This window comes from Bowdeniella nasicola (genome assembly GCF_900107735.1).
GTDB classification, from domain to species: Bacteria; Actinomycetota; Actinomycetes; order Actinomycetales; family Actinomycetaceae; genus Bowdeniella; species Bowdeniella massiliensis.
Genome location: NZ_FNQV01000008.1, coordinates 1 through 57,154, shown reverse-complemented (window position 1 = coordinate 57,154; position 57,154 = coordinate 1). Strand labels below are relative to the sequence as shown.

General features: G+C 63.0%; 52 protein-coding genes, 2 pseudogenes and 1 riboswitch (1 of these 55 cut by a window edge). Of the genes and pseudogenes, 29 read left to right on the top strand and 25 right to left on the bottom strand.

The features are described 5' to 3' along the window. The 6 genes from rpe to BLU67_RS07195 all read left to right on the top strand — a co-directional run. Positions 1 to 660, top strand: the 3' portion of a protein-coding gene (rpe, locus tag BLU67_RS07220) for a ribulose-phosphate 3-epimerase (RefSeq protein ID WP_092564324.1). It extends 9 nt beyond the left edge of the window; only the last 660 of its 669 coding nucleotides appear in the window; its start codon lies off the left edge, out of view; its stop codon occupies positions 658 to 660. A 13-nt stretch (positions 661 to 673) separates the two neighbouring features. Further along, positions 674 to 797: riboswitch (FMN riboswitch) on the top strand. 9 nt (positions 798 to 806) lie between these two features. Beyond that, entirely contained in the window at positions 807 to 1,640 is an 834-nt protein-coding gene (locus BLU67_RS07215; RefSeq protein ID WP_222842421.1) for an ABC transporter permease, read from the top strand. Then, complete coding sequence (locus tag BLU67_RS07210) at positions 1,637 to 2,695, top strand: ABC transporter substrate-binding protein (RefSeq protein ID WP_143027368.1); 1,059 nt, start codon at positions 1,637 to 1,639, stop codon at positions 2,693 to 2,695. Before BLU67_RS07215 ends, BLU67_RS07210 begins: the two co-directional genes overlap by 4 nt. Positions 2,696 to 2,705: 10 nt before the next feature. Further along, positions 2,706 to 2,969: a phosphoribosyl-ATP diphosphatase gene (locus BLU67_RS07205; protein ID WP_092564318.1), complete on the top strand. Its 264-nt coding sequence runs from the start codon at positions 2,706 to 2,708 to the stop codon at positions 2,967 to 2,969. Beyond that, entirely contained in the window at positions 2,969 to 3,814 is an 846-nt protein-coding gene (gene hisG / locus BLU67_RS07200) for an ATP phosphoribosyltransferase (protein ID WP_092564315.1), read from the top strand. Before BLU67_RS07205 ends, hisG begins: the two co-directional genes overlap by 1 nt. Next, positions 3,811 to 4,260 carry a PH domain-containing protein gene (locus tag BLU67_RS07195; protein ID WP_092564312.1) on the top strand — a complete coding sequence of 150 codons (450 nt, stop codon included), beginning with the start codon at positions 3,811 to 3,813 and terminating at the stop codon, positions 4,258 to 4,260. The genes hisG and BLU67_RS07195 overlap by 4 nt, the downstream gene beginning before the upstream one ends. Here the strand turns inward: BLU67_RS07195 and BLU67_RS07190 are convergent. Further along, positions 4,244 to 5,305: a DUF3866 family protein gene (locus tag BLU67_RS07190; RefSeq protein WP_176780735.1), complete on the bottom strand. Its 1,062-nt coding sequence runs from the start codon at positions 5,303 to 5,305 to the stop codon at positions 4,244 to 4,246. The genes BLU67_RS07195 and BLU67_RS07190 overlap by 17 nt on opposite strands. Positions 5,306 to 5,368: 63 nt before the next feature. On the opposite strand from BLU67_RS07190, the gene BLU67_RS07185 reads away from it, so the two are divergent. From BLU67_RS07185 to BLU67_RS07150, 8 genes are all read left to right on the top strand, one after another. After that, complete coding sequence (locus tag BLU67_RS07185; RefSeq protein ID WP_176780734.1) at positions 5,369 to 6,322, top strand: helix-turn-helix transcriptional regulator; 954 nt, start codon at positions 5,369 to 5,371, stop codon at positions 6,320 to 6,322. After that, complete coding sequence (locus BLU67_RS07180; RefSeq protein ID WP_092564303.1) at positions 6,312 to 7,232, top strand: helix-turn-helix transcriptional regulator; 921 nt, start codon at positions 6,312 to 6,314, stop codon at positions 7,230 to 7,232. The genes BLU67_RS07185 and BLU67_RS07180 overlap by 11 nt, the downstream gene beginning before the upstream one ends. A 333-nt stretch (positions 7,233 to 7,565) precedes the next feature. Then, positions 7,566 to 7,964 carry a Sec-independent protein translocase subunit TatA gene (tatA, locus tag BLU67_RS07175; protein ID WP_092564300.1) on the top strand — a complete coding sequence of 133 codons (399 nt, stop codon included), beginning with the start codon at positions 7,566 to 7,568 and terminating at the stop codon, positions 7,962 to 7,964. A gap of 41 nt (positions 7,965 to 8,005) precedes the next feature. After that, positions 8,006 to 8,797, top strand: coding sequence for a twin-arginine translocase subunit TatC (tatC, locus tag BLU67_RS07170; RefSeq protein ID WP_092564298.1), 792 nt, complete (start codon positions 8,006 to 8,008; stop codon positions 8,795 to 8,797). Beyond that, positions 8,787 to 9,707 (top strand): diacylglycerol/lipid kinase family protein, encoded by a 921-nt coding sequence (locus BLU67_RS07165; RefSeq protein WP_176780733.1) that lies wholly within the window; start codon positions 8,787 to 8,789, stop codon positions 9,705 to 9,707. Before tatC ends, BLU67_RS07165 begins: the two co-directional genes overlap by 11 nt. Further along, complete coding sequence (locus BLU67_RS07160) at positions 9,700 to 12,393, top strand: DEAD/DEAH box helicase (protein ID WP_092564292.1); 2,694 nt, start codon at positions 9,700 to 9,702, stop codon at positions 12,391 to 12,393. The genes BLU67_RS07165 and BLU67_RS07160 overlap by 8 nt, the downstream gene beginning before the upstream one ends. A gap of 34 nt (positions 12,394 to 12,427) precedes the next feature. After that, the gene (gene lnt / locus BLU67_RS07155) at positions 12,428 to 13,999 is read left to right on the top strand and encodes an apolipoprotein N-acyltransferase (protein WP_092564289.1); all 1,572 of its coding nucleotides are present in this window, start codon (positions 12,428 to 12,430) and stop codon (positions 13,997 to 13,999) included. Then, entirely contained in the window at positions 13,968 to 14,714 is a 747-nt protein-coding gene (locus BLU67_RS07150; protein WP_092564286.1) for a polyprenol monophosphomannose synthase, read from the top strand. Before lnt ends, BLU67_RS07150 begins: the two co-directional genes overlap by 32 nt. Positions 14,715 to 14,765: 51 nt before the next feature. On the opposite strand, the gene BLU67_RS07145 is transcribed toward BLU67_RS07150, so the two are convergent. Continuing rightward, positions 14,766 to 15,119, bottom strand: coding sequence for an RNA polymerase-binding protein RbpA (locus BLU67_RS07145; protein WP_092564283.1), 354 nt, complete (start codon positions 15,117 to 15,119; stop codon positions 14,766 to 14,768). A 130-nt stretch (positions 15,120 to 15,249) separates the two neighbouring features. Between BLU67_RS07145 and BLU67_RS07140 the strand changes: the two genes are divergently transcribed. The 4 genes from BLU67_RS07140 to lgt all read left to right on the top strand — a co-directional run bounded on the left by BLU67_RS07140 (position 15,250) and on the right by lgt (position 19,931). Then, positions 15,250 to 16,284: an NAD(P)H-dependent flavin oxidoreductase gene (locus BLU67_RS07140; RefSeq protein WP_176780732.1), complete on the top strand. Its 1,035-nt coding sequence runs from the start codon at positions 15,250 to 15,252 to the stop codon at positions 16,282 to 16,284. 155 nt (positions 16,285 to 16,439) lie between these two features. Further along, the gene (locus BLU67_RS07135; RefSeq protein WP_092564279.1) at positions 16,440 to 17,687 is read left to right on the top strand and encodes a YkvI family membrane protein; all 1,248 of its coding nucleotides are present in this window, start codon (positions 16,440 to 16,442) and stop codon (positions 17,685 to 17,687) included. Between the two features lie 74 nt (positions 17,688 to 17,761). Then, entirely contained in the window at positions 17,762 to 19,075 is a 1,314-nt protein-coding gene (locus BLU67_RS07130; RefSeq protein WP_176780731.1) for a YkvI family membrane protein, read from the top strand. Positions 19,076 to 19,103: 28 nt separating this feature from the next. Next, positions 19,104 to 19,931 (top strand): prolipoprotein diacylglyceryl transferase, encoded by an 828-nt coding sequence (gene lgt / locus BLU67_RS07125; protein ID WP_092564276.1) that lies wholly within the window; start codon positions 19,104 to 19,106, stop codon positions 19,929 to 19,931. Here the strand turns inward: lgt and BLU67_RS07120 are convergent, their stop codons facing one another. The 3 genes from BLU67_RS07120 to BLU67_RS07110 are packed head-to-tail and all read right to left on the bottom strand — an operon-like array spanning position 19,932 to position 22,000. Further along, a complete protein-coding gene (locus BLU67_RS07120; protein WP_092564274.1) occupies positions 19,932 to 20,330 on the bottom strand; it encodes a hypothetical protein in 399 nt (132 codons plus the stop codon). A 55-nt stretch (positions 20,331 to 20,385) separates the two neighbouring features. Then, positions 20,386 to 21,258, bottom strand: coding sequence for an NAD(P)H-hydrate dehydratase (locus BLU67_RS07115; protein WP_092564271.1), 873 nt, complete (start codon positions 21,256 to 21,258; stop codon positions 20,386 to 20,388). After that, a complete protein-coding gene (locus BLU67_RS07110; protein ID WP_092564268.1) occupies positions 21,251 to 22,000 on the bottom strand; it encodes a histidine phosphatase family protein in 750 nt (249 codons plus the stop codon). Before BLU67_RS07110 ends, BLU67_RS07115 begins: the two co-directional genes overlap by 8 nt. A 69-nt stretch (positions 22,001 to 22,069) precedes the next feature. Between BLU67_RS07110 and BLU67_RS07105 the strand changes: the two genes are divergently transcribed. After that, the gene (locus BLU67_RS07105; RefSeq protein ID WP_092564599.1) at positions 22,070 to 23,212 is read left to right on the top strand and encodes a methyltransferase; all 1,143 of its coding nucleotides are present in this window, start codon (positions 22,070 to 22,072) and stop codon (positions 23,210 to 23,212) included. On the opposite strand, the gene BLU67_RS07100 is transcribed toward BLU67_RS07105, so the two are convergent. The 3 genes from BLU67_RS07100 to BLU67_RS07090 form a co-directional block, all read right to left on the bottom strand. Continuing rightward, on the bottom strand, positions 23,213 to 23,836 hold the full coding sequence (locus BLU67_RS07100) for an MBL fold metallo-hydrolase (RefSeq protein ID WP_092564265.1): 624 nt from the start codon (positions 23,834 to 23,836) through the stop codon (positions 23,213 to 23,215). Further along, positions 23,837 to 24,919, bottom strand: coding sequence for an S-(hydroxymethyl)mycothiol dehydrogenase (locus BLU67_RS07095; RefSeq protein ID WP_092564262.1), 1,083 nt, complete (start codon positions 24,917 to 24,919; stop codon positions 23,837 to 23,839). 66 nt (positions 24,920 to 24,985) lie between these two features. After that, entirely contained in the window at positions 24,986 to 25,636 is a 651-nt protein-coding gene (locus BLU67_RS07090) for a TetR/AcrR family transcriptional regulator (protein ID WP_092564259.1), read from the bottom strand. A 30-nt stretch (positions 25,637 to 25,666) separates the two neighbouring features. Here BLU67_RS07090 and BLU67_RS07085 point away from each other — a divergent pair, with 30 nt between their 5' ends. Both BLU67_RS07085 and BLU67_RS07080 read left to right on the top strand, forming a co-directional pair. Continuing rightward, positions 25,667 to 28,336 carry an MMPL family transporter gene (locus BLU67_RS07085; RefSeq protein WP_092564256.1) on the top strand — a complete coding sequence of 890 codons (2,670 nt, stop codon included), beginning with the start codon at positions 25,667 to 25,669 and terminating at the stop codon, positions 28,334 to 28,336. Next, positions 28,333 to 31,014 carry a YhgE/Pip domain-containing protein gene (locus BLU67_RS07080; protein ID WP_092564253.1) on the top strand — a complete coding sequence of 894 codons (2,682 nt, stop codon included), beginning with the start codon at positions 28,333 to 28,335 and terminating at the stop codon, positions 31,012 to 31,014. The genes BLU67_RS07085 and BLU67_RS07080 overlap by 4 nt, the downstream gene beginning before the upstream one ends. Here the strand turns inward: BLU67_RS07080 and BLU67_RS07075 are convergent. From BLU67_RS07075 to BLU67_RS07045, 7 genes are all read right to left on the bottom strand, one after another. After that, a complete protein-coding gene (locus BLU67_RS07075; protein ID WP_092564250.1) occupies positions 31,011 to 31,661 on the bottom strand; it encodes a hypothetical protein in 651 nt (216 codons plus the stop codon). The genes BLU67_RS07080 and BLU67_RS07075 overlap by 4 nt on opposite strands. Then, the gene (locus BLU67_RS07070; protein WP_092564247.1) at positions 31,662 to 32,186 is read right to left on the bottom strand and encodes a MerR family transcriptional regulator; all 525 of its coding nucleotides are present in this window, start codon (positions 32,184 to 32,186) and stop codon (positions 31,662 to 31,664) included. Between the two features lie 194 nt (positions 32,187 to 32,380). Beyond that, positions 32,381 to 33,055, bottom strand: a complete 675-nt coding sequence (locus BLU67_RS07065; protein WP_092564244.1) for a transcriptional regulator FtsR — start codon at positions 33,053 to 33,055, stop codon at positions 32,381 to 32,383. An 83-nt stretch (positions 33,056 to 33,138) separates the two neighbouring features. After that, entirely contained in the window at positions 33,139 to 33,594 is a 456-nt protein-coding gene (locus tag BLU67_RS07060) for an FHA domain-containing protein (RefSeq protein ID WP_092564241.1), read from the bottom strand. Positions 33,595 to 33,672: 78 nt separating this feature from the next. Then, on the bottom strand, positions 33,673 to 34,389 hold the full coding sequence (locus BLU67_RS07055) for a DUF881 domain-containing protein (RefSeq protein ID WP_092564238.1): 717 nt from the start codon (positions 34,387 to 34,389) through the stop codon (positions 33,673 to 33,675). Positions 34,390 to 34,392: 3 nt separating this feature from the next. Beyond that, on the bottom strand, positions 34,393 to 34,725 hold the full coding sequence (locus BLU67_RS07050; protein ID WP_092564235.1) for a small basic family protein: 333 nt from the start codon (positions 34,723 to 34,725) through the stop codon (positions 34,393 to 34,395). Positions 34,726 to 34,822: 97 nt separating this feature from the next. Then, the gene (locus BLU67_RS07045) at positions 34,823 to 35,650 is read right to left on the bottom strand and encodes a DUF881 domain-containing protein (RefSeq protein ID WP_176780730.1); all 828 of its coding nucleotides are present in this window, start codon (positions 35,648 to 35,650) and stop codon (positions 34,823 to 34,825) included. Between the two features lie 135 nt (positions 35,651 to 35,785). On the opposite strand from BLU67_RS07045, the gene BLU67_RS07040 reads away from it, so the two are divergent. Continuing rightward, positions 35,786 to 36,394, top strand: coding sequence for a TetR/AcrR family transcriptional regulator (locus BLU67_RS07040; protein ID WP_143027366.1), 609 nt, complete (start codon positions 35,786 to 35,788; stop codon positions 36,392 to 36,394). Here BLU67_RS07040 and pepN read toward each other — a convergent pair. Both pepN and BLU67_RS07030 read right to left on the bottom strand, forming a co-directional pair. Further along, a complete protein-coding gene (gene pepN, locus BLU67_RS07035) occupies positions 36,391 to 38,976 on the bottom strand; it encodes an aminopeptidase N (protein ID WP_092564224.1) in 2,586 nt (861 codons plus the stop codon). The genes BLU67_RS07040 and pepN overlap by 4 nt on opposite strands. 13 nt (positions 38,977 to 38,989) lie before the next feature. Further along, positions 38,990 to 40,261 (bottom strand): cation:proton antiporter, encoded by a 1,272-nt coding sequence (locus BLU67_RS07030; protein ID WP_092564221.1) that lies wholly within the window; start codon positions 40,259 to 40,261, stop codon positions 38,990 to 38,992. Between the two features lie 115 nt (positions 40,262 to 40,376). Between BLU67_RS07030 and BLU67_RS07025 the strand changes: the two genes are divergently transcribed. Then, on the top strand, positions 40,377 to 41,354 hold the full coding sequence (locus tag BLU67_RS07025) for a DUF2891 family protein (protein ID WP_092564218.1): 978 nt from the start codon (positions 40,377 to 40,379) through the stop codon (positions 41,352 to 41,354). A gap of 1 nt (position 41,355) precedes the next feature. Here BLU67_RS07025 and BLU67_RS07020 read toward each other — a convergent pair whose 3' ends face one another. The 6 genes from BLU67_RS07020 to hutH are packed head-to-tail and all read right to left on the bottom strand — an operon-like array spanning position 41,356 to position 49,437. Next, positions 41,356 to 42,588: a dicarboxylate/amino acid:cation symporter gene (locus BLU67_RS07020; protein ID WP_092564215.1), complete on the bottom strand. Its 1,233-nt coding sequence runs from the start codon at positions 42,586 to 42,588 to the stop codon at positions 41,356 to 41,358. After that, complete coding sequence (hutI, locus tag BLU67_RS07015; RefSeq protein WP_092564212.1) at positions 42,585 to 43,760, bottom strand: imidazolonepropionase; 1,176 nt, start codon at positions 43,758 to 43,760, stop codon at positions 42,585 to 42,587. Before hutI ends, BLU67_RS07020 begins: the two co-directional genes overlap by 4 nt. Next, positions 43,745 to 45,073, bottom strand: a complete 1,329-nt coding sequence (locus BLU67_RS07010; protein ID WP_092564208.1) for a formimidoylglutamate deiminase — start codon at positions 45,071 to 45,073, stop codon at positions 43,745 to 43,747. The genes hutI and BLU67_RS07010 overlap by 16 nt, the downstream gene beginning before the upstream one ends. Next, the gene (locus BLU67_RS07005; protein WP_092564205.1) at positions 45,070 to 46,260 is read right to left on the bottom strand and encodes an allantoate amidohydrolase; all 1,191 of its coding nucleotides are present in this window, start codon (positions 46,258 to 46,260) and stop codon (positions 45,070 to 45,072) included. Before BLU67_RS07005 ends, BLU67_RS07010 begins: the two co-directional genes overlap by 4 nt. Beyond that, a complete protein-coding gene (locus tag BLU67_RS07000; protein WP_092564202.1) occupies positions 46,247 to 47,914 on the bottom strand; it encodes a urocanate hydratase in 1,668 nt (555 codons plus the stop codon). Before BLU67_RS07000 ends, BLU67_RS07005 begins: the two co-directional genes overlap by 14 nt. Further along, positions 47,911 to 49,437, bottom strand: a complete 1,527-nt coding sequence (gene hutH / locus BLU67_RS06995) for a histidine ammonia-lyase (RefSeq protein WP_092564199.1) — start codon at positions 49,435 to 49,437, stop codon at positions 47,911 to 47,913. The genes BLU67_RS07000 and hutH overlap by 4 nt, the downstream gene beginning before the upstream one ends. A 253-nt stretch (positions 49,438 to 49,690) precedes the next feature. Here hutH and erm point away from each other — a divergent pair. The 4 genes and pseudogenes from erm to BLU67_RS06975 all read left to right on the top strand — a co-directional run bounded on the left by erm (position 49,691) and on the right by BLU67_RS06975 (position 54,265). After that, positions 49,691 to 50,445: pseudogene (gene erm / locus BLU67_RS12690) on the top strand (23S ribosomal RNA methyltransferase Erm). Between the two features lie 213 nt (positions 50,446 to 50,658). Next, positions 50,659 to 51,297: a TetR/AcrR family transcriptional regulator gene (locus BLU67_RS06985; protein WP_176780729.1), complete on the top strand. Its 639-nt coding sequence runs from the start codon at positions 50,659 to 50,661 to the stop codon at positions 51,295 to 51,297. Then, positions 51,294 to 52,088: an ATP-binding cassette domain-containing protein gene (locus BLU67_RS06980; RefSeq protein WP_092564193.1), complete on the top strand. Its 795-nt coding sequence runs from the start codon at positions 51,294 to 51,296 to the stop codon at positions 52,086 to 52,088. Before BLU67_RS06985 ends, BLU67_RS06980 begins: the two co-directional genes overlap by 4 nt. Further along, positions 52,085 to 54,265, top strand: coding sequence for a YhgE/Pip family protein (locus tag BLU67_RS06975; RefSeq protein WP_092564190.1), 2,181 nt, complete (start codon positions 52,085 to 52,087; stop codon positions 54,263 to 54,265). The genes BLU67_RS06980 and BLU67_RS06975 overlap by 4 nt, the downstream gene beginning before the upstream one ends. Here BLU67_RS06975 and BLU67_RS06970 read toward each other — a convergent pair. Together BLU67_RS06970 and BLU67_RS06965 are read right to left on the bottom strand one after the other, a co-directional pair. Continuing rightward, positions 54,262 to 55,224 carry an ornithine cyclodeaminase family protein gene (locus tag BLU67_RS06970; protein ID WP_092564187.1) on the bottom strand — a complete coding sequence of 321 codons (963 nt, stop codon included), beginning with the start codon at positions 55,222 to 55,224 and terminating at the stop codon, positions 54,262 to 54,264. The genes BLU67_RS06975 and BLU67_RS06970 overlap by 4 nt on opposite strands. Positions 55,225 to 55,373: 149 nt before the next feature. Continuing rightward, positions 55,374 to 55,886, bottom strand: a complete 513-nt coding sequence (locus BLU67_RS06965; protein ID WP_143027364.1) for a hypothetical protein — start codon at positions 55,884 to 55,886, stop codon at positions 55,374 to 55,376. A gap of 356 nt (positions 55,887 to 56,242) precedes the next feature. Between BLU67_RS06965 and BLU67_RS06960 the strand changes: the two genes are divergently transcribed. Together BLU67_RS06960 and BLU67_RS06955 are read left to right on the top strand one after the other, a co-directional pair. Next, on the top strand, positions 56,243 to 56,878 hold the full coding sequence (locus tag BLU67_RS06960) for a hypothetical protein (protein WP_092564181.1): 636 nt from the start codon (positions 56,243 to 56,245) through the stop codon (positions 56,876 to 56,878). Positions 56,879 to 56,889: 11 nt separating this feature from the next. Continuing rightward, positions 56,890 to 57,154: pseudogene (locus tag BLU67_RS06955) on the top strand (IS256 family transposase); the annotation flags it as partial.

Here is a 57,154-nt window from a genome sequence, read left to right as displayed (position 1 = left end):
ACGATTTCTCCTTCGATCCTTAACTGCGACATCCTCGACCTGCGGGGTGAGCTAGAGAAGATTTCGAATGCCGACTTCGCCCACGTCGACGTGATGGACAACCACTTTGTCCCGAACCTGACGTGGGGGCTACCCGTTGTGGAGCAGATTGTCGCCGCAAACATTCTGCCGGTCGATGCCCACCTCATGATTGCGGACGCGGATCGCTGGGCGCCTGCGTATGCGGAAGCCGGATGCGCATCGGTCACCTTCCACGTCGAGGCCGCCGCTGCCCCGATCCGATTGGCGCGGGAGATTCGCAATCAGGGGGCGCGGGTCGGAATGGCGCTCAAGCCAACGACGAGCATCGAACCCTTCGAAGAAATTCTGGACGAAGTCGACATGATCCTCATCATGACGGTCGAACCTGGCTTCGGGGGACAGCCCTTCCTTTCCTCGATGCTCCCCAAGATCCGGCGCACCCGCGAGGCCGCCAAACGCCGCGGGATCGACCTCGCCATCCAGGTCGACGGGGGAGTATCCCAGCAGACAATCGAACAGTGCGCGGATGCTGGTGCCGACGTTTTTGTCGCCGGTTCAGCCGTCTTCAAGGCCGAGGATGCCGCCGCCGAAGTTGAGACCCTACGGACACTTGCCGCCTCAGTCTGTGAGCACTGCTAGAGTAGGGGCGGAAAACGAGCTTCGGGGTCAGTGAAACTCTGAGCCGGCGGTGATAGTCCGCGACCCGCACACCTCGTGCGGTTGAACCGGTGAAAGTCCGGTACCGACGGTTAAAGTCCGGATGGGAGAAGCTGCGTGAACCGTGCGTGATACGCGAGCCTTACGCCTCGCAGCGCACGGATGCCGCGCGCACCCCCGAAGCCGGGGAAGGACGCATGGCTTATGTGCGGCGCCGCATCTTGCGGCCCATCACCTTCATCGCGCCCGCGCTGTTCTTCCTCCTCGTCGTGATCGCCTGGCAGATAGCTTCCGGGTTTATCAACCCTTTCCTCCTGCCAGCTCCGCTCGATGTTGCTCGACGCGTCGTTAGCGATCTTGCCTCCGGCCAGCTCACGCCCTACATTGTGCAGACCTTATCGGCCGCGCTCAGTGGCGCTGCCCTCGGTGCTGCGGCCGGTATTCCACTCGGCTACCTCATCGCAGTCTCGCGGGTTGTTCGCCGCTCGATCTCTCCGTGGGTCGCGGCCTCGCAGGCCATCCCGGCCATCGCGCTTGCTCCGCTGCTCGTCATGTGGGTCGGTTATGGCATGACTCCGATCATCTTGCTGTGTGCCCTCATGGTGTTCTTCCCGATCGTGCTCACCACGCACCTGGGGGTGCGAGACATCGACCGCGACATTATTGATGCAGCCCGACTCGATGGCGCATCCGGCTGGCGAATGGTGCGTTACTTGAAAGCCCCGCTCGCAGCCCCAGCCATCCTCACCGGACTCAAAGGCGGGCTCACCCTGTCAATCACCGGCGCAGTCGTCGGAGAGTTCGTGATGGGCGGTAAAGGCCTCGGCCTGCTCCTGACCGTCTACCGGGACTCCGCCGACACTGAGGGACTGTTTGCCGTCCTCATCGTGCTGTGTACCCTCGCCGCCATTCTTTACGCCCTAATTGCCGCTATCGAACACAAGATCCGAGGTCTGTGGTGAAACGACGCTTCCTAGCCTTGATGGTCATCCTGCTGGCGCTGCTGGCCGGGTGTACCACCCCGACGAGTACTGAGCCGCGAGCAGGCGACTCGGCGATTCCCGCTTCGCCACGTTCGACTGAAACGGATAGCTCTGCCTCAAGCGATGATCTGACTCCGCTGACAATCGGACTCACCTACATTCCCGATATTCAGTTCGCGCCGTTCTACCTCGCCGACAAGCGCGGGTACTTCACAGATGAAGGCTTGGCGGTCACCCTGCGGCATCATGGCGCTGGCGAGTCTCTGTTTGGAGCGCTTGCAGCCGGTGACGAGGACGTCGTGAATGCTGGCGCGGATGAGATGCTCCAAGCCCGCTCGCAGGGCATTCGAGTCACAACCTTCGCTCAGATGTACCAGACCTACCCAGCTGTCCTCATTACTCCGAAAGCCTCTGATATCTCCTCCCTGGCTGAATTGAAAGGTAAGCGCGTGGGAGTACCGGGCCCGTTCGGCGAAAGCTGGTTTGCTCTACTCGCGATGATCGAGGAAGCAGGACTGACGCAAGACGACCTCACCATTGAGTTCATCGGTTACACCATCCAAGCCGCGCTCATGACCGAAAAAGTCGATGCCGTGATCGGGTTCTCGAACTCCGATGTCATCAACTTCGAAGCGGCAGGGATGGAAGTTAAGACCTTTTCCATTGCCAATAACCCGCTGAAATCAATCGCCTTAGGCGCGCTGGAAACGACGGTCGATAAGCAGCCTGACGTGCTGAATAAACTCAATTCTGCGCTGTCCAAAGCCATGCGCGACATCATGGAGGATCCAGCCTCGGCGGTCTCCGACTCGGTTGACTACCTGCCCAAGGTCACCGGAGCGAACAAGATCATGCTGGCTGAGCAGGTGCTGACGGCCACGGCAAAACTCTACGGCGATGACCCCCTAGCCCTCGATCCGGCAGCATGGCCCGAGATGGCTGAGTTCCTGCGCAGCAATGGTCTTTTGCAGGGTGAGGTAGACGCCACTGCCGCCGTACGAGATGTCAGCGATTCAGCGAAAAAGAACGACTAGACTCGCAATCGTGAAAACCTTCGACACCCTCTTTAGTGAACTGACCGAAAAACTCGCGAGCGGCGACCCTGAGTCGCATACCGTACAGCGCGTGGGAGACGGAGTTCATTCGATCGGTAAGAAGATCGTCGAAGAAGCTGCGGAAGTCTGGATGGCTGCCGAACACGAGGGACGGGAAGCAGCCGCCGAGGAAATCTCCCAGCTGCTCTACCATCTCCAAACCCTCATGCTCGCACTCGATCTCGATCTGAAAGACGTCTACCGGTACCTGTAATGCTGCGCATCGCCCTACCCAATAAGGGATCTCTGTCCGAACCCGCCATCCGCCTCATGAGCGAGGCCGGATACCGTCAACGCCGCGATACGAAAGAACTCGTGTGCCGCGATCACGATAACGACGTCGAGTTCTTCTACCTGCGCCCCCGCGATATCGCGGTATACGTGGGGGAGGGGACCGTCGACGTCGGCATCACGGGACGCGACCTGCTGCTCGATTCGGCAGCGGCCGCGCGCGAACATCGTGCGCTCGGTTTTGCTCGCTCAACCTTCCGCTTTGCTGCCCCCGCAGGCTCTGCCTCACGCCTTGAAGATATTGACGGCAAACGCGTGGCCACGAGCTATGACGTCCTCGTCGGTAACTACCTTTCCGAGCGGGGGATTGACGCGAGCGTCGTCCACCTCGATGGCGCCGTTGAAACCTCGGTCGACCTCGGTGTTGCCGATGTTGTCGCCGACGTCGTGGAAACCGGATCGACACTGCGGGCCGCGGGCCTGGAAGTCTTCGGCGACCCAATCCTGACCTCCGAAGCGGTACTCATTACGCCTAAGGAACGCGACCACCACGCCGAGCTGGATGTCGTCGATCGCCGCGTCAAGGGTGTGCTGCTCGCACGCCAGTACGTCCTCATGGACTACGACGTGCCCGCCGACAAGATCGACCAGGCCGCGCAAATTACGCCCGGCCTAGAATCGCCGACAATCTCGCCCCTGCACGACGGGACGTGGGTCGCGGTTCGCTCGATGGTGCCACGCCGCGATACCAACCGCATCATGGATCAGCTCTATGCCGTCGGTGCGAAGGCGATTCTCGTGACCTCCATCGAAGCCTGTCGACTGTGAAACCACCACGCGATCCCTACCGGACGTTTCGGCCCACGCGAGGCCCGATCGTCGCGCTGGCGGTGGGCTTCGCGTGTCTCATCGGCTTCATCGCCCTCCTCGTGACCGTCGGGTCCTCTCCCAACTGGCTCCTCATCGACAAGCTGCTATCGGGCGCCTTCCTAGCAGTCGGGCTGTTCTTGCTCTGGCGCCAGGCAAGCGTACGAGCCCAGCCGGATGACGAAGGACTCACCGTACGTAATTTCATACGGACAACCCGACTGTCCTGGGCGCAAATCATCTCCGTGCGATTTGGGCAGGGCCGCCCCTGGGCCGTCCTCGACCTCGCGAACGGTACCGAGCTAGCCGTGATGGCGATTCAGCGGGCCGATGGCGACGCTGCGATGAGCGAAGCGCGGCGCCTTGCGACCCTCATCGAAGAACACGACGTCACCGGCTCCGACTGACCTGGGCCGCCCACATGCCGGCCGCTCCGGCGCACATGAACGACAGCGGGTCCTGCGACAGGTCTCGCCCCATCGTCCGCAGCTGGACGGGACAGTCAGCGAGCGCGTCATATAGGCCGGCAGCTTCCACCGGAACGACCTCATGCCGCTCAGCCAACTGCTGCACATCCGCTTGCAGCGAGGCATAGGCCCGCCCATAGTCCGCACCGCGATCCTCGACGGACGGAATCGGTACCTCGACGCGAATCGGGGTGGCCCGCCCCAGCACCGTCAGGGTGTGGTGTGAGAGGCCAAAATGCCGCGGACGCTTGTCCGCAGAGGAGGCACGCACCGCGGCGATGGGCCGGCCGCCCACCAGGGCGGCCTGCTGCAGATGCCAGGCCGTATCAAGCCCCGAAAAGCCGTACGTCGACCCCGTCCCGACATTCCCCGGCCCTTGCGCCACGATGACGATATCCGCGCCCAGCACGCGGCGGGCCGCTATGATCCCGTTGGCCACAGTCGTGGCCTCCACGTCCCCGCCGACGCTCTGCCCACACGTCACGCTGCCAACGAGCATCGACCGCTCCCGCATCAGTGCCAGCGAGATCGACAGCGCCGCCGGCAGGGCGGCGCCATCGGTCATGACGTAAGCAACTGAGAGATCCGGGTCAACAAGATGGGCCCCACAACTGATCGCTGGCACCGCCGAATGCAGATCAGCGACGACGACGGGAACGCACTGCAGGTCAGCCGGGTCCACAAATTCATCATGATGCGGCGAATCTTGCTCCTCGACGGCCTGCACCATGAGCTGCTGAGGCAGATACCGCCCCTTGACGATGTGGCCATCGATGGGCGCCGGATCGTCGGGCAGTTCGTCGGCTGGTGCGACGATGAAGGCGACCCCGCCCGTGCCAAGCCCCCGCTGCAGCGCCGAAACGTTCAGGAGCACACGCTGGCCGAGCTCGAGCTCGCCGACAATATCGCGGTACGCGAGCGCCTGAATCTTCTTGCCGTCTACCTCAACGACAAACCTGTCGGTGCCGGCCCACTGCCGCGACACGCCCGTAATCATCCCTAACCGCCAATGCATCACAGCTTCAATCTACTTGTTACGGTGGAGCTTGTGACATCCGGTCAATCCATCCCCGCCGTCGAGCGCCTCGTCAGCCTCACGGCAGCCTTGCTGCACCGCCGCATGACGAAGGAAGAAATCCTCACCCAGGTCGGCGGCTATACCGGCGACCGCAGCTACGCCACAGCCTCGCGCATGTTCGAACGCGACAAGGCGCTACTGCGCGAAACCGGCGTCCCCCTCGTCTCGCGAGCCGATGCCGCCGACGGCCAAACGATCCGCTACTGGGTCGACGAGACGCAGTGGTCCACCTCCACGATTCGCCCGACGCCGATCCAGATCGCGCTTTTGTCCCTAGCCCTGGAGGCGCTGGCACCCAAGGGCCGCCACCTGCCCGGCCGGGCCCTGACGAAGCTGCGCGCGCTATCACCCATGAGCATCGTTGAAGCCGACGTCGCCCTGACGACGAGCCTGGACCTGACCGACCCCGAGGACGCCTTCGATACACTGGCGGACGCCATTGCCGCGAAGCAAGAAGTGAGCTTCGATTATCTGTCCGCACGCGGCGAGATTCACACCCGCAACGTCCAGCCCTGGCGGTTGGTTCGCGACGCCGGATCCTGGTACCTCGTGGGCCACGACACCGACCGCGGCGAGCGCCGAGCCTTCAAACTCGCGCGCTTGCAGACCGAGCCCGTCACCACCACAGCACCCGAGGCCTACGAGATCCCGGCACAGGTGGATACCCGCATCTCAATCGGCCACCGTGAGGCGATCACCGCGCGCTTGCGGGTCGCGCCAGGCGCGGCAATGTTGCTGCGTCGTCACGGCACACTCGTGGGCCACGAGGGCGACGATGACGTCATCGAGGTCACCTCCGACCACCTCCTTCAACTCGCGCAGGACGTCGCCTCCTATGGCGGCGACGTGCTGCCCGTGAGCCCGCCAGAACTCGTTTCGGGCGTGCGGGAGCTATGGGAAACGGCGGCGCGCTATGCGAGCTGAATACACGCGTGACCACTTTCCGCGCCTGCTCGGCCTGCTGACCTACCTCGCCGAGACCGGCGGTGCACACATCGATGAGCTCGCCTTCCACTTCGGTGTCAGCCCCGATCGCATCCGCGAGGACCTCAACACCCTGTGGGTCGCAGGCCTGCCGGGGGAGAGCCCCGAGGACCTGATCGATTTCGCCTTCGATGACGAGGACACCTACGTCGCGCTGCGCGAAGGGCTCGGACTCGACCGCCCACTGCGCCTGACCCCACGCGAGTCCATCTCCGTCCTCCTCGCGTTGCGTGCCATCGAAGGCGAGGTGACCGGCCCCTTACTGCGCGAGGAGCTCACCTCCCTCATCGCCAGCCTGGAAGCCCAACTGCCGGCGACGACGCCAAGCCGACAGCCCGACCCGAGCCTAGAGGCACTGCGCGCCGCCGCCCGCGGCCGCGAGGTCGTGACCTTTACTTACGTCTCGGCAACGGATGAAACCTCCCAGCGCACCATTGACCCGCTTCGGATCGAAGAACGCAGCGCCGGCTGGTTCCTCATCGGCTATTGCCACGATTCGGGCGGCATCCGCACCTTCCGCATCGATCGCATCAGCAACGTGCAGCTCTCGGATGCGTCCTGGTGTGCGCCGCAAGACGCCCTGGCCGGACACGCCGATATCCCGGAGATGACGAGCGTCCAACTCGTAACCGAACCAGCGCTGAACTGGCTCGCGGAAAAGTTCTCGGCGCGCGATATGACCCGACGTTCCGATGGGCGCATCGAATTCACGATCGAGTTTTACTCCAAGGAACGCATGGTGCGGACCTTGCTATCGGTGGCCGATCGGATCGAATCGATCTCACCGCCCGAAGCGGCGGCGCTCGTCGCGGATCGGGCCCAGCAGGCATTGTCGCGGTTGGAGGCGTGATGCCTGGTTTTGGCTGGGTGTTCCTGATCCTCGCTGCCCTCGTGGCGATCGCGGCGTGTCTCGTGATTCTCGCCCGTTCGGCGCTGCGGTCGGCGCGTCGCAGCGGCCTCGCACTGGCCCAGCTGCGTATGAATTCGCCCAAGCTCGACGCTCCTGTCGCGCATGCCACAGCAGTATTACCCGATGGTCCTAGAAACGCGCGGAAAGCCAAACTCGCAGTGAGCGATGCGCGCGCCCAACGCCGCAGTCAGAGATTTGTCCGCACGCTAAAGCGCTGGGAAGCGTTAGGCTTAGTCCATATCGATAGACGCCATCGAGCGTAAGGAGACGCCCATGCTTGGAAATTTAAGGCCCACAGAAATTCTTATCATCCTGTTGGTCATCGTCGTGATCTTTGGTGCCGCAAAGCTGCCGAACATTGCGGCGAACCTCGGTAAGTCGATGAAGGTCTTTAAGAAGGAAGTAAAGGAGCTTCGCGAAGACGATAACGAAAAGCCGGCTGATCCCTACGAAGCCACCGGTGGCGTCCGTGTCGACCCGCAGCAGTACACGCCGCCCCAGCAGCAGTATCCGCAGCAGGCCCAGCAGTATCCGCAGCAGCAGCCACAGCAGGGCCCCGGGGTGACGCCTCCGGGAGGATATCCGCCCAACGGCGTTGATCCCCAGCCCGGCGCAACGCCTCCCAACCAGCAGCAGCGACGCGACGTCGATCCGAACGCGCCCCTGACCTAGTCTTCTAACTCAACGCTGCGCCCAAGGAGGACGCAGAATCGATGCGCCAGAAATCGCCCGACGGCCGGATGCCGCTGTTCGACCACCTGAAGGAAGCGCGCCAGCGCATCCTGAAGGCGGTTCTCGGCATGGTCCTCGCGGCTATCGGCGGCTGGTTTCTGTATCACCCGACGATCGAGGTGCTCTCGCGCCCATTGAAGCAGGTCGCGGCCGCCGAAGGGCGGCTCGCCGAGCTGAACTTCGGCACCGTTATCTCTGGTTTCGATATGCAGATGCGGGTCGCGCTCTACCTGGGTTTCTTCCTGTCCTCGCCCTGGTGGATCTACCAGATTTGGGCGTTTATCGCCCCGGGACTGACTAGGAAGGAAAAGCGCTACACGTTGGCATTCGCCGCGGCCGCCGTCCCCCTGATGAGCGCGGGCGCACTCCTCGCGTGGTGGGTGCTGCCGCAAGCCGTGCAGATTATGCTGTCCTTCGTGCCGGAGGACTCGGCGAGCCTCATGGACGCGAAGCTGTACTTCACGTTCTGTTTGCGTTTGATCGCGGTCCTCTCACTATCCTTCCTGCTGCCGCTCATCATGGTCGGCGTGAACATGGTCGGGCTCGTCACCGGCCGCACCTACTTGTCATGGTGGAAATGGGCGCTCGTCGGCATCCTCATTTTCGCCGCCCTGGCCTCACCGCTAGGCGACCCATGGTCCCTCATGCTACTGGCCACCCCCATCTACCTGCTCTACTTGTTGGCGTGTGGGATCTCCGTACTGGTCGATCGTCGACGCAAGAAGAAACTCGCGGAGCGCGATGCGAAGATCGATGCCGGGCTTGGAATCTGACGCACCTCTCCTCCTCGTAGCGAATCCGGCCTCGGGATCCGGAAAAGCACCGGCGCTGCTCCGCGAGGTAGCAAACGCCCTGCGCTCGGATGCCCCCATCGAAACGATTTGTCACCGATCACTGGCCGAAACCCATCGCGATCTCGCGGTGCATTGCCCGCGTGCACGGGCCGTCGTCGCGATCGGAGGCGACGGACTCATCCATTGCATCGCGCAACACCTCACCGGTAGCCAGACACCGCTTGGCATCGTGCCCGCCGGCTCGGGTAATGACATCGCCCGAGCCCTGGGGATCGCCGCAAAGCCCCGCCCGGCAATTCAGGAGCTGCGCCAGGCCATGACTTGGCCCGAGCGCAGCCGCACGATCGATGTGTTAGAGGTGCGAGGCGCGGACTTTTCCGCCTACGTCCTCGCCGTGCTCTCGCTCGGGCTCGACGCCAAGGTCAACTATCGCGCCGTCCACTCCACGAGCGGCTGGGGGAGCCTGCGGTACGTGGCGGCCCTCGTAGCAGAGCTTAAGAACCTCACTGCGGATGACTACACCATCCGCATCGATAACGGTGTTCCACGCGAGTTTTCCGGCCTCCTCGCGGCGATTGCGAACCTGGGTTACATTGGCTCAGGTATGCACATTGCACCCATGGCCGATGCGCACGACTCGATCGCCGAACTCATCACGGTCTCGGGGGTCTCACGCACGACGCTCGCAAAAGTCTTCCCGCGGATCTATCGCGGCAGCCATATGGACCATCCCGCGGTCGCGCACGCGCGCGGACGCCGCTTCGAGATCGACAGCCCCTCGGACATTGTGGTTCACGGGGACGGCGAAGCGCTCGGACACATGCCCGTGACTGTCAGCGTTCTGCCGCAGGCGCTGACGATTTTCGCGGCTAAGGAGAATCATGACTGACCAGAGCTACGACGACGTTGAGCTCTCGCCCGCCGAACGCTACGCCGCCTCACGCAAACGTGCAGAATTCGATCGGAGCGCGGTCGCGGCCTATCAGCGCACGCTGAGCTTCGAGCTTGATGATTTTCAGAAAGAAGCCTGCCAAGCGGTGGAAGACGGCAAGGGCGTCCTCGTGGCGGCGCCGACGGGAGCCGGCAAAACCGTCGTGGGGGAGTTCGCCGCCTACCAGGCGATCCACGAGGGCGTGCGCCTCATGTACACGACCCCCATCAAGGCACTGTCGAACCAGAAGTACAACGATTTCGCAAAAGTGTGGGGCGCCGAGAACGTCGGCATCCTCACGGGGGATGTCTCCATTAACGGCGACGCCCCGATCGTCGTCATGACGACGGAAGTCCTGCGCAATATGCTCTACCAGGATTCGCGCGATCTAGCCGACGTCCGCTTCGTCGTGATGGACGAGGTGCATTACCTCGCCGACCGCTTCCGCGGCCCGGTGTGGGAAGAATGCATGATCCTGCTGCCCGAACGAGTCCAGGTTATCTCGCTGTCGGCGACGGTGTCCAACGCCGAGGAATTTGGGGCCTGGCTGAGCGAACTGCGCGGACACACCGAGGTCATCGTCTCTGAGCACCGGCCGGTTCCACTGACTCAGCACATCATGGTCGGCCGGCGCATGTTCGACCTGACCCATCCACGCGATCCGCTGAAGGTCAACCCGGAGGTCTACCAGGCCATTGGTGGCGGTGCGGGCCGGGGACGCCAACCCCGTCGCCGGCCGCGCACTTCCCGCCTCGACGTCGTCGCAACCCTAGAAGAAGCCGGTCTGCTGCCGGCGATTGTCTTCGTCTTTTCGCGTGCCGGCTGCCAACAGGCGGTCGAAGAACTGTTGGCTGCCGGAGTTGTCCTGACGACGCGCCGCGAGGCCGACGTCATTGGGGAGATCGTCGAACGCACGTGCATGGACCTGTCCGCCGAGGATCGCGCCGCAGTCGGCTACGAGACGTTCTACCACGCCGCGACCCGCGGCATTGCGGCGCACCACGCCGGGTTGTTGCCGATCTTTAAAGAATGCGTCGAGCAGTTGTTCGTCGCGGGCCTCATTCGGGTCGTCTACGCGACCGAGACCCTCGCGCTCGGCATCAACATGCCGGCACGCTCGGTCGTCATCGAAGGCCTCATCAAGTGGGACGGCTCGGACCACGTCATGCTCACCCCGGGCCAGTACACCCAGCTCACGGGCCGCGCCGGCCGGCGCGGGATCGATATTGAGGGCCACGCCATCGTCGTCTACGACCCGCGCATCAACGTCGACGCGATTGTTGGCCTCGCATCCAAACGCACCTACCCGCTGAACTCGGCATTCCGACCCACCTATTCGATGGCCGTCAACCTGCTGAGCTGGCTCACCGTCGCCCAGGCCGAGGGGATTTTGGAATCGAGCTTCGCCCAGTTCCAGGTCGATAGGTCGGTGGGCGGACTGGCCAGGCGGATCCGTAAGGAACGCCAGGCACTGCAAGGCTATGAGAAAGCCCTCGACTGCGATTGCGCCTTCGTCGACTACCTGACGCTGCGTGACAGGATCTCGGCGCTGGAGAAGTCGACGCGCAAGAAGAACCGGGCGCTGCACAAGCAGCTCGCCCTGGATAACCTCGCCGTCGGCGACGCCATCGAGTATCGGTTCGCTCGCCGCACTCACCGCGCCGTCGTCGTCGATACTCGGCACTCCGGAGCCCAGGGCACCGTACTGACACTCGTCGACAGCACCGGCAAGTTGCGCACGATGACGGGCCACGACTTCTTGCAGGTCCCGACGACGATCGGGTTTCTCGGTTCGGCCTCCGGGTCGTGGAAGACCCCGAAGGTTCGCAAACAGCTCGCCGCCAAGCTGGGAAAGATCTCTACGCGCAAGGGGGAGGCGATCGTTGCCAAGCCCCGCGATGAAGAGGTTGAGGACGAGCTCGCCGCACTGCGGGCGGTGCTGACCTCGCATCGCGCCCACCACTGCCCGAGGCGCAGCGATCACGAGCGGTGGGCCGCCCGCTGGCGCGATGTGCGCAAATCGTTGCGGGCAAACGAAACCAAGCTCGCAGAAAAGACCGAGGGACTCGGCATCGCCTTTCGGCGGATTTGCGCCTACCTCATCGAGTTGGGATATCTCGACGAAGACTTCAGCCTGACCGCCAAGGGCGACATGCTGCGGCAAGTGACCGCCGAAACCGATCTGCTCATCACCGAGATTCTCAGCCGCGGCGTACTCGATGAGCTCTCCGCCGTCGACCTTGCCGCCGCCGCGACGATGTTCGTCTTCGTCTCACGCGGCGAGGACGTGCGCGATCCGCTGCACCTGAAGGGGGATCTTGGTCGGGCGATCGACCAGATCCGATACGTCTCCGAGGATCTGCGTCAGGGCGAGGAACGGCATCGGATTGCGCCCATGCGGGTCGTCGACGACGGCCTCGTCACGGCCATGCGTGACTGGGCACGCGGCCTGCATCTGAATCGGGCGCTGCAAACCTCCGGCATCACGGCGGGCGATTTCGTGCGGTGGACCAAGCAGACCGCGGACGTGCTCGACCACATCGTCGCGGCCGCTCGAGCAGCCGGCAATGAGGACCTCGCCGAGCGGGGCAAGGCGGCACGAGACCTCATCTACCGCGGCATCGTGGCGTGGTCGACCATCTGATCGACGCTGGCGCTCGATCCATTAGCATGGGGGAGTGCCTGCCCGATGTGGATTCCTTGCCCGAGTGATCCTCGCGGCTCTTGCGGGCGGCGTTCTTAATCTCGCTTTCCTGCCGTTGCAGTGGTGGTGGGCCGCGATCCTCGCGATCGGCGTGCTACACCTGACGTTCGCGCACCAGAAGGCGGGCCGATTCTTCCTGCTCGGCACGATCTTCGGACTGGCGTTTTTCTTCCCCCTGCTGTGGTGGTCGACGATCTCGGTCGGCAACTACATTCCCTGGCTCGCGCTAAGTTCAGCTCAAGCGCTGATCCTTGGATTGTATGGTTTGCTGCGCAGTTGGGCGATCCGAGGCGGCTGGTTCACGCTTGGATATTCTGGCGTGATTGATGCGCTCGGGTCCGCGGTGCTGTTTGTCGCGCTCGAGGCCGTTCGCTCCAGAGCTCCCTTTGGTGGATTCGCTTGGGGTCTGCTCGGCTACTCGCAGATCGAGGGCCCGCTGTCGCGCCTTGCCGCCTATGGCGGGACGACGCTCGTCGGCTTCGTTGTCGTTGTCGCAGGAGTCTTGCTCGCACGGACAATCGACGTGGCGGGGGAGCGAGGCAACGTGTTCCTCTGGCGCGGGATTCAGATTGCCGCGGTGGCGCTGCTGCCGCTGCTGGCCTCGCTCGCGCCGTTATCGAGCCGGGCGGAGCAGGGGCACATGACGGTCGGACTCGTGCAGGGTAATGTGCCACGGCCGCCGCTTGCGACGTTTGCCGAGCAGGCTCGCAAGGTCACGGACAATCACCGGGACGAAACACTGCGGATGCTGGAGCAACACGACGATATCGATCTCATCGTCTGGCCCGAGTCGGCAGCGGACCTCGATCCACGGGTCGATGCGCACGCCGCGAGGAGCGTGACACAGGCCGTTCAGGCGGCCGGCGTACCCATCATGGTCGGAACGCAGGAGTTTTTTGAACACTCGCGCGTCAACCAGCACGTCGTATTTGTCCCCGAGGGTGAGTCGATCGCGGTTCATTCGAGTTACACCAAGCAGCATCCGGTTCCGTTCGGCGAGTACATTCCGTATCGAGATTTCTTTGCCAAGATCAGCTCAGATGTCGAAAAGGTTCAGGTCGATATGGTTGCCGGTGATAAGCCGGGAATCCTCGACGTGCCAATCGGCGATCGGGTAGTGCGGCTCGGGGACGCAATCTGTTTTGAGATATCGGTAGAAGATATCGTGCGCGAATCGGTGGAACTGGGGGCCAAGGTTCTCATCGTGCCGACGAACAACGCCTCCTTCGGGGATTCTCAGGAAGCGGCCCAGCAAACCGCGATTACTCGCTTTCGAGCCATCGAGCACGGTCGCAGCGCAGTGCAGGCCTCGACCGTCGGTATTAGCGCGATCATCGATCCGCGCGGTCGAGTCATTGACTCGACTGAGCTTTGGACTGCGCATCATCTCGTCGCCAAGATTCCGCTGCGGGAGTCCCTCACGGTCGCGGACCGGTTGGGGATTGCTCCGGTTCTAGCTTCCGGGGCTCTCGCACTAGGCTGGGTGCTATCCGGCATCATTTCAGGAGGCATGCGTGCGCGCCGTCGTCATCATTCCGACATATAACGAAAAAGAGAACCTGCCGGTCATCGTTCCGCAGGTTCTGGAGCTAACGGACGTCGATATCCTCGTCGTCGATGATGATTCGCCCGACGGCACGGGAGACATTGCAGACGCATTAGCGGCCGAGCACCCGCGAGTGCACGTCATGCATCGAACGGAGAAGGGCGGACTCGGCAGGGCGTATGTTGCCGGGTTTGGTTGGGCGCTTGCGCGCGAGTACACCCACATTGTGGAGATGGATGCCGATCTGTCGCATCGGCCCGTTGACTTGCCGCGGCTGCTGCGGCGGGCTTCGCGGCCGGATGCGCCGGATCTCGTCATTGGGTCTCGCTGGGTTGCCGGTGGCGGGATTGAGAACTGGCCCATGCATCGGCTGCTGCTATCACGCGGCTCCAACTTTTACGTCCGAGTCCTGACGGGTTTGAAGGTCAAGGATGCTACGGCAGGTTTCCGCGTGTATCGGCGCGAGATCCTCCAAGCCATTGACCTCAGCACCGTGGAGTCGCAGGGATACTCCTTCCAAGTCGATATGACGCTGCGAGTCGATGATGCCGGCGGTCGGATTATTGAGGTTCCGATTCTGTTTGTGGAGCGCACCCTTGGAGCTTCGAAAATGGATGGTCCAATCATTAAAGAATCGGCCCTACGCACGGCGTCGTGGGGGATTGAACGCCGCTCTCGCCAGATCGCTGCGCTGCGGAAAAAGCTCCAGCGATAAAAAGACGCCGGTACCTGATAAACAGGTACCGGCTGACTTCTTGGTGGCCAGTTATGCCGAACGGCGGCGCAGTTTTCCTGCCCGCAACAGCTCCAGGCGCTCATCGAGCAGTACCTGAAGGTCATCCATCGTGCGGCGCTCCAGCAGCATGTCCCAGTGGGTGCGCTGGGGCTTGACCGGCTTTGTCGGTTCGGGGCGCTCGTGCTCCCGTAGAACAGCTTCCTTGCCACACTGGCATTCCCACACCAGGGGGACTTCAGCTTCTGCAAACATGGTCACCTCAGTGACGTGACCACAGTCCTCACAGTCGTAGTGGACGGTAATTCGGTCGGCGAATTCGACGCCAGCATCGCTTTCCATGCTTCGGGAACCGAGGCTCATTCCGCGTAGTGCGCGCTCTGCCATACTCTCTCCCTTCCAAGCCTTCGTTGCCAGGACACAGTGTCCGGGCATACGTAACCTTGAACCAGTTCGAACGGGGATCTATTCCCACCTTGGCACAACTCGATTAAACGAGCTAACCGACGGAGATGAGATGACACACCATTCAAGCGCTAAAGTTCCGATCGTTGCAGCTCCGATGGCGGGCGGGCCAACAACGCCGGAGCTATGTGCGGCGGTCGCGGATGCGGGTGGCGCGGGTGTGATTGCCGGCGCTGATCGCAGCGGCGAAGAGATCGCCAAGGATCTGGCGGAGACCCGAAACCTCACGCGTGGACCGATCGGCGTGAATCTCTTCGTATCCGAACAGATCACTGACCTATCTAGGGCGCACCGAGAATTTTCTCAGTACCGAACATATTTAATGAAACGCTATTCGGAGCTGCCTATCCGGTGGCCAACCTTCGAGGAATGCTCGCATTCGTGGTCTAACCGAGATCAGCTTGAGGCTCTCGTCGCGGCGCCACCGGACTTCGTCTCCTTCACCTTTGGCTACCCAGACGAGGAAGCTCAAAAGGTCGCTGAATCCATGGGCCTACCTGTGTGGGTGACGTGCGCCAGTCGAGAAATGATCGATGAAGCGCTCCGACGAGGCCTGGGGGCGCTGATCGTCCAGGGGGCGGAGGCCGGTGGCCACCGTTCAGTTACCTCAATGACGGATGATCCTGGCCCTGAAACCACCGCAGAGCTCGTCGAATATGCCGCTTTGGGCGGCGCGGAGCATGTGATCGCTGCCGGTGGGATCCGGTCGGGTCGCGATATCGCGACCATGCTGGGACATGGAGCGGAGCAGGTCCAAGTCGGAACCATGTTCTTGGCGACTGATGAGTCAGGCCTTTCTGACGAAGGTAAAGACTTGGTAACAAAGGGCGGGGGAGTAGCGCTGACGAGATCCTTCAGTGGGAGACCAGCCTTGGGATTCACGTCGCTCGTTTCGGACGAGGCCGTACCACCAAAGCTCTACCCGCACATCAATAAGCTGACGGCTCCGCTGCGCGCATGGGCGTCAGCCAACCGCGAGGTTGAGTATCAGTCGATCTGGGCAGGTGATCCGTGCCGCAATGTTGCGCGCGGCTCAGCAGCCGAGATCGCTCAGCGCCTCATGAGGGAGCTGGAAGAGGCCGAATAATCTCGGGTAATGCCCCTCGGCGGCTATTAGCCCAGTTCCGATAATGTATATTATGACACTTTGGTTTTGGGGTGTCCGGGAGGGTCCTGGTGCGCGGTCCCCTGGTCCCGACTACTCTTACGGGTGATCCCTTCACCTGAGAAAGAAGCTCTCCCGTGCTCAGGCGCACCATTACTACAGCGCTCGCAGTTGTCGGCCTTGCTGTTGGCGCTGGCTTCGCCTCCGGCCGTGAAGTCATCCAGTACTTCGTGTCCTTTGGAATTCCCGGCCTTGTCGGTGCTGTCTTGGCTGCCGTCCTCTTTTCGCTCATGTGCTTGGTTGTCCTGCAGCTTGGTAGCTACTATCGCGCTAGCGAACACTCGGCTGTTTTCAATGCCGTGACGACGCCCTTTTTGTCTCGGGCGCTAGATCTGTTCATTATTTTCACGCTCTTTGCTACGGGCTTTGTCATGATCGCCGGGGCCGGCGCGAACCTCAATCAGCAGTTTGGTGTCCCCGTCTGGTTTGGATCGCTGGCGCTTACGCTGCTCGTGATTGTTGCCGGAATGCTCGATGTGCGGCGCGTCACAGAGGTGATCGGTGTGATCACCCCAGTGATCGTCGTTTTCATCACTGCTGCGGGGATTTACTCCTTCACTCACCCTGCCGGCACGCTGAGCGAATTGGCTCCCGTAGCCTCCCAGGTTCCCTCCACGCTCCCGAACTGGTTGATTTCCTCTCTGAACTACGTCGCGATGGGCTTTGCCCTCGCGGTTTCGATGGCGATCGTCATGGGAGGTGACATGCTCGATCCGAAGTCAGCGGGACGAGGTGGCCTTCTTGGAGGCGCAACATACGGCGCTCTCCTGCTGATCACGACATTCGCCCTCTACTTCAACGTCAACTATGTGGCATACGCCGAGATGCCGACACTGCAATTGGTCAACTTCATCCATCCGATCGCTGGGACGGTCATGTCAGCGGTCATCTTTGCGATGATCTTCAATACGGCGATCGGTATGTACTACGCACTCACCTCGCGCGTAGTAGCGAAGCGTCCCGAACGATTCCGCCCCACCATCGTGGTGCTCGCTCTGGCTGGTTTCGCCGTCAGCTTCGTCGGTTTTGGGAATCTCGTGTCCTACCTGTTCCCGGTGATTGGCTACGTGGGGATCGGCATTTGCCTTGTCATCGCCGCCGGCTGGTTGAAAGCGCGGCCCTCCATTGTGGAAGAGATCGAACGACGGACCCGTATTCGTCAGCTCTTTCGAAAGAAGCTCGATAAATCCCAGCCCTATTCCCCGGCTGAAGAACGTCACCTCCGCAAGGAAATCCACGCATCCAATCTGGACAATGACCAACTATGGCGTGATGTCAGTGATGAAGTCACCGCTGAACTGGCCAAGGATAGCGACCAGAACTAGCGCGCTGCGAGTGTGATCTTGGCTCCAAGATCACGGGATCACACAGCCACCTTGCAAGTCCTTGCATACGATAAATGTCGGTTATCGACCTTGGAAGGACTCCCCTCGTGCTCAAACGCACCGTCATGACTGCGCTCGCATACGTTGGACTTATGGTGGGAGCGGGCTTCGCCTCCGGTCAAGAGGTCTTGCAGTACTTCGTTTCTTTCGGTATCTGGGGCATTGTTGGCGCGATCGTCGCCGCACTCGTACTCGCCCTCACCGGCATGATCGTGCTGCAGCTGGGAAGCTACTACCGAGCAAATGAGCACTCAGTCGTCTTTGGGGAGATCTCCCATCCGCTTCTTGCCAAGGTCCTTGACGCGTTCATCACCTTTACGCTGTTTTGCATTGGTCTCGTCATGATTGCCGGCGCGGGAGCCAACCTCGAGCAACAGTTCGGCCTGCCCGTTTGGGTCGGCTCCGCGATTATGGCGCTTCTGTGCATTGCTGCCGGACTGTTAGACGTGGAGCGCGTCGCCACCGTTATTGGTGCGATCACACCTTTCATTATCGTGCTGGTCGTAGCAGCGTCGAGCTACGCGATCGCCTCGGCAGACTCGACTCGCAGTCAGCTCGATTCGCTTGCGGCAACCATTCCATCGACCCTTCCGCACTGGACGCTGTCCTCCCTCAACTATGTTGCCCTCGCGCTAGCGCTCGGAGTCTCCATGGCCATCGTCATGGGAGGTGACCAACTCGACCCGAAGTCAGCGGGCCGTGGTGGTTTGCTTGGCGGTCTCCTCTTCGGCGGCCTCCTCACCATCGCGGCGATCGCCCTGTACGCACAGCTCGGAAGCGTCATCGACCAGCCCATGCCGATGCTCGAACTCGTAGATTCGATCCATCCCGCAGCGGGACTCATCATGGCGATCGTCATCTTCGGCATGATCTTCAATACGGGTGTCGGCATGTTCTATGCACTCGCCCGACGGGTTTCTGTCACAAAGCCCGGCAGATTCTTTCCCGCCCTCGTGATCTTTGTACTCGTGGCCTTCGCCGGAAGCTTCGTTGGTTTCACCTCGCTGGTTGCCTACCTCTACCCCATCATTGGCTACGTCGGACTCCTCCTCATCGCCATTCTCGTCCTCGCCTGGCTTAGGCAGCGCAGCGATATTGCCGAAGAAATCGAACGTCGTTTCCACATCCGCCGCCTAGCTCGCAAGAAACTCCAACAGGATCTGCCCTTCTCCCCCGCTGATCAGCATCACCTTGATAAAGCAATCAGTGAATCAGTCGTTGATGACCAAGAACTACGACGGGACGTCGCCCTGGAGGTCAAAGACGAGATCGAAGCCGATCCAGAAGCTGAACTCGACGCCTCCAAACTGCCACCTCTGTCCTCGTAGAGGGCAGCGGGTCGCGTAAGGTGACACTGTGAAGTTCCCCGATATCGATCCGGCCATCCACATTGGGCCGCTCACCATTCACTGGTACGGCGTCATGTATCTCGTTGGCTTCGCCCTTGCGTGGTACCTCGGAGTGCGCCGCGCCAAGAAACCTGGCTCTGGCTGGAAGCCAGACGAGGTCGCAGACCTCATCATGTTCGCAGCCGTCGGTGTGGTCGTCGGAGGCAGGTTAGGGTACGTGCTGTTCTACGGCCTGAGTGAGGCGATCGCAGATCCGCTCTGGATCTTCCGCCTCAACGAAGGCGGCATGTCATTCCATGGCGGATTGCTCGGAGTCTTGTTTGCTATCTGGCTGTTCGCCCGTCGAACGAAACGCAAATTCTGGGACGTCACAGACTTCATTGCGCCCCTTGTCCCCCTCGGTCTTGGCTTCGGGCGGATCGGCAACTTCATCAATGGAGAGCTGTGGGGCAAAGAGACAGACCTGCCTTGGGGAATAATCTTCCCGAGTGGCGGCAACGTGCCACGCCACCCGTCGATGCTCTACGAAGCATTCTTGGAAGGCCTCGTCCTCTTCATCATTCTCTGGTGGTTTTCTTCCAAACGGCGCCCCCGGCGAGCGGTGTCCGGCTTGTTCCTTGTCGGTTATGGGGTCTTCCGGTTCGCCGTCGAATTCGTGCGCATTCCGGATGTCCAACTCGGGTACATCGCCTTTGATTGGATGACTATGGGCCAGATTCTGTCACTGCCAATGATCATCATCGGAATCTGGCTTCTCGTTGATTCCTACCGCAATCCCCGCTACCCCGAGCCTCGAGAAGAAGAACTCGAGGATACCGAGAGCCAGGAGGGCTAACTAGCGCCCCTGGTCGAGTGAGCCAGCTGAAAGTACCGCTTCGATCTGGTCCAGGGCGTCTTGCTCGGCCTGGCTCGTTCCTCGGGACGCTTGCGCGGCTGCGCGCGTAGCTTCCCGTATGGCCTCCCGATACGCTTGAGCTGTATCTCCGCCCTTGGTATCAACGACCACCAGGGCCTCACGTAAGGCGGTCAGTTCCGATCCGGGATGAATGCGGGGAAGGTCGAATTCGGAGAAGATCCCCTTTAACTCGGGCGGGAGCGACTTCAACGTTTTGCCTGCGGCGGCCGACTCCTGGAACATCGCGATGATGCCCGAATCTGCCTTCGATATAAGGGCGACGGCCGCCATCAGGCCAGCACGAATCGCATCGGATTCTTCTTCCGTGTATTGGCTCATGCCCCCATCATGAAGCGGGCCCTGCTCCGGTGTCTGCAAAGTCGCTAGCCCAGCGCTAATCTCCTTGCAGGATCTGCAGTTCCTGGGGAAGCCGCCCCAGAAGTTCACTGGCAAGAAACCCAATGCGTCCTACCCTCGCCGAGAGGGAATCTCCCGCGGCCGCATGAACGTGAGTGGCCCACACGGCCGCTTGGTCGAGAGCTGCGCCGCGCGCCCGGAGGCCGGTGATCGCGCCCGCGAGCACATCCCCGCTACCGGAGGTTCCTAGGCCCGTATCACCCGTCGTCAACTGCCACAGCTCGGATCCAATCCCGACAAATCCCTGGGCCGAGACGGTCGCACCGTATTGTTTAGCTGCTGTAGTGACGGCTTCGGGAAGCTCGTCCTCTTCGATTGTTTCAGCATCAAGGATCCGTGCGAGCTCGCCTGCGTTTGGCGTTAAGACGAGTCGTCCGTTTAATGCGTCTCGTGCACGCTGTGCCACATCGGGCAACACTCCAAGCGCAAAAGCATCGAGGACCACGGTCACGTCAGTTTCGCGCGCCACGAGTTCAACGAGGCGTTTTGCACCGTCTGGAGTATCGAGGCCGGGACCGACGAGAATGACATCGGCTCGGTCAAGCTCAGAGGCGAGGACGGACTTCGCCTGCAGCCCCGTGACGCTGCCCTGCTTGTCTTCGGCAAGCCCAAAGGCTCCGCACTCGGGCAGGTCGATCGCAAGGATCGGAGCAACAGATTCCGCGAGACCAATTGAAAGGCGTCCGGCGCCGACACGGAGCGCGGATAGGCCCGCGAGCTTGGTCGCGCCAGCAGTGGCTCTCGATCCCCCGATCACGAGCGCTTGTCCCCGCGCTGCCTTGGACCCGGACGGCTCGGGAAGCGGCCAATCCCTCAGAAGATGCGGCGTGACGGCGATAGACTCAGGCATCGGCTCCCACCTCATCGGATGCGCCAGGCTGATCGGTGACTGTGACGCCCGCGTCGGTGAGATGCGTGTCGAGGTTATAGTCCACGACGCGCCAGCGTGAAAAACGTTCCTCGTCCCGCACTATTCGGGTTACTGTCGCGTTACGCACGCCATCAGTGCGTCCCTTTTCCAAGATCGTCTCTTCGGTCATGTCCTCCGCGACATAGACGAAGAGCAGGATCACGACATCATGTGCGCTAATCAGGAGCCGCTGGTGATCCTGAACCTTTTCGACATCGTTAAGCAAAGAACGGATCCGCAGCACCATGTCTGCCCAGGATTCGCCGCCAAGCGGCCGGTAGTAGAACTTGTCGAGCCACTCTCGCCGGGCCGCCTCATCTGGGTACTTTGCCCGGATACCCGCCGCGGTTAAGGCATCGGTGATTCCCATATCGCGATCCCTGAGGCGTTCGTCGATGCGAAGCGGGAGATCGAGCTTCGCGGTAGCCAGCGCTTCTTGAGCAGTACGCTTGGCGCGCACGTAGGGCGAGGACCACACAGCGTCTGGCTGCTGGTCTGTTGGCAGCGAAGCTAGCCAGGCTCCCAGAGCTTGAGCCTGCTCGACTCCGGTATCGGATAGGTCGACGTCAGGGTCCCGTGCGGGAACATCGATACGTTCGGCCTTGTCCCGATACGCGGCTTCAGCTGCCACGTTACCCAGGGACTGGCCATGACGGACAAGTACAATTTCGGACACGCCCATACGTCGACCCTAAAGCGCCAAGACAAATGTAGCGACCGTTGCCAAGCAGAGCCCGGTAGCATGAAGGCCATGCGTTGCGCCTATTTCGAGACTGAACAGTGCCGCTCGTGTCCCGAAATCCAGACGCCCTACCGCACTCAACTTGCTGACAAGGACGCCGCTACCAGGCACCTCCTGCGCGACCATGTTCCCGATGCGGCATGGCACCCTATCGTCGCCTCGCAGCCCGACCACTTTCGCACCAAGGTCAAGCTCGCCGTCGGTGGCACTGCCCTGCATCCGCGTCTCGGCTTTATCGAGAGTGACGCGACGGTCACCGATATCCGGCTGTGCCCCATCCAAGACCGTGCCATCACCACGCTGCTGCCCGAGCTCTCCGCATTCATCGCCCGGGCTTCACTCACCCCCTATGACGTCGCCGCGCGAAGCGGGGAGCTCAAATATCTCCTCATCACGGTCGCCCCCACGGGCCAAGCAATGCTGCGATTCGTGTTGCGCTCGCGGGAAGCCGAAGCACGGATCCGCAAGCACCTGCCCGCGCTGCTCGCCGCGCTACCGCAGCTGGCGGTCGTGTCCATTAACCTTCTCCCCCAGCACAAAGCGGTGACGGAAGGCGATCAGGAAATTCCGCTCACCTCCGAGCAGTTGCTCCCGGTCCCGCTGCCTGGCTTGACTCTGTTTCTACCGCCGAAGAGCTTCATCCAAACCAATACGCAGGTCGCCAGCGAGCTCTATCAGACGGCAGCCACCTTAGTTGATCGGCTCTCGCTTCCGGAGCGTTCCCGCATCTATGACCTGTATTGCGGTATCGGCGGCTTTGCGCTGAGCCTAGCCGGAGCTGGGCGCGCCATCACGGGCGTGGAGATTTCCGCACCGGCGATCGAGGCAGCGACTCGGGCCGCCGCACTACTTGCGCCGCGCGCCGGTCAGTCGATCTCCTTCGTCGCGGGTGATGCGCTGTCCTGGGCACGCCAAGCCCAACCGGCAGACCTCGTGGTCGTCAATCCTCCACGACGCGGCATCGGAGCCGAGCTTGCACAGTGGCTGAATACCAACGCGCCGGCAGTCCTGTACTCCAGCTGCAACGCGGCTTCGCTAGCGTCTGATCTCGCCCATCTGCCGCGGCTGCGGCCGGTCTACGCCCAGGTCTTCGACATGTTCCCCCACACGCGGCACACCGAAACACTAGTCCTGCTGCAGCGCGAAGACTGACTAGTCCGCCTTCTCGTCCGGAACGTTATCCAGTTCGGCTTCGATCGTCGTATCCTCGCCGTGTCCGGTGTGCACGACCGTGTCCTTCGGAAGCGTGAAGAGCTTTTCACGGATCGACTTCACGATCGTCGGATAGTCCGAAAATGATCGGCCAGTCGCTCCCGGGCCGCCGTTGAACAGGGTGTCACCGGAAAAGACGCAGCCAAGGTCCTTCACGTAGAGGCAGACGGCTCCGGGCGCGTGCCCAGGAGTGTGCAGGACCTCGACGTCACTGCCCGCGATATGCAGAACATCGCCGTCGGCCAAATGCCCGTCGACCGACTCGCCGGGATGGCTGAGCTCCCACAGTTCCTGATCGTCGGGATGCAGCAAGATGGGTGCATCGGTCGCTTCCCGCAGCTCGAGGACCGCCCCAACGTGGTCGGAGTGCGCGTGCGTCAAGACGATGGCCTCGACGCGGCGATCGCCTACCTTGTCCAAAATCGCTTGGGCATCGTGCGGGGCATCGATGACGAAGCAGTGCTCGTCGTCGCCAAGAATCCAGACGTTGTTGTCCACCTCCCAGCTGCCGCCGTCGAGCTCGAAGGTGCCGGAGGTGATTGTGTGGTCGATTCGAATACTCATTTATAGCTCCACTACGCTGCGAAGGACGGTGCCGTCCCCCATCTTGTCAAAGGCCGCATCAACCTCGTCGATCCCGATGCGTTCGGTGACGAATTTCTCCAGCGGCAGGCGCCCCTGGGTGTAGAGGTCGACGTACATGGGAAAGTCACGCTCCGGTAGACAGTCGCCGTACCAGGAGGACTTCAGTGCCCCGCCACGCCCGAAGACCTCGAGCAGCGGGAGGGTGATGGTCATCTCGGGCGTGGGGACCCCGACGAGGACGACGGTTCCGGCGAGATCGCGGGCGTAGAAGGCCTGCTCGTAGGTCTCGGGCCGGCCGACGGCCTCAATGACGACGTCAGCGCCGAAGGAGTTGGTGAGCTCGCGAATTACCTCGACCGGATCGACCGAGCTGGAATTGACTGTGTGCGTCGCGCCGAGATCCTTGGCGAGTTCCAGCTTCTTGTCATCAACGTCGACTGCGATGATCGTGGTGGCTCCTGCGAGGCGGGCGCCAGCAATGGCCGCGTCCCCAACGCCGCCGCAGCCGATGACGGCGACCGAATCACCGCGGGTCACTCCCCCGGTGTTGATGGCGGCGCCGAGGCCCGCCATGATGCCGCATCCGAGTAGGCCAACGACGGCCGGATCGGCCTCGGGATCCACCTTCGTGCATTGCTTTTCGTGGACGAGGGTCTTATCGCAGAACGCGCCGATTCCAAGCGCCGGGCTCAGTTCCGTCCCATCCTCTAAGGTCATCTTCTTTTCGGCATTAAACGTGTCAAAGCAATACCAGGGCTCGCCGCGCTTACACGCCCGGCACGTGCCGCAAATGGCCCGCCAGTTCAGCACGACAAAGTCTCCCGGCGCCACGTGGGTCACCTGCTCCCCCACCCGTTCCACCACGCCGGCGGCTTCGTGGCCGAGGAGGAAGGGATAGTCATCGGAGATCCCGCCCTCGCGGTAGTGCAGGTCGGTGTGGCAGACGCCGCACGCCTGGATTGCGACGACCACGTCATGATCACCGGGATCGGGAATAACGATTGTCGTGAGTTCGACCGGAGCGCCTTTTTCTGCCGAAATGACGCCGCGTACCTTTTCCATGGCACCTCCAATTGCTGTGGTGGTGCTCACTGTAGCGAGGAACGCGGGGACTTTCTCGTCGATCGCTTAGCGCGCACTGCGCCGAGCCGTCGCTTCGCTCAGGTTCAGCGGATCGGAGGCAAAGGCATTGATGAGGTGGGTGACGATGACGGCCGTCGAAGTCTCTCGCCCCTCAACCTCAGCGAGGTTGATCGCGTTGAAATAGAGCGCGATGACCGCGTCGGCCAGTGCGTTCGGATCGATGAGCAGGCTTCGGCCGTGAACGTGGACGGACTCGGTGATGATCGATGCGATCTGTTCGCGCATTACCGCGCGAATGTTGAGGTAGGTCTCGCGCAGCTCGGGATGGCGCAGCGCCGCCAGGCAGGTTTCGAGCTCGATGCGCGAGAGCAGTCGGACATCGGACTCGACCGAGGAAATGAGCGCCTCGACGTCGGAAAAGATATCGCCACACAAATCGACGCGAGAGACGCCCTCGCGCGCGGTGGAAAAGATGCGATCAAGCACCTGTTGGACGGCCTGGTCGAAGACTTCTTCTTTGGAGGAAAAGCTCGAATAGAACGCTCCCCGGGTAAAGCCGGCGGCGGTCGTTAAGTCGTCGACGGTGGCACCCGCCAGGCCCTTTTCGGCAAAGACCTGCGTTGCTGCGGTGAGTAATCGCTCACGTGTGTTCTCCCGGCTGCGCACTGCCTTGCCGGTGTCGGTCGCGTCGGTCATACTGGATACATTACTGTATCGAATACATAAATGTCTCGAGATGAGGGTCCTATGTCCGCCTTCCTGTACCGGCTTGGCTCGTTCGCTGCGCGACGTGCCTGGGTGGTCATTGCCGCGTGGGTCGGCCTCCTTGCCGTTCTGGGCGGCTTGGTTGTCGGCGTCGGCGGTCAGCTGCAGGACTCCTTCGAGATCCCGGGCACCGAGGGCCAAGAGGGCCTCAACGTCCTACACTCGCGCTTCCCCGAGCTCGCCGGTGCGGGCGGCCAGGTGCTCTTCGAGGCGCCGGAGGGCGAAGACATTCACCGCTTCGAGGCCGACATCAACGCGATCGTCGATCAGGTGCGCAAGGTCGATGACGTCATGGTCGTGACCGCACCGTTCGGCGATGAAAACACCCGGGCGGCGGTCTCTGATGACAAGCGTTACGCGCTGGGAAACATTCAGCTCGCAACACAGCTCGATGACCTCTCCCCCGCCGTGCTTGATGAGCTGAAGTCGTTTGCGCGCGATGATGCGAACGGCCTGAGCGTCTACGTCGGCGGCCAGATGCTCGGCCAGACCTCCGTCGGCGTCACGGTGACCGAGGTTATCGGCGTCATTCTTGCGCTGTTCGTCCTCGCCATCACGTTCCGCTCCTTGCTCTCCGCGGCGGTCCCCATCACGACAGCGCTCGTCGGCGTGGCGATCGCCATGGCGATCATGTTGCTACTCGCGCGCTTCATGCCGATCTCCTCGACGGCACCGACGCTAGCGCTGATGCTGGGCATCGCCGTCGGGATCGACTACGCGCTGTTCATCGTCTCGCGTCACCGCCAGCAGCTGGCCGACGGCATGGAGGTGCGCGAATCGGCCGCACGCGCCAACGCGACCTCGGGTGGCGCCGTCGTCTTCGCCGGCGGCACCGTCATCATTGCGCTGCTGGGCCTTTACGTCACGAACATTCCATTTCTCGCGGTCATGGGCGCAATGGCGGCGATCGCCGTCGCGATCGCCGTGGGCGTCGCCGTCTCGCTGATCCCGGCGGTCGTCTCGCTCCTCGGCGAGCGGATCCGGCCCAAGGCCGGCACGCGCGCGCACGAGGTCTCGCGCAGCGCGGACAAGCGCACCAAGGCCACGATGAGCGACTGGTGGGTTGGGGTCGTCACCTCCCATCCCGTCGTCGTTATCATCGCCTGTATCGTTGCCGTCGCGGCCCTGGCGATCCCCGCCCGCGACCTCGCGCTCGCGCTGCCCGGTAATGACACCGCCGAGGAAGGCAGTCAGGCGCGCGTGACCTACGAGCTCGTGGAGAAGAACTTCGGGCCGGGAGTGAACGACCCGCTGCTCATGACGATGGGAATCATCCAGTCCCAGGATCCGCTCACTTTGATGGATAACATCGCCGATAAGGTGCGCGAGATTCCCGGGATCTCGGACGTGGAGATGGCGACCCCCAACCGCAGCGCGGACATCGGCGTCATCGTCCTCATCCCCGAAACCAAGCAGTCCGACCCCCAAACGGCCGATCTCGTCCATCGCCTGCGCGACCATGCGCCGCAGTGGGAAGACGAGTTCGGCGTGACCGATATTCGCGTGACGGGGCAAACGGCTGTCGGCATCGATATCTCCGAGCGGCTATCCAACGCCATGGTGCCTTTTGGTGTCGTCGTCGTTGGACTTTCGCTCATCTTGCTGACCCTCGTGTTCCGCTCGCTGTGGGTGCCGCTCAAGGCGACGCTCGGCTATCTGCTGTCGGTGTTTGCGGCCTTCGGCGTTGTGGCGCTCGTCTTTGAGCACGGTTGGTTCAACGACGCGCTCGGCATCGGCGTCGTCGGACCCGTCATTTCGTTTATGCCCGTTATTTTGATGGGTGTGCTGTTCGGACTGGCGATGGACTACGAGGTCTTCCTCGTCACGCGCATGCGCGAAGACTTCGTCCATCACGGCGATGCGCGCCACGCGGTCAAGACGGGCTTTTCCGCCTCCGCTCGCGTCGTGACCGCGGCAGCGCTCATCATGATTTCCGTCTTCGCGTTCTTCGTGCCCGAAGGCAGCTTCTACGTCCAACCGATTGCGCTCGGGCTGGCCGTCGGTGTCGCCGTCGATGCATTCCTCGTGCGGATGACGCTCGTGCCGGCGATCATGACGCTGTTGGGAGAGCGGGCCTGGCACCTGCCCAACTGGCTCAAGGCGCGCCTGCCCTACCTGGACGTCGAGGGCGAATCGATCGAGAAGCGCCTCGCGCACGCGACGTGGGAAGAGGAGCACGGCCCGCACATTATTCGTGCCGAGCGCGTCGGCCTCGCCGATCGCGAGGGCGATCTGCTGCGCGATATTTCGCTCACCGTGCCGGCCCGCTCCCGCACCGAGATCGTCGTCGCCGACCCATTGCAGCGCCGGGCTCTTGCGGCGACCCTGGCGGGGCGGACGCTGCCCGATCGGGGCGAACTCATCGTCTGCGGGCACATCCTGCCGGCCGAAGCGAGCGCGGTGCGGTCTCGGGCGAGCCTCGCGATCGGCGTGGCGAATACCGCGAGTGCCGAGGCCCGCGCCGGCGAACTCCTCGTCATCGATATGGGGCCGGGAGACAGCGAGGAGCGTCTCGCCAGCCTCGACTTCCCGCCCGAGCTCACCGTCGTCGCCCTGTGTGACCGCCCCCGAGACCTCACGGGATTTACCACTCGCACGCTTTCGAGCGAGACCAAGGAGATGGCGCTATGAAACGCCGGACGCTCATTGCACTGATCGCGGCCATGATCTTGCCGCTGCTGACCTCTCTCATGGCGGTCGGGGCCGTCGCGGGACGCACCGATCGGATCGATCACGTGCCCGCGGCCGTTGTCTCCCTCGATGAGGGCACGACGATGGAGGTCGACGGCAAGGAACAGCAGGTGCCGCTCGGCCGGCTCATCGCCGCCGACCTTGTCTCCCCCGTCGATGAGTCCGTGCGCGATACCTTCGAGTGGAAACTCGTCGACGCCGATGCCGCGCGCGAAGGTCTGACGGACGGCACCTACTATGCCGTCGTGACGATTCCGGCGGAATTCTCCCGCAACCTCGCGACGATGGGATCGCCGAAGGCGACGCCGGCGGTCATCAACGTCGAATCGAACCAGGCCACGAGCGAGATCCTTGGGCGGGTCTCGACCTCCATCGCGCGGGCCGTTGCCAACCACGTCGGCGAAGGCATGACGGAAAAGCTCCTCGAGGGGATCTACCTCGGCTTCGGACAGCTCGGCGACGGGCTCGATGAGGCCGCCGAAGGCGCAGACAAGCTCGCGGACGGCACCGGGCAGGCCGCCGACGGCGCACGCCAAAGTGCCGACGGCTCCCGCGCGCTGGCCGACAACATGCCCGCCCTCGCCGCGGGCGCCCGGCAGATCGCAGGCGGCGCGGGAGCCCTCGCGGCCGGTTCGGTCCAGGCGGCCTCCGGAGTGGGCCAACTCGCCTCCGGCGCCCACGAGCTTGCCGCGGGTCAGCGCACCTATGCGGCGGGCGTCGATCGGTACGCGGCCGGCCAAGATCAGCTGGCCGCGGGTGCGCGCCAGCTCGCCGATGGCACCGCGCAGATTCGCGCGGAACTCGACAAGCTGCCGCCCGAGGTGCGCGCGCTGCTCAGCGGCGAGACGGACCTAAGCGAGCTCGACAAGGTGCTCGCTACGCTCGAGCCGCTCCCCGGCCAGCTTGATGACCTCATCGACCCGGTGGCGGCGGAGGCCGCCATCCGCGAGGCGATCGCGCGCCTAGAGGCGGCACGCCCGACGCTCGAGCGGATCGCGAGCCAGGCCCGCCAAAGCGCGCAGCGGATGCGCGAAGCCGCGGCGATCATGGCCGACATTTCCGCTGGCGGGCTCGCCGGCGACGTCGCGGCGCTACGCGATGGGCTCCTCGGCCAGATCGACGGCGCGCTCGGGGACAGCGTCGCCCAGTGCTCCGCCTCGGGTGCCTCCGAGGAGTTCTGCGCGCAGCTCGCCGCTCAGGTTTCTGCGCTGCGCGCCTCCACCGCCAGCCCCGAGGTGCAGGCGCTCATCGGGCGGTTGACCGCCTTCGCGCAGCAGCTGGATCCGGCCCACAGCAACCTGCTGGCGCTGCTAAACGGCGATGGCACGCCGAACAACCCAGGCCTTATCACGCTTCTCGACTCCCTGGCCACGACGCTGACAGGACCCGACGGCGCCTCCGGCGCCATCGGCGAACTCATCGACGCCACCACCGGGCTACAGCGCCTCATCAAGGAGCTTGGCGGCGCCGACGGCGTCATCGCCACCCTCACGCAGCTGCGTGAGCTACTCGTCGGTAGCGAGGCCCGCCCCGGCCTCATCACAATGCTGCGCACCGCGCTGCCGCAGCTGCCCGAGTTCTATCACGGCATGCTCGCCCTTGCCGACGGCACGAGCCAACTGGCCGATGGGACCGCGGCCTCGGCCGCGGGCGCCCGCCAACTCTCCTCTGGCGCCCACGGCCTAGCCGATGGCACGGGTCAGCTCGCCGGTGGCGCTTCAAGCGCCGCCGACGGCCTGCGTCAGCTCGCGACGGGTGCCGGCGCACTCGATGCCGGAGCAGGGCAGCTTGCCGATGGCGCCGGCCAGGCCGCGGACGGCTCCGCGCAGCTTGCCGATGGCCTCTCCCAGCTCGCCGATGGCATGGGCGAGCTCTCCACGGGCACCATCTCGTTGGCCGATGGGCTGCACCAGGCGGCAGACGAGGTGCCGCGCTACACCGATGAGGAGCAGGCACGCATGGTCGCTATGGGCACGGCGCCGGTCACGGTGACGGATTCACGCCTGCACGCCGATACCTCCCCGGCCGCAGCATGGTTCCCGCCGATCGCGCCTCTCATGCTCTTCCTCGGTGCGATCGCCACCTACCTCATCCTGCCCGCGGTCCCCCGCGGCGCCCGCAGCGGCGCCGTCTCCACCTACCGCGCCGCGCTGCGCGGCTGGTGGCCGGCAGCGGCAATCGGCGCTCTGCAGGGCGCACTGCTGGCCATCCTCATGCCGGTGCTCGGCGTGGGGGCCGCACACCCGTTCCTCGCGGGCGGGGCGCTGATCATCATGGGCGTGGCGTTCGCGGCCGTCGTCCAGGCGCTGCATATTCTCGCCGGCGCCCGCCTCGGCACGGTGATCGCGCTCGCGGCGCTCGTCTTGCAGGCTGTTGCGCTGTCGGTCGTCCTGCCGTCGGCTACGGCCCCGGCCGCGATCCAGGCGCTGCACGGTGTGCTGCCCGTGGGAGCGGGCGCCGACGCGCTGTCGGCCGCGGTCTTGCCGGGGCTTGGTTCGCTTGCCGTGCCGCTGGCGATCGTCATCGGCTGGGGTGCGGCCGCGCTCGTGGCGACGGTCGTCTCGATGGGGCGTCGCCAGACGTTCACGACGGACGAATTGCGGGCCGCCGTCGCCTAGGTTGAGAGCACCTCGATGAGGGCCGCCCACGTGGCGGCCAGCAGCGGGGCCGGGACTTCGCTCGTATCGAAGCTGGCGGCCTCCAGCGGTTGCAGCGTGACGCTGCTGGGGGCTGCCACGCGTTCCAACAGGTCAGGGCGCGGATGCGATTGATCAATGTGCAGCGTGAGCGGAAAGACGCTTGCCAGATCCGTTAGTGCTGCTTGGGCCCCCGCTTCCGCGCCGACGAGCGACATCGCCGTGCCGGCGAGCAGTCGTCCGGACAGGACGTGGCGGACGCACATGGCGAGCGCTGCCACCGGGCGGGTGTCGCGGGCATCGCCGACGATGATGGGAGCGCCGACCCCGGCCGGATCATCGATGTCCTGAAAAGCGATGACGGCATCGACGAGTGAGCCCAGATCGGCAAGCGCTTCGGCAGTCGTCTCCTCGCGCTCATCGATGGTGAGAACCGAGGTGGAGAGCGCATCGAGGGCAGCTCGTAGCGCGAGATCGTCGCGAGTAGTCAGTGGGCGTCCGACGATGCCGACGCGCTGTGGCCCGCGGTTGCGACGGTGCAGGCCACTCGTGTGCCAGCCCGCTGCCGAGAGCCACAGGTATTCGTGGTCGGTGCGGGAAAGGTCAGACAGCCGTGAAAACGATCGCACCTAGGATCCCGCGGCGCGACGTGCTGCGCGACGGCGTGAGAGTTCGTCCATTCCGGGCTCGATCGCCTCATCGGCGCGATCGGTCGGAAGCTCGGCAAGCGAACCCTCGACCTCTCGCCACACGCGGCCAACGGCGATGCCAAAGACGCCCTGACCACCCTGGACGAGGTCGATCACCTCATCGGCGCTGGTGCATTCGTAGACCGAGGCACCATCGGACATGAGCGTGATCTGCGCGAGGTCATCGACACCGCGCTCGTGCAAGAACGTAATGGCGGTGCGGATCTGCTGCAGCGTCACACCGGTATCGAGGAGTCGCTTGACGACCTTGAGCACGAGGATGTCGCGGAAGGAGTACAGGCGCTGGGAGCCGGAGCCGGAGGCCCCGCGGATGGAGGGCTCAACGAGGCCGGTGCGGGCCCAGTAATCGAGCTGGCGGTAGGTGATGCCGGCGGCTTTGCAGGCAATCGGTCCTCGGTAGCCTGTCTGCGTATCCAAATCGGGCAGGGTATCGCCAAAAAGCATGCCCTGAGCGCGTTGCAGTGGTGCCTGAGGCACGGGCTTTTGAGCGCTAGTCACGTTCACTCCGATCTGTTCACACACGTTGTGCGGCTACCCCTACGGTACGGCCAATGGGGCCTCAAATCAACGAACCCCCACTCCGACACGCCGGTGTGTCGCAAAACTGTAACCTTCGAGCTGAAGGTGAGGGTTTGCTCCTACTGCTGCAGGCTGTCCCCCACCGCAACCAGGGTGAGATCCGACGTCAGGCGGGAAAGCACGCTCGCCACATCAGCGGCTTTGGCATCGCTGCGTTCCTTCGCAGCAGCGTGCGTGCCGACGCGCAGCGGGGCCGCGACCTGGGTAACGAGATCACTGTTGCGCGTCGAGGACTGTCGAAGGTGCGAGAGGTGACGCGCTTCGATCCCGAACTGGGAGAGCTGGATGAGAGCCGAGACGACCTCAATACAGCGCACGTGGAAGCGGCCCTTACGGTCAGGGCGGATGAGGGCCGAGGCGATAATCTCTTCGATTTCGGCGATCGATGCACCTGAGAGATCCGCGAGCTCACGCTTGCCAATCCGCTCGCTTCCAGTGCGGCGGACGAGCCGCCCGGCCACCGAGACGACGCGGGCGGTTGGCTCGTCATCGATTTCCCGGCCCTGATCCATCTCGTGGAGCTGGTCGCGAATAACGTTAAGGGGACGGAAGTGGTCACGCTGCTGGATGAGCACGTAACGGATGCGCTGCAGGTCGGCTGCGGAGTACTTCCGGTAGCCAGAGGACGTGCGCTCTGGCGAGACGAGACCTTCATCTTCGATGAAGCGAAGTTTGGAGGGTTTGACCGCCGGAAACTCTGGCTTGAGGGCCGCGACGGCTTCTCCGATCGACATCACGGGACGGTGCGAGACGTCAAATGGCCACGAATCTCCCTGGGGAGTCAGGTCTGCGGCCGGCTGGGATTCAGGGGCCGCATTCACTGGGCGGGCTCACCCGCCTGCGGGCGATGGGGGGATGCGTGGAAGGTCATGCGGTATTTACCGATTTGGACCTCGTCGCCATCGTGTAGCTCAGCGATCTCGATGCGTTGGCGATTGATGTAGGTCCCGTTCAGCGATCCAATGTCACGGATCTGGTAGCCCTCTTCGGTCTGGTCGAACACGCAGTGCTTGCGAGAGACCGTGACATCGTCGAGGAAGATATCGGAGGCCGGATGACGACCCGCGGTGGTCGTGTCGGAATCGAGGAGGAAGCGCGCACCGCGGTTGGGGCCTCGCTGCACGATCAGCAACGCCGATGCGGGCGGTAGCGCCGCAATAACGTCCTTATCATCGGCAGTGATACCACCTTCGACAACAGCTTCTTCGCTCGCGCCAACGGCACCGAATCGGGCTGTCGAGGTGGGATCGTCCTTACGCGGTGTGTCACTCATGATGTCCCTCCAAGCCTTTGGTAAGTACTCTACGGAACTTCTCTGACATTTCCCAACTTGTGCGAAGAGCGCAACGCGCTACTTTTTGTCTTGCGGCTCGGCGTACTTCAGCTCGGGCTCTTCACGCACCGAGGTGATCGAGATATCTTCCCGCTGCGTTACCGTCGAGCGGGCCCCAGCGGCGCGAATAGTGGCGAGTGCACCGCCCGGAATATCGAGTGCTCCCGACATGGTTTGCGCTCCCCCGATGGCATTAAAGACGTATGGCGAGGACAGCGGCGTGCCATCGGCGATGATCGTGTCGCCGTCGCGTTGGAACCAGCTTGAGGTCGTCAGACGCTGCGAGTTCAGTTCGATTGCCTCGGCGCCAGCATTGCGGAGCTCTTCGAGGACCGTGACCATCATCTGAGCGGTGAGCGCGCCTTCATTGTCGATAATTGTGAGTGAGATTCCAGGGCCGTGGACGGGCACCGTACCGGCCAGGATGGCTCGATTGCGGCTCTGTTCTTGCGCGGCCTCGCGGGCTGCCTGGTCCGATCGGGCACCGGATTGGAGTTCTTCGAGGCGCTGCTGCAGGACCTGTGACTCGGTGGTGAGTTCTTCGTTGCGCCGCCCGAGTTCATCCAGGAGGCGAATGAGGTCGTCCTGGCGCATGCTTGCAAGGCTCTGCTGTGGCGCCTGACGAACCTGCGTAATGATGCCGAGACCAAGGAGTGCGCACAGCACAATGACCGTCAGTGAGCGCGCCCCCAACAGGGTGCGCAGTGTCGACTTCGCCGAAGGCGTCTCCCCCATCGGCTACGCCTTAAAGACGTGGCGGCGGATCGCTGCGGCGTTAGCAAAGATCCGGATGCCGAGGACGACAATGACCGCAGTTTGTAGCTGCGAGCCGACACCGATTTTGTCTCCAAGCCACACGATGAGGGCGGCGATGAAGACATTGAAGATAAAGGAGGTGACAAAAACTCGATCATCGAAGACATCATCGAGGCGGGCGCGCAGGCCACCGGCAAGTGCGTCGAGAGCTGCCACCACCGCAATAGGCAGGTAGGGCTGCAATCCGAGCGGCACGGTCGGTTGAAACCACAACCCGAGTCCGATGCCGACCAGCAGGCCGATAATGGCGAACATGCCCCTCCTTTAACTGCGCCGACTACCAGGGTGCCACACTCGAGCGCGTCGATGGCCGGAACACGGCGGTGTGGCCGAATTGCAATGTTTGCTCACGCTATTTGGCGACCTTTGTCCCGACCTGTGAGTCCGTGGAGACATAGCGTAGTCGCGCCTGTTGCGCTGCTGGGATTAAGAGCTCGTCTGCCGAAGCGATGTCGACCCGAACTCCGAACATGTCCCGCAGACCGGCCAGATGCGCGGAGCCACGTGTCTTGGCGAAGGCTGCCTGGATGTCGGTCGGATCAGCGATGACGGAGATCTCATAGGGTGGCGCGAGCGGAATGAGATTAACAAGCACCGCCTGGCCTGCGCTGCGAATCGCTGTGGTCGGACCAATGCGCTGGCCGTTAATCGAAATCGCTTCCGCGCCGGCGCTCCACAGCGAGTTCACGAGAACCTGGAAATCGAAATCCTTAACTCGGCCCTCGGCCTTTTCTACGTCGCGATCATCCAGGGTCAGCACAATTCCGGGGCCACTCACCGCGACGACACCGCTCGCGGCGCCGGTGGTCGCGAGCTGCTGCGATATCAACGGTGCCTCGTCAATGACTTCCTTGCGTGCGTCTTCGATGGCCTGATTGAGTTCGAGGTTCTTCTGCACGTTGGAATCGACGTGGGCGATCATGGCATCGACCTGGTCGGCAAGGGATTGGCGCGCAGCTGCCGCGGCGTCCGAGGGCGCGCGTAGGGCGTGGGTCGCCCAAACCGCGCTGGCACCAATGACGATGCTAAGAAAAAAGATCGATGCCTTTTGCCAGGGCGGATATCGTCGCTGTTTGGCCGCCTTTGAATACCCGATATCGACGGGATCTTCCAGAATCTTGCGAAGGACCGCTCCGGATACAGAGGGCGATGACCGTCGGTGCCAACTGCTTGGCGACATCGTTCCTCCGCTCTGCCTGCGATACCTAACTGGCACCATCGTAGCGTTGATCGGCCCGCTCGTTTATCCCGCCAAAGTGTACATATTGGTTTGGTGGTGCACCATTAGAACCAAGCAAATGGAAAAGGAGGTGCCATGGACCCCCGATCAATGCGGAGCCGCCAGCTCTTGCGCGATGCCCTAGCCAGCACGCTCGACAAACTTCCTTTTGAACACATCACGGTCGTGTTGTTGACGAAGCGCGCGGGAGTCAATCGTTCCACTTTTTATCAGCATTACGCTACGCCGGATGATCTGCTCATCGATCTCGTCAACTGTCGGCTCGATGACACTGGTCTTTCGGAGGTGGATCCGCGAGAGCTCGATATGCGTTCCGACGATATCCCCGACTTTGTCTCAAAGTTGATGGATTTCATTGAGCGAGCCCGACCAGCATATGTTTCGCAGTTTAGTTCGGCGGCGCGCAATACGGTCTCAATGCAATTTTGTGATCACCTCACGACAGTTTTCTATCACGTCACCAGGACAAAGACCCCGCATGCCTCTGAACGCATGATGATGGTCAACGCCGCGGCACTTGCTGGCGCCCTGACAGGAGTCTTTTCCTCGTGGCTCAAATCCGAGGACCCCATGCCGCCGGCAGACCTTGAGGCCTGGGTCTGGCGGATGATCCGGCTATCCCTGCTTGCAGTGGAGCGCCGCGAAATGACGGGCGATTTTCGCCCGAGCCCGATAACAATCTAGGACGCTGCGGCCTGCGCTCGAAGGGCCCGTAGCACTCCGTCGCGGCCTTCAACGATACGACGTTTCAGCGCCTTGGGAGCATCATCTGCTTGTCCGAGCCAGCGATCCGTCGCCCGCACTACCGGATGAGCAGTGGGGTCCGGGGTGCCCGTGGCCCCGTCTGGGCAGTCTCCGATTTCCACCTGCGAGGGGTACATCCCGACTGCGATCCGCTCCGCCATCTGCTGGGAGCGCGAAGTCCATGCCTCCTGAATGTTTTCGAAGTAGCCGGCGACCACATCGATATCGGTGCGGCGAGTGGCGGACTTGAACCCGGCGATATGGGCATCGAGCATTTCGTTCGAGAGCTCGGAGTTCCAGATCTCCTGCCACGTGCGCTCCCCTACCGCGGGGGCGGGCAGGGAGGACATGGCTTGCGCCGCCATGACGGCAGCAAAGCCCGAAGCATCATGCTTCTTGGCCGCGTCGATATCCGCAGCATCAGCGCCGCCACTTGACGCCAAGGCAATGATGGCCGCCCACGTCAGGTCACGCGCGGATTCCAGCCCATCGATGGCGCCATCACGGATGAGGCCGAGTCGCTCAATCGTTTCGGTCGTGGCGGCCTCATCGCTAGCTGCCCGAGCGAATGCGAGGGCCCACAGCCGGCGTCGTCCCGGATCCGAGTCCTGGTGGATTTCCTGCCAGGTTCGATCTCGTACCTCTGCAAGGACGGCTTGCCGCTGCTCGCTTGGTACATAGGAACGCCACGCGAGGGTCGCTTGCTGCAGCAATGCCGAGAGCACTCCCTGCTTTTCCGCGCTTCCGTGGGTGAGCACGGCGGTGATGAACGAGCTGGCCTGAAGGAGCGCATCACGGGTATCGGTCCACAGCGCCGACCAGATGACTGCGCGGGTCACGGGATCGGAGATGCTCGCAAGGTGATCGAGCAGCACTGCTCGGCTGGCGTCATCGAGGCGCACAACGGCGTAGGTGAGGTCTGAATCGTTAATGACGGTGACGTCGGTAGACAGCGGCGGATCGAATTCGACCGCCTGATTGGTCAGGTCAATGCTGCGCTGTTCCACCCGCTGCAGGCCGCCATTGTCGAGCCGGTAACTGCCGACCATGAGCCGGTGCGGCCGCGTGAGGGCGGCATGGCTGAGCGCATCCTGAGAATCCTGCACAAGCGTCGTGCGATCGTCATTCAGGCTGAGGATCGAGGGGCCGGAGGTTTGCAGCCACGCCTTGGTCCATTCGCTCATATCGCGCCCGCTGGCCTCCCCCAGCGCGCTCAACAGATCCTCGGCAGTCGTCGCACCGAAGGCGTGATCGGCAAAATAGCGGCGTGCCGTCTCAACGAAAGTGTCTTCTCCGACGTAGGCCACGAGTTGCTTGAGGACCGCAGCACCCTTGGCGTAGGTGATGCCATCGAAATTCTGGGTCGCGGCGGCGACATCGGGAATGTCGGCGGCGATGGGGTGGGTGGTGGGCAGCAGGTCCTGGTTGTAGGCCCACGCCTTCCGGCCCGAGGCGAAGGTCGCCCAGGCATCGGTGTGCTCGGTCGCGGCGGCAAGTGCTGCGGTGCCTTCGTGGTCGGCGAAGGACTCCTTTAGCCATAGGTCATCCCACCACTTGGGGGTGACGAGGTCGCCGAACCACATGTGGCACATTTCGTGCAGGATCGTATTGCCGCGGGCGGCACGCTGCGCGATCGTGGGAGTTCCCTGCGGGATGTAGTGCTCGTTGAAGGTCACACAGCCCGGGTTCTCCATCGCGCCGAGGTTGTATTCGGGCACGAAGACCTGGTCGTACTTGCCCCAGGGATAGGCGTATTGGTAGCGCTCATGGAAGAACGTCAGCCCGGCCGACGTGATGGCAAAAACGTCGTCGGAATCGAATCGATCGGCAAGGGCAGTCCGGCAGTAGGCGGTCAGCGGGATTTCCAGCTGGACGTCGCGTCCGCCGACGTGTTCCGGGTAGGTCCCGCGCCACGTCGGGCCCTCCACCTTGTAGTAGGGGCCTGCGATGATAGCGGTGAGGTAACTCGAGAGCAGCGGGGTCGGCTGGAAGATGTGACGTTTCGCGTCGGGCATGAGGTCTTCAACGCTTGCCTCAGCCTGGTTGGACAGGACTGTGAAGTCCTCGGGTGCATCGACGATGAAGGTCCAGTGCGCCTTGAGGTCGGGCTGATCGAAACAGGCGTAGACGCGGTGGGCGTCCATCGGCTCGTACTGGGTGTAGAGGTAGACCCGCCCGTCCTCCGGATCACGGTAGCGGTGCAGGCCCTCCCCCGAGCTCGAGTACCGGCAACGCGCCATGATGCGCACGTCCACCGGGCGGCCGGTGGGGACGTTTTCGATGATGATGCGTCCCGGACGTACTTCGGCGTCCGCGCCCTTGCCATCGACCTCGATCGCCAAGACTTCGTCGGCAACGAGATCGAACATGACGCGAGGTTCAGTTGTGGTGAAGCGAGCTTGCGTCGTCGAACTGAACGTCGGCGAATCGCCCTTGGCATCCGTCACGGAGACGTGAACGGTGTAGGAAATGTCGGACAGCGCTGCACTGCGAGCGCGGGCTTCGGCGCGGGTCAAGCTCATCACAGCGACAAGGCTATCGTGTTCCCGCCTCACCTTCCCTCCCAGTAGCCTTCTCGATCACGAGCGCGCTGCCGCCGATATCCTCCGGATCATCGGGATCCAGATCCGAGGTGCGGGTGCGCGATTGCGTGATAGCAGCAAGCAGGGGCATGAGGAGCACGGAGCAGGCCCCCGCCAGGATCAGCACCGACTGGGTGGTCGTTGACATTGCCTTCGCGCCGACGGCCACGTGCGTGACCGCCACGATGATCGGTAGCGCGGTCGTCGAATACAGCCCGATTCGGGCCCGCTCGCCGAGCGTGAGGGGAAGGTGTCCCGGACGCTGACCGCGGGTGGATAGGAACACCGGAAGCCCGCGTACCACGAGGAGCGCCACGAGGAAGAACAGCAGCGAGGTCGGCTGCTGAGCGACCGCCGCGACGTCGATGCCCATTCCGGAGACGACGAAGAACAGCGGGATGAAGAAACCGTAGGCAAGCCCGTCGAGTTTTTGGTCGAGTTCGTGGCGGCCTGAGGGCAGGAGCTGACGCACGATGATGCCGGCAGCAAATGCGCCAAGAACGAGGTCGAGGTCGAACTGGACGGCCAAAGTCGTGAGTGCCACGAGCAGAACAACCGTGACGCGAACCGTCGTCTGGGCGGTGCCTTCGGCCTTCATATGGATGACGTCGACGACCTTCAGGCCCCAGCTGCGAGCTTTCTTCGGAATGATGAACAGCAACGTCGCGCTGAGCGCGAAGATCACCAGCACCCCGAGCGAGGAGACGATCGAAGTCGAGGACAGCAAGACCGCGATGGCGATGATCGGGAACAGTTCGCCGATCGTCCCGTGGGTCATGACGATGCGCCCCACCGCGGTATTCGCGATACCGCGTTCCTTCAAAATCGGCAGCAATGTTCCCAGCGCGGTTGAGGTCATGGCGATCGCTACGGCAATGACCTCCATCGATCCGAGCGGCTTATCGAGCCGGAGGCCGACAACCGCAAAGGCGAGACCGAAGGAGATCAGCCAGGCTGCCGAGGCTCGCATGCCGTGGCCGGAGCGCAGGTCATCGAGGTCGACTTCGTAGCCCGCTAGCAGGAACAGGAAGGCAAGTCCCAGCTCGGAAAGCATGTGAACTTCGGGGCCGAGTTGTGCCCAGCCAAAGCCATGCGGCCCGATGAGGAGTCCGAACAGGATCAGCAGCACGGCCTCGGGCACGACCCGATTGGGGATGATGTGAGCGATGAGAGGAGCAACCAGCGAAATGAGGGTGATTGCCAGCAAGGAGGTAAAAACCTCCATAGCGACCTCCAGGTAACGGGGGCAAGGTCCGAAGAAGACTAGCAAAGCTCGTTCGCGCTTGCGCCCCACGCGCACGGGATATGGATCACGTTTGCATTCGCGACATACTTAGACCATGCTCGCCCACCCCAACGCTCCGGCGTTCGCCGGCGCCATCACCTCGAATCTGTCGACGTCACTGCCCTACCACGATCCCCACTTCCATCAGGAACCTGGCGGTCATGACCCGCACCTCGCGCATCCGGCTTTTGGAAACAGCTACGACTGGCATTCATCGGTGAACTCGACCTGGGCAGCCCTGCGGCTGCGGCAGCTAGTACCTGAAAGCGAAAGCCTCGATGCCGTACTCGCCACCAACCTCACCGCCGAGAACATTGTGACCGAACGCGAGTATTTTCAGGCCAATCCCGGCTATGAGCGTCCCTACGGATGGGCCTGGTTTCTCCTGGTCTACGCCGAAGCCGATCGTGAACTGCGCGAGATCCTTCGTCCACTCGCCGAGCTCCTTATCACGCGCTCGAGCGAGTTTTTCTCCCAGCTATTGGCCCCCATTACTCACGGGGTGCACTCCAATACGGCCTTTGCGGCCACGCTCATGGCCGACGCTGCCGCGAGAATCAATGACGATCCGCTCACGGATGCTGCTCGCCAACTCGGGAGTGTCATTCAGCGGCGCGTGCGGGATTGGTTCTTGGGTCTTACTAACTGGCCGGCCGACTTCGAGAGATCCGGCCACGACTTCCTCTCCCCCGGTCTCACGATCAGCGAAGCGGTCATCGCGTGCCTACCGTCCGACGAAGCATTGGACTTCATCGCAGCCTTCCTGCCAGGCCTAGATAATCGCCACGTCCTCGCTAAGCCCGTTGATACCCGCGGCTCCCGCGACGCCCAACAGGTGCACTGGCACGGATTGAACCTGTCACGGGCAGGCCAACTGTGGCGGATCGCGGGCCTCATGGGGGCCGCCGGTGGCAGCCTGCGCGAAGCCGCCGATCACCTCTTTGCAGCAAGCCTTACAGAGGTGACCGGCGACAATTATGCCTCAACGCACTGGTTGCCCAGCTTCGCGCTGCGTGCGTTTGAGTTTCGCTAGCCTAGGCCTCCTCGCGACCATCGAGTGAATCCTCTGCCGGATCTAACACGACAGGCTGCGGGGTGCCGAAGCGACCAGCGCTGAGTTTGTCGACGATCGCGGCGATCGCGCCATCACCGGTGACGTTCGTGGCGGTACCGAAGCTGTCGATCGCGATATAGGTCGCGATCATAAGCCCGACCTCGGGCTCGCTGAAGCCGAGCATCGAGGTCAGCAGACCGGATGCCGCAACGATCGCGCCGCCCGGAACGCCGGGCGCCGCGACCATCGTGATGCCCAGCATGAAGATGAAGCCGACCATCAGCCCGATATTGATCGGGATTCCGGAGATGTACATGATGGCGAGCGCGAAGCTCGTGATCTTCAGCGTCGAACCGGCCAGGTGCACGGTGGCGCACAGCGGAATCACGAAGGATGCGACGGGCTCGCTGACGCCCATCTTCATGGCCTGGCGTAACGTCACCGGGATTGTCGCCGCCGAAGATGACGTACCAAGCGCGGTGGCATAGGCCGGCAGCATCGTCTTGAGCATCGTGAACGGGTTGGTCTTGTTCATCGCGCCCGCGATCGAGAACTGAACGAGCAACACCACGAGGGTCAGTAGGAAGACGACGACGATGATCGAGAGGAACGTACCGATAACGCGGAAGACCTCACCCGCCACCGTCATGTTCAAAATGATGCCGAAGATGTAGATCGGCAGCAGCGGGATGATGATCGTCGAGATGACCTTATTGATAATCTCGCGGAACTCAATCGCCGCCTGGAACAGGGTACGTCCGCGCGTGATCGTCAGGCCCACGCCCAGCACGAAGGCGAGAATGAGGGCCGTCATGACGCCGAAGATCGGCGGCATCTCGATGGTGAAGAAGGGCGCCAGCAGCGCATCTTCGGGGTTGCCCTGATCTTCGACAGTGCCGCGCGAGAGGATATAGGGGTAGATGACGAGACCCACGAGAAGCGCGAGGAAACCGGCGAACAGGGTCGAAAGGTAGGCAAGGCCCGCCGTGATCCCGAGCCATTTGCCCGCGCCACGGCCGAGGGAAGCGATCGCGGGGGTAATGAGACCAACGATGATGAGCGGGATGGCAAAACTCAGGAATTGACCAAAGACGACGTTGAAGGTCACGAAGATTCGCGTCAACCAATCCGGCGCGATCAGACCAATGAGGATGCCCGCCACGATCGCGATACCGATCCGTGGCAGCAGGCCAATCCTAAAACCTTTGCTCATGCGTTCACTCCTTCAATAGTGGTGATCGGGGATACCAGCGGCACCCCGATTTGATAGGCGAGGTGTTCGTAATGGGGGGCGTCAAGGACGTTGAGGTGAGCCTTGGCGCCGAGGGTGATGGAGCCAATATTGCCGCGTCGCAAGGCTGCGGCGCCACCTCGTGTCGCGGCGAGGAGCGCCTCGGCCACCGTCATCCCCATCTCGCGGACCGCGAGCTGGATCATGAGCGGCATGGAGGAGGAATAGCAGGTGCCCGGATTGCAATCGGAGGCGAGGGCTACGCTGACGCCGGCGTCCAGTAGCCGGCGCGCGTCCGGATAGGGCTGCCGGGTGGAAAACTCGACGCCCGGCAGCAGTGTCGCGACCGTCGTGTCCCGAGAATCGGCAAGGGCCGACAGGTCCGCATCGGAGATGAAGGTGCAGTGGTCGACGCTCGCGGCCTGCATCTCGCAGGCGAGCTGGATGCCGGGGCCGTAACCGAGCTGGTTGCCGTGCAGCCGCGGGGTCAGGCCCGCACCGATCCCAGCGCGCAGCACCTCCTCGGATTCCTCGCCCGTAAACGCGTGCGGCGAATGCGGCTCACAAAAGACGTCAACGAACCGCGCGTGCGGTGCGCACGCGGCGAGCATCTCGCCGGTGACGAGATCGAGATAGTCGCGCCGGTCGCTGCCGCTGGGGACGACGTGCGCGCCAAGGTAGGTCGTCTCCTCGGTGACCTCGCGCGCCAGGCGTAGCAGGCGCGCTTCCGTTTCCGTCTCGAGGCCATAGCCGGATTTGATCTCGATCGTGTGGCTGCCAAGTGCGCGAGCGGCAGTAAGTCGCTGGTGCAGCAGGGCGCGCAGCTCATCATCGCTTGCGGCGCGAGTTGCCGCGACCGTCGTCGCGATGCCGCCGCCGTCATAGGGAGTGCCGGTCATGCGGGCCGCGAACTCGGAAGCGCGATCGCCGGCGAAGATGAGGTGGCTGTGGGAGTCGACGAAACCGGGTAGGACGCAGCGGCCTTCGACATCGATCGCGCCGTCGGCCTCGGGGGCGCGGGCGGCAGGTCCGATCCAGGTGATCACGCCGTCCTCGGCGATCACGGCGGCATCGCGCAGGAGGCCGAGCGGATCGTCCGGCTCGCCATCGCAGGTGACGAGTTGGGAGATTCCGGTGACTAGGGTGCTTGCCATAGCTCCTCCAGGGCGCAGCTCAGGAGCTCGCCAACGTCACCGAGCTCGTGGCGGGATTCGGATACGACGTGGCGCGCTCGGACAACGACGTCGGTCACGTCAGCGGCGCTCGCGGCCATAACTATCCCGGCCCCGGTGGCGCCGGCCGTGCGCGCCGAGGCGTCGTCGATTGCGATGAGATCGGCGGGCGCGCCGCGGCGCAGGCCCATCACTGGCTCGCCGATGCACGGGCCGAAGCTCGCGATGTCTAGCAGGCGGGCGGGGCTGAAGTGACCGCGCTCGTGGCTGGCGAGGCGTTCGTGGCCCTCCAGCGCCTGCAGTTCGGAAAACGGATCGATCACGGCGTGCTGGTCGGATCCGATGGCGAGCGGCACTCCAGCCGCGGCGAGCGCGGCCGCGGGACCGATGCCATCGGCGAGGTCGCGTTCCGTCGTCGGACAGAAGATCACGCTCGCGCCGGTGTTCGCCAGCAGCTCGATATCGCCCTCAGATAAGTGCGTGCCGTGGACGATGCTCGTGCGCGAGGTGAGCAGACCCGTGTCGGCCAGGAGCTCGATTGGGCTCATCCCGGTGAGTTCGCGGCAGGCGGTTACCTCGACGAGCTGTTCGCTCGCGTGGACGTGCACCAGGCTCTCGAGTTCACCCGCAAGAGCTGCGAGCTCGCGCAGCTCGCCTGGGGTGAGGGCACGCACCGAGTGGGCGGCGAGCGCGAAGGTGGCCTGGCCTTCGGCTTCCTCGCGCAGCCGCGCGGTGCGGGCGGCGAAGGCGGCAACGCTGCCGTCGCTAAAGCGGCGCTGCAACGGGTCGAGCTCGAGGTGGGAGCCCGCGTCGATGCCGCCTCGCAGGTAGCACACGTCGATCAGGGTGAGCGCGATTCCGGCATCGGAGGCTGCGGCAATGAGGGCCTTGGCCATAGCGTTCGGGTCGTCGTAGCGCTCGCCGCCGGGCGCATGGTGGACATAGTGGAACTCGGCGACGGCGCTGTAGCCGGCGGCGACCATCTCGGCGTAGGTGGCACGCGCGAGGCGGTAGTAGCGTTCCGGGTCCAATCGCGCCGCGGCCTCGTACATGACCTCGCGCCATGTCCAAAACGTGCCGCCGCCCTCGTGGGTGCGCCCGCGCAGGGCGCGGTGGAAGGCATGCGAATGGGCGTTGGTTGCGGCGGGCAGGATGATGCCGGGTAGGCGAATATCCTCGCCGCGCGCCGGCGCGTTCGTCTCGATCTTCTCCCAGCGCCCGCCGACCGCCGTGAGTCGCACGTCGCTCGCGAGCTCGCCATCGACGAGGGCGCGGGAGGCCGCATACGTCGTCATGGCAGCTGCTCGGCGGTGGCGAGAAACTCGAGGCAGTCCGCCAGGGCCAGCACGCCTGCTTCGCAGTCGGTGAGCTCCGCGTGCTCGTGCGGCGAATGCGACACGCCCGTCGGATTGCGCACGAACAGCATCGTCGCCGGCACTCCCGCATCGGCGAGGATTCCCGCGTCGTGTCCGGCGCCCGTGGCGAGCAAGGGGGCATGGCAGCGTTCGGCGAGCGCGTGGGAAAGGCCGGGATGGAAACTCGTCTCGGGCGTGAGCGAGATGCGGTGCACGTCGCCACCCTCGCTGCTCGCAGCCTGGGTGATGCGCGCGATGACGTCATCGAGCTTGGCCATGGTCTCGGCGCGCGCGTCGATGAAGAGCTCGACGCCCGAGGGGATCGCGTTGATGGCGCCGGGCGAGACGTCGAGGGCGCCGACGGTCGCGAGCGTACCGGTTTGTTCGGCGGCCTCTCGCACCGCGAGGATGATGCGCGCGGCCTTGATGAGTGCGTCATCGCGGTCGGCTAGCCGGGTGGTGCCCGCGTGGTCGGCGACGCCGCTCAGCTGCAGGCGCCAGCGGCCGTGCGGCCAGATCGCCGAGGCGACGGCGATGGCCTGATCCCCCATCGTCGCGAGGTTGCGGCCCTGCTCGATGTGCAGCTCGACGTAGGCGCCGATGCGCGAAACGAGCTCCGGATCCGCGGCAAGCTCCGCGCCGTCGAGCGCGTCGGCTAGGCGCGTTCCGGCAGGGTCTTTCAGCTCGCCGACGGTCTCCGCGTCGACGGCACCCGTGAGCACACGCGAGCCGCGGCAGGCCAGCGGGAAGCGCCCGCCTTCCTCCTCGGTGAAGCTCACGACTGCGATGGGACGACGCGGCGTGATGCCGCGGCCGCGCAATTCGTCGATCGCCAGGAGTGCGGAGAGCACGCCGAGGGGGCCATCGAAGGCGCCGCCGTCGGGCACCGAGTCGAGGTGGGAGCCGGTCACGACGGCGGGCCCGTCGCCCTCCTGCCACCAGCCCCACTGGTTGCCGGCGGTATCGACCTCATAACGCAGTCCGCGGCTGGTGACCTCGGCGGCGAAGAACTCGCGCAGTTCCTCGTCTTCGGGTGTGAGGGCAAAGCGGCGATAGCCGCCCTGCTCGGTGCGGCCGATCGCTTCGATGCGAGCGAAGAGTTCGGCGAGCGAATCAGCGATGCTCATCGGTGCCGTCCATCGGGATTCTCAGGCCCTGCTCGCGAGCGACGGCGCGGGCGCCCTCGTACCCCGCATCGGCGTGCCGCAGCACGCCCAGGGCGGGATCGTTGGTGAGGACCCGCGCGAGCTTTTGCGCCGCGAGTTCGGTGCCATCGGCGAGCGAAACCTGCCCGGCGTGGATCGCGCGTCCCATCCCGACGCCCCCGCCGTGATGGATCGAGACCCACGTGGCGCCCGAGGATGCGGCGGTCAGCGCGTTCAGCAGCGGCCAGTCGGCGATCGCATCCGACCCGTCCTTCATCGCCTCGGTCTCGCGGTAAGGCGAGGCAACCGAGCCGGTATCGAGGTGATCCCGGCCGATGACGATCGGCGCTTTCAGGCTGCCGTCGGCGACGAGCTGGTTGAAGACCTCACCGGCCTTGTCACGCTCGCCCTGGCCGAGCCAGCAAATGCGGGCCGGCAGCCCCTGGAATGCGATCTCCTTTTGGGCGCCGCGAATCCAGGTGTGCAGGCGCTCGTTGTCGGGAAACAGCTTGAGCACGGCCTCATCGGTCACGGCGATATCCTGCGGATCTCCCGACAGCGCCGCCCATCTGAAGGGCCCCTTGCCCTCACAAAACAGCGGCCGGATATAGGCGGGCACAAAGCCCGGGAAGTCAAAGGCGCGATCGAATCCGCCCTGGCGTGCCTCATCGCGAATGGAGTTGCCGTAATCAAACACCTCGGCGCCGCGGTCCATAAAGCCCACCATCGCCTCAACGTGGCGCGCCATCGACTCTCTCGCCCGCGCCGTAAAGCCCTCCGGATCCCGCGCGGCCGCATCAGCCCAGTCGGCCAGGTCGATGCCTATCGGAAGGTAGCTCAGCGGGTCGTGCGCGCTCGTCTGGTCGGTCACGATGTCGACCTCGACGTCGCGTCGCAGGATCTCAGGCAGCAGCTCGGCGGCGTTGCCAACGAGCCCGACGCTCAACGCGCGCCGCTCCTGCTTCGCCAGGCGAACGCGCTGCAGCGCATCGTCGAGGTTATCGGCGACCTCATCGAGGTAGCGGTGCTCCACGCGCCGGTGCAGGCGGTGCGGGTCGACGTCGATGATGAGACAGACGCCGCCGTTGAGCGTGACAGCCAGCGGCTGCGCGCCGCCCATGCCGCCGCAACCCGCCGTCAGCGTCAGGGTCCCGGCAAGGGTTCCCCCAAAACGCTTATCGGCGATCGCAGCAAACGTCTCGAAGGTACCCTGCACGATGCCCTGCGTGCCGATGTAGATCCACGAGCCGGCCGTCATCTGGCCGAACATCGTCAGTCCCATCGCCTCCAGCCGCCGAAACTCGGGCCACGTCGCCCAATCCCCGACGAGGTTCGAGTTCGCGATGAGCACGCGCGGGGCCCATTCGTGCGTCTGCAATACGCCGACGGGCTTTCCCGACTGGACGAGCATCGTCTCGTCTTCACGCAGATCGCGCAGCGTCGCCACCATCGCGTCAAAGGCCTGCCAGCTGCGTGCGGCGCGGCCGGTGCCGCCATAGACGACGAGGTCATCGGGGCGCTCGGCGACCTCGGGATCGAGGTTGTTCATCAGCATGCGCAGCGGCGCTTCGGTGCTCCAGGAGCGGGCAGTCAAATCGGTGCCGCGCGGGGCGGCGACGGGGCGGGGCGAGCTCATATATTCTCCTTGCGTCCGGCCGCGAGTGCGGCTCCGCTCGCCACGAGGGTGACGGCGATATCAATGTCATGAGAAAGGAATCGATCGGGCCCAGGTCCCGCCACTCCGGCGGTTGCAAGGGCGTCGATGACGCGGCTGGCCGACGGGGAGGGGGCAAGCGGCGCCCGCAGCTGCAGGCCGCGGGCAGCGCACAGGATCTCGATCCCAATGACGCGCGTGAGGCCATCGATCACCCGACGCAGCTTGCGTCCGGCGGCCCAGCCCATCGAGACGTGGTCTTCTTGCATCGCCGAGGACGGAATCGAATCGACAGAGGCGGGCGCGGCCAGGCGCTTGAGTTCGGAGACGATACCCGCTGAGGTGTACTGGGCGATCATCATCCCGGAATCGACCCCGACCTCGTGCGCGAGGAAGGGTGGCAGGCCGTGACTGCGCTTGGTATCGAGCAGGCGGTCGGTTCGCCGCTCGCAGATCGAGGCCAGATCGGCGCACGCGATAGCAAGGAAGTCGAGGATATATCCGACTGGCGCGCCGTGGAAATTGCCGTTGGAGGCGATCTGCCCGTCGTAAATCACCGGGTTATCGATCGCGGCCGACAGCTCCCGCGTCGCGATCGTGGTAGCGAAGTCGAGCGTGTCACGCGCGGCGCCCGTCACCTGGGGAGCGCATCGCAGCGAATAGGCGTCTTGAACGATCCCATCGTCGATGTCCTTATGCGAGGCGCGAATCTCGCTATCGGCCATGAACTCGGTGATCTGCGCCGCGGACTTTTGCTGCCCCACCTGGGGGCGCAGCGCTATGAGCTCGGGGGCGAATGCCGCATCGGTACCGAGCAGTGCGTCAACACTCATTGCCGTCGCGAGGTCCGCGGTATCGAGCAGGACGCGGAGGTCAGCGATCGCGAGGCACGCCATGGCGAGCATGCCATCGGTGCCATTGATGAGCGCGAGGCCCTCCTTCTCGGTTAGCTCCACGGCAGCGATACCGCACTCGGCGAGTGCGTCGGCCGCGCTCAGCTCCGCGCCATTGAGCCGAACCCGCCCCTCCCCCATGAGCGCAAGCGCGCAGTGCGCGAGCGGCGATAGATCACCGGAGCAGCCGAGCGATCCATACTCCTGCACGACGGGGACGATGCCGGCGTTTAAGACATCGATATAGGTCTGCAGCGTCTCGGGCCGGATGCCCGTGTAGCCGGTCGCAAGCGACTGGATGCGGATCGCCATCATGGCGCGCGTAACCTCGTCTTCGACCTCTTGGCCGCTGCCGGCGGCATGCGAGCGGACGAGCGAACGCTGCAGCTGCGCGCGGCGATCTGGCGGAATATGAGTGGTCGCAAGGGCACCGAATCCCGTGGAGACGCCATAGTGCGGCGTATCGGATCCGGCAAGGGTGTCGACGACGGTGCGGGCCTCGCGCACTCGCTGCCATGCGGCAGCAGATAGGTCTAAAAGTGCGCCATGCCGAGCAATGACGACGACGTCATCGATCGTTAGCGGCTCATCGCCGATGATGATTCGTGGCATGTGCCTAGTTAAACAGACAATGTGTCCGGCAGCACAATTGCCTCGGCTTGTGAGGGGTTCTACCCGCGACTCTCCTCGGGGCGCCAGCATCTATCGTGGCCGACATGTTGTACTCCGGCATCGCCTCAATGCGCTTGAAGATCCGCTAACGGCGGCGAGCACTCTCTTTCTTTCTCTTCTGCTCCCCGTCTCGGTATCCAAGCCGGGCGGTGTCTTTGCCAGCCCGGCTCCCACATACGCTTCGGAGCCCAACATGCCACGTTATTCTGCTGGCCGTCATGAGCATGGCCAGAACTATCTCACGGATCACGCCGTAATCCGTCGGATCATCCACCTCGTCCACGCTACTGACGGTCCGATCTTTGAAATTGGTCCCGGACGCGGCGCGATCACGCTGCCCCTGGCGAGGTTCGACCGGCCGCTAACAGCCGTCGACATCGATGCGGCCAACGTCCGGGAGCTACGACGCATCGTGCCCGGTGACGTTACGGTCATCCACCACGACTTCCTTGCCTTTCACCTTCCCCAACGTCCCCACGTCATTGTCGGGAACCTGCCATTCCACCTCACCACCGCGATGTTGCGCAAAGTGTTGCACTCCTCTGGGTGGAGCGAGGCAATCCTTCTCATGCAATGGGAGGTCGCTCGTCGGCGGGCGCGAGCATGATGACTGTCCAATGGGAGCCGTGCTTCGACTTCACACTGGACAACAAGGTGCCAGCCGAGGCCTTTGTGCCGCGGCCCAGTGTCGATGGTGGCTTACTGCGTATGAAGCGACGCGATCACCCGTTGCTGCCACTGAACCAGCGCAAACCGTACCAAGGCCTCGTTCATCGGGTCTTTACCGCCAAGGGACGCGGGCTTGGCGAGATCCTCGAGCGCAGCCGGGCGTTACCGAACAACCATACGGCGACCACATTCCTCGCGAGGCACAACCTGCGGCGAACCTCCCTGCCCAAGGACATGCCTGCCCGCGCCTGGGTAGAACTGTACGGAAATCGTCATTGAACGAGCGCTCGTTTTGTCTCCATGACGCAGCGGGTCTCTGGCGCGCACTGTTATACAGCCGCATCGGTCGTGATCGCCCATCGAACCGTTGAGAATTCGAAGAGAATATCGCCCCGCGCTGGTTGTGACACAGCTCGCCCACTTCACCACTTGTCGGCAGCGGGCAGCCGACGCAGACTAGATACCGGCGGTATTGAATACCGCCGGTATCGTATGAAAGGTGGCGTGATGCCTGAACAAGCACCCGTGGTTGGCAGTCGGCCTAAGAAGGCGGATGTGCGACACGCGATCCTCGCCGCGGCTGAGTCCTCCTTCCTCGAATTGGGTTATGACGCCACCTCGTTGAACCACATTGCACGGTCCGCGGGATACACAAAAGGCGCCATTTACTCGAATTTTGGATCGAAGCTTGAGTTGTTCCATACCGTCTATCAGCGCCGAATCGCTAACGGTCAGGATCTGGTGATGCGCGTCGTCGAGCGCGCATTTGCTGAAACTGAAACGAAGGATGAACTGCTGGATGTCCTGTCGCATCGAGTTTCTGAGGCGTTGCCAGAACTTGCGCCCTGGCAGCTGGCGCTCAGTGAACTGCGTTCTCACGTGGGCCGAGACGAGGCCGCCGCGACCACCTATGGACAGCTCTACGCCGATCGCGTCACGGCCTTCACCCAAGCGTGCAAGACTCACCCCGCTATTGCCGCCGCGGGTGAGCACCGTATCCATGTGTTGGCAGTTTCCATGCTCGCGCTCATCAACGTCATTGCCCTGGAGCTTTCCACTGGCACCGCAATCTTGACCGAGGATGTTTTGTCCGATGTCTTCCGGCAGAACCTCCAGGGAGTCCTGTCATGACCGAATCGCAGTCGCTAATTCAAGCCCGCGCACTGAGCGCCACTGCTCAGCAGGGCACCATCTTTGGCCCCCTCGATCTTACCGTTGAGGCAGGCGACCTGGTGATCGTTCACGGTGCGCGGGGATCTGGCAAATCTGCACTCCTGCTTGCACTCGCCGGACGGTTTCGACCGCTTTCTGGCTCGCTTTACATCAACGGCATCGACGCAATTGCTGACCCATACGCGGCAATCGTCCATTCCTCCGTGGCGCGCCTCGGCAACTATGTCGCGCCCGAGGACCGCTTGACGATAAGCGAGTCAATTGCAGAGCGCGCCTACTTAGATGGCATTTCCATCGCCGCGGCCGAGGACCGCGCAAACGACATTGAGCAGTTGCTGGGCTATTGCGTTGACCGCAACGTGGAAATCGAACAGTTGGACCCGCTCACGCGCGTTGTTGTCTCTGCTGGGCTCGCCATGCTCCGCCCGACGAGCGTTGTTGTCATCGACGACGTCGATATGGTCGTGCCGCACTCACGCCAATTTGAGATGTTTGAGTGCCTTGCCCGTCTCACCGAGCTGGACGGTTGCGCGATCATTACCTCCGCCATCGATGCAGACACCGCGCCAGCTGGCAGCATCCGAATTCGGCTCGGCCATAAGGCCGTGCCCTACGTCGCCGCGATACATGACACTCCCGTTGATATCGAGACGGTTGACGCCGACCCAGACAGTCCTGATGATCCCGACGCGGATCAACCAGTGGACGAAACCATCATCACTCGCACGACCTCACAGCACGGCTCATGACACATCTTTCTCGTTACCTCACCTACGAATTTCGCCGATTTAAGGGCCTGTCGCGCCTCGCCCTCATCTTTATTCTGTTGATTCCGCTGCTGTATGGCGGCATCTATCTGCACGCGAACTGGGATCTCTACGCTCATATCGACAACATCAAAGTTGCGGTCGTTAACAAGGACAAGCCCGCAACATTCAATGACAAGACCATCTCCGCGGGAAAAGAGTTTGAAGCTGCACTGCGTTCAAACCCCGTTTTTGACTGGCAGTTTCTCGGAACCGACCAAACGCGAGCCGAAGAGGGGCTCACAGCCGGCGAGTACTTCATGGTTGTCACCGTGCCTGAGAATTTCTCTTCAAATCTCGTGAGTGCCGGTGCCTTCGATCCCAAACGCGCCACCATCACTCTTCATCGTGATGACGCAAACGGCTTCATTATCGGAACGTTGACCGGAAAAGCCGACGACACCCTTTCTAAGACGCTGGATTCCACCGTCTCTGCAGCCTACTTCAACGCGCTCTTCACCAACCTGGACACCATTAAGTCAGGTATGCAAGCCGCCGCGGATGGTTCTGCGCAACTCGATTCTGGCCTCAGTCAAGTCAAGAACGGCGTTCATCAACTGAACGAAGCCGTTACGGACATCGACACCGGATCTATGCAGAGCGAAATTGACCGACTCAATTCGGGGCTAAGCGCTCTCGACTCGGCAGCAACTGGAGTAAGTGATGCGGGGCGAAGTTTCCGAGCGGCAGGTCGCGAGCTAGCTGGTGTGGGGCCTACGGTAAATCTCGGGGCATCGAACATCAAGAATTCACTGGCTCCAATCAAGAACTATTTCGACACCACGCTGCCAGATTTGCAGGACAAAGCCGTCAGTCTCGCGAATATCGATATTGATCTCCTCACGGGAGCTGATGGCGGCCTCATCGCTAATTCCCACAAGCACCTCTCGGCCTCCAGGGATCTCGTCGTCAAACTGCGTCAGAATCCAGCCCTAGCGGAGGACCCCGATTTCATCGCGAGCATCGAAAGAGAAATCGCAGCGTCACTCGAAAGTCAAAGCACCGTCACCACCAAGCTGGCGGGCCACGCAAAACTCAGTGCCGACCTTTCTGTGGGGCTGGATCCAGCGCTGCTGGCATCGTCTGCTAACGCTTTGAATGCGGCCTCATCGACGCTGACAGACTCCGCTGCGGCGTTAGATCGTGCAGGAAAGAACCTCAATGAGGGCCTGGATGCTATCGATGGCACTTCAGCGGAAGTTAATAGTGCTCTGAGTGACGTTCGTTCCGCATCTTCCGCTTTCTTGTCCAAGGCCCCACAGCTCGTCAGCGGAGTCCTCCAGCTTTCAGATGCACTCGGACGGCTCGACACTGCCGTTCCTCAGCTATCAGATGGCGCTCACGAACTAGCGACAAAGTTGGCCGATGGCGTGCAGCAGCTGCCAGATCTCAGCGAGGACGAGCGGACAAACCTGGCTACCATTATGTCCTCCCCCGTAGATGTGGAGCAGGTCGTTACTCACGATGCCCAGACGTACGGACGCGGACTGGCTCCCATGTTCTTTTCCATCGCGTTGTGGATCGCCGCAGTTTCGACCTTCCTCGTGGTCCGTACAATTTCCGGTCGGGCTCTTTCCTCTCGTGCGCGCCCAGCTCGACTCGCCTTTTTCGGCTTCGGACCCGTCGGCGCAATCGCGCTCATGGGAGGCCTGATTATGGGACTTGGAGTATGGGCACTGCTTGGTTTGGATCCGGTGCATCCGATCCTGTATTTGCTACTGATCGCCGTAACGTCGCTATCCTTTATGGCGCTCGGATACTGGATTCGGCTCTTACTTGGCTCTCCCCAAACTGCGCTTTTCTTGGTCTTGCTGATCTTACAGTTGCCGGCATCAGGCGGGACATTCCCACCGCAAATGCTTGGCCCGTTCTACCAATTCATCGCGAAGATCTCCCCCATGAAATACAGCGTGGACGCATTCCGCGTTGCGATCTCGGGCGGTGCAATGTCGACGTATTGGTTCTCGTTGGGAATATTAGCTGCGATTCTTGCAGGCTCCCTCGTCATTACCTGGTACCTGGTGAAGAAACGCCAAATCTTCCGGATGCGCGACCTGCACCCGCCGATGGTGACTTCGACCTCCACCGCAGATTACGCATTTTCCGTCAGGCCGCGTTAAGGAAACTCGACGAGGGTTCCAATATTGCGCTCTTCGGCGCGCTGCAAGCAGAGGCTCGCAATCGCGACATCTTCCAGGGCCAGCCCGAGGTTCATGACGCAAATGCGGCCGTCAGGGGGCAAGCTGAGGGACCGGGTGATGAGCTGCGCGCTCTCGCCATCCGGGTCTTTCAGTTCGCCAAAGTTATCCCCGCGAGCTGCGACATTGGTGTACTGGTCGATGTCATCGACGACGAATAGCGCGGAGTCGTTGATGGCACGCGGTGACAGAGCGTCGTCATAGTCGACGGGTAGCAAGATGGCGTTCGGGTCCGCCGTATCGCAATCCAGCCGAGGCTCCAGGGCGCGAGTCACGGTCGTGATGATGAGGTCGGCGTCCTGAACGGCGGCCTCGGGGCCTTCGGCGACGTGCGTCTCTCGCTCGCCGGCACCTGCGAGCACGGCCGCGGCCTTATCTGGCGTGCGATCGTAGATCGTCACGTGTTCGATCGATGGGCAGGTATGCAGCGCGGCGGCGAGGTGGCCGCGGGCCTGAACTCCCGCCCCGATGATCGCGAGGCGACGCACGGATCGATTAAGCGCACGCAGGACGGCTGCGGAAACGGCCGGGGTGCGAATGTCGGTGAGCCAACCACCATCAAGCAGCGCGATCGGGCGCCCCGTCGCGGCGTCATTCAGGATCATCGAGCCATAGATATAGGGCAGACCCTCCGCTTTATTGCTATCCACGCCGGACACCCACTTCAGTCCCACCTGGTCGCTGCCGCCAAGGTAAGCCGGCATCGCATTAAAGAAGGAGTCCGGCCGGCTTGCTACCTTAGGCTTTGCCGGATTTTGGACCTGCCCCTTCAATTTCTGTGTGAACGCATCATCGATCGCGTCCATGAGGTCATCCCACCCAAGGTCCAAACTTTCAAGGTGCTGACGGTTCAAGATTCGCAGGTGGGATGTCTCAGTCATATCCCTACCGTAGGGCCGCACCGCACCTCTCGCGCGTCAAAGCGGGCGGTCGCGATGGGCCAAATAAAAACCTTGCACCCCGACAGGCCGCCGCCTAACGTGGCCCACATGTTGTACTCCGGCATCGCCTCGATGCGCTTGAAGAGCCGCTAACGGCGGCGAGCACTCTTCTCTATTCTCGTGCCATTGCCGTACACGTAGACTCCGTGACCCGTGGCCTGCTCGACGCCGACACTGAAGATCACGAGCTCGGCCACATCAGACGCATGGATCGCGCTCCCGCGGAGCGCCCGAAAGTCGACCCCTTCGATGCTCAAGAGGTCGATATTCTCGGCGATGATCGCCCGATGCGCACCGGCGTTTCCGTCGACAGCAGCCCCGTTCACGCCCTGAATGAACAGGCCATCCGTGATCTGCGGCAGGTCAGCTTCCAACACGATCGGCGCGTTAATTGTGATGGTGTCAAACCCCGGCGTCGCGTTCGCGTCCTCGATAGCCTGAATCAACTCCGCACCGGTCGTCACCGTAACCTCAGTTGCCCAGGCGGGTGACGGGGAAAGAGCCCCTGCAATCATCGCGCCTGCCGCAGCAATGCTGAGCCCAGATGCCTGTTTCCTTCGTTTACGACGTCGTGGGCGCTGCTGCCTGTCAGACGTGGTCATCAGTTACCTTCCAATCGCTGGTGGGTGCAGTCCTCATGAATGGCCGAGCACGGATACGATCCGACACGGCACCGCCCACAACGTAGCGCTGGGGATTTCAATAATCGTGAAAGCCAACTTTCACGAGAAGGCTCGGGCGAGGTGACAGAAGACTCTCATCGGGGTTCTTAACCTCATGGAGTATGAGCTTCTCCGTAGTGTCACTGCTGCACTGCTCCGCTGCAGAGTCGACAGCGCGAGCAGAGGATCTCGCTGCATCGCTCGCTCGGCTTCCGCCACATGAGCACGCAGAGCGATCCCGACTTCAAGCGCTCCGTGCGTGTGCGCTGTATGGCGTCGACCTTGTATCCGCTCGGATGGCGGCAAAGACCGCCTACTCGGAGACGCAGGAAGCGGGGGACGATCCGTCGATCGCGTGGGCTCTGCTGGCCGACTGCGTCGCGCCCGCGCTCGACTCGTCGATCGACCGGCGCTTGAAGAACTGCCGGGAGGCGCTGCGTATTGCGCAGAACAGTGGTGAACGCGAGCTCATCTCCGGCGCATACTTCCTCCTCCTGGCGGAGCTCGCGGAGAGCGGGACAGTAACAGAACTCGACCGCGTCCTGAACCCCAGTGGAGCATTGTTGACGGCGATCCCGTGGTTGGAAGACGAAGAGGTGACAGGGTGGTTTCGATGCCTGCGCGCCATCATCGACGGGCAACTGAACCGATCTGAAGCCATCATCGACGCAGGACTGAGCCGCACAGACGGCATCGGAGGAAGCAGGACGCGAAGCCTCTTGCTCGGGCAACTCGCCATCGTTCGGTGGATACAGGGTCGTAGCAGAGAGCTGGAAGCCCTCGTCCTCAGCAGCCGTCAGAACGCCCCGAACGAGGCCATCTGGATCGTGCTGCTGGCATGGGTATGGGTACAGCAGGGACGACGCATCGCAGCAGGGGCGCTACTGGGGGTGTCAAATAGTTTGTGTAAGCCGTGTCGGAAGGAACGGTGATTATCATGACTATGTTCGATAAATCTTTGCCGGGTAGGCCTTCGGGTCAGGACCTGGTTGATCAGCTCAAAGCTTCGGGGCAGCTTGATGCCTTGTTCGCTCAGATCGATGCGGGGGAGGTGGAGCTGACTGGTGATGGTGGTTTCGTGCCTGCCCTGGTTAAAGCAGCTCTTGAACGTGGCCTGCAAGCGGAGCTGACGAGCCACCTGGGGTACGAGAAAGGCGCAGCTGACGCGGCAGCGCACGCGAATTCGCGTAACGGTACGACTTCGAAAA

Excerpts from the sequence above, each read along its gene's own strand:
- BLU67_RS07115 (WP_092564271.1), bottom strand. The coding sequence starts at position 21,258 with ATGCCTGAGTCTATCGCCGTCACGCCGCATCTTCTGAGGGATTGGCCG.
- pepN (WP_092564224.1), bottom strand. The coding sequence starts at position 38,976 with ATGAGCTTGACCCGCGCCGAAGCCCGCGCTCGCAGTGCAGCGCTGTCC.
- BLU67_RS07160 (WP_092564292.1), top strand. The coding sequence starts at position 9,700 with ATGACTGACCAGAGCTACGACGACGTTGAGCTCTCGCCCGCCGAACGC.
- BLU67_RS06960 (WP_092564181.1), top strand. The coding sequence starts at position 56,243 with ATGGCGGCAAAGACCGCCTACTCGGAGACGCAGGAAGCGGGGGACGAT.
- BLU67_RS07030 (WP_092564221.1), bottom strand. The coding sequence starts at position 40,261 with ATGGAGGTTTTTACCTCCTTGCTGGCAATCACCCTCATTTCGCTGGTT.
- BLU67_RS07140 (WP_176780732.1), top strand. The coding sequence starts at position 15,250 with ATGACACACCATTCAAGCGCTAAAGTTCCGATCGTTGCAGCTCCGATG.
- BLU67_RS06975 (WP_092564190.1), top strand. The coding sequence starts at position 52,085 with ATGACACATCTTTCTCGTTACCTCACCTACGAATTTCGCCGATTTAAG.
- BLU67_RS07000 (WP_092564202.1), bottom strand. The coding sequence starts at position 47,914 with ATGAGCTCGCCCCGCCCCGTCGCCGCCCCGCGCGGCACCGATTTGACT.
- BLU67_RS07110 (WP_092564268.1), bottom strand. The coding sequence starts at position 22,000 with ATGGGCGTGTCCGAAATTGTACTTGTCCGTCATGGCCAGTCCCTGGGT.
- BLU67_RS07080 (WP_092564253.1), top strand. The coding sequence starts at position 28,333 with ATGAAACGCCGGACGCTCATTGCACTGATCGCGGCCATGATCTTGCCG.
- BLU67_RS07145 (WP_092564283.1), bottom strand. The coding sequence starts at position 15,119 with ATGGCAGAGCGCGCACTACGCGGAATGAGCCTCGGTTCCCGAAGCATG.
- hutI (WP_092564212.1), bottom strand. The coding sequence starts at position 43,760 with ATGGCAAGCACCCTAGTCACCGGAATCTCCCAACTCGTCACCTGCGAT.
- BLU67_RS07105 (WP_092564599.1), top strand. The coding sequence starts at position 22,070 with ATGCGTTGCGCCTATTTCGAGACTGAACAGTGCCGCTCGTGTCCCGAA.
- BLU67_RS07040 (WP_143027366.1), top strand. The coding sequence starts at position 35,786 with ATGGACCCCCGATCAATGCGGAGCCGCCAGCTCTTGCGCGATGCCCTA.
- BLU67_RS07050 (WP_092564235.1), bottom strand. The coding sequence starts at position 34,725 with ATGTTCGCCATTATCGGCCTGCTGGTCGGCATCGGACTCGGGTTGTGG.
- BLU67_RS07090 (WP_092564259.1), bottom strand. The coding sequence starts at position 25,636 with ATGACCGACGCGACCGACACCGGCAAGGCAGTGCGCAGCCGGGAGAAC.
- BLU67_RS07100 (WP_092564265.1), bottom strand. The coding sequence starts at position 23,836 with ATGAGTATTCGAATCGACCACACAATCACCTCCGGCACCTTCGAGCTC.
- BLU67_RS07180 (WP_092564303.1), top strand. The coding sequence starts at position 6,312 with ATGCGAGCTGAATACACGCGTGACCACTTTCCGCGCCTGCTCGGCCTG.
- BLU67_RS07130 (WP_176780731.1), top strand. The coding sequence starts at position 17,762 with ATGTCGGTTATCGACCTTGGAAGGACTCCCCTCGTGCTCAAACGCACC.
- BLU67_RS07045 (WP_176780730.1), bottom strand. The coding sequence starts at position 35,650 with ATGTCGCCAAGCAGTTGGCACCGACGGTCATCGCCCTCTGTATCCGGA.
- BLU67_RS06970 (WP_092564187.1), bottom strand. The coding sequence starts at position 55,224 with ATGACTGAGACATCCCACCTGCGAATCTTGAACCGTCAGCACCTTGAA.
- hisG (WP_092564315.1), top strand. The coding sequence starts at position 2,969 with ATGCTGCGCATCGCCCTACCCAATAAGGGATCTCTGTCCGAACCCGCC.
- BLU67_RS07085 (WP_092564256.1), top strand. The coding sequence starts at position 25,667 with ATGTCTCGAGATGAGGGTCCTATGTCCGCCTTCCTGTACCGGCTTGGC.
- BLU67_RS07095 (WP_092564262.1), bottom strand. The coding sequence starts at position 24,919 with ATGGAAAAGGTACGCGGCGTCATTTCGGCAGAAAAAGGCGCTCCGGTC.
- BLU67_RS07010 (WP_092564208.1), bottom strand. The coding sequence starts at position 45,073 with ATGACGACGTATGCGGCCTCCCGCGCCCTCGTCGATGGCGAGCTCGCG.
- BLU67_RS06985 (WP_176780729.1), top strand. The coding sequence starts at position 50,659 with ATGAAAGGTGGCGTGATGCCTGAACAAGCACCCGTGGTTGGCAGTCGG.
- BLU67_RS07120 (WP_092564274.1), bottom strand. The coding sequence starts at position 20,330 with ATGAGCCAATACACGGAAGAAGAATCCGATGCGATTCGTGCTGGCCTG.
- BLU67_RS07020 (WP_092564215.1), bottom strand. The coding sequence starts at position 42,588 with ATGAGCAAAGGTTTTAGGATTGGCCTGCTGCCACGGATCGGTATCGCG.
- tatC (WP_092564298.1), top strand. The coding sequence starts at position 8,006 with ATGCGCCAGAAATCGCCCGACGGCCGGATGCCGCTGTTCGACCACCTG.
- BLU67_RS06965 (WP_143027364.1), bottom strand. The coding sequence starts at position 55,886 with ATGACCACGTCTGACAGGCAGCAGCGCCCACGACGTCGTAAACGAAGG.
- BLU67_RS07055 (WP_092564238.1), bottom strand. The coding sequence starts at position 34,389 with ATGGGGGAGACGCCTTCGGCGAAGTCGACACTGCGCACCCTGTTGGGG.
- hutH (WP_092564199.1), bottom strand. The coding sequence starts at position 49,437 with ATGCCACGAATCATCATCGGCGATGAGCCGCTAACGATCGATGACGTC.
- BLU67_RS06980 (WP_092564193.1), top strand. The coding sequence starts at position 51,294 with ATGACCGAATCGCAGTCGCTAATTCAAGCCCGCGCACTGAGCGCCACT.
- BLU67_RS07070 (WP_092564247.1), bottom strand. The coding sequence starts at position 32,186 with ATGCTTTTTGGCGATACCCTGCCCGATTTGGATACGCAGACAGGCTAC.
- BLU67_RS07025 (WP_092564218.1), top strand. The coding sequence starts at position 40,377 with ATGCTCGCCCACCCCAACGCTCCGGCGTTCGCCGGCGCCATCACCTCG.
- BLU67_RS07005 (WP_092564205.1), bottom strand. The coding sequence starts at position 46,260 with ATGAGCATCGCTGATTCGCTCGCCGAACTCTTCGCTCGCATCGAAGCG.
- BLU67_RS07065 (WP_092564244.1), bottom strand. The coding sequence starts at position 33,055 with ATGTCGATCGGAGAAGCCGTCGCGGCCCTCAAGCCAGAGTTTCCGGCG.
- BLU67_RS07060 (WP_092564241.1), bottom strand. The coding sequence starts at position 33,594 with ATGAGTGACACACCGCGTAAGGACGATCCCACCTCGACAGCCCGATTC.
- tatA (WP_092564300.1), top strand. The coding sequence starts at position 7,566 with ATGCTTGGAAATTTAAGGCCCACAGAAATTCTTATCATCCTGTTGGTC.